Below are 47,988 nucleotides of genomic sequence, written 5' to 3' on the forward strand. Positions count from 1 at the left end.
TTGCATTTAATTGGAAGAAAGGGCATCAGTGAATATTGTTGACCAATTGTTAAGACAAGGAAAGTCATTATTATCTCCCTTTGGACTATAACAAATTGGACAACAATATTAACTACGGGAATGATTCCTGGAAAAAGGTAGTTGACTTTTTCCGAAAAAACGGATAATATAGTTAGGAACGTGAAAATGTTACGCTATCTTGAGGAGGTGAAATTAATGTCAAAAACAGTAGTACGTAAAAACGAATCACTTGATGATGCACTTCGTCGCTTCAAACGTTCTGTTACTAAAGCTGGTACTCTTCAAGAATCACGTAAACGTGAATTCTACGAAAAACCTTCTGTTAAACGTAAACGTAAATCAGAAGCAGCACGCAAACGTAAAAAATTCTAAGCGCACAAGCAAAAAAGCAGTCACCTTGCAGGGGCTGCTTTTAATGTCGGTTGCTAGCATTGCCGTTTTTTTCTGTAACAAGGATAGCATAAACGTTTGAGTGGGTGTATATCTTGACTGCGTAGGAGGCCTTTTTGTCCTTTGTCAATCAAGTAACAATGGAGCTTGCGACATTGGAGCAGCAAAAAAGGCCACAGGGCCCTTTTTTATGCTTATTTGCGAGCGAGTAGGTCACGAATCTCCATAAGGAGTTCTTCTTGACTTGGTGCTGCCGCTTCAACAGTTTCTGCTTCAGTTTTGTTAAAGCTCATGACTTTATTGGCTGCTTTTACAACGAAAAATAGAGTCATACCAATAATTAAGAAGTTGATAACAGCTGCTAAGAAGTTACCGTATTTGATTCCGTTCCATGTCAATTGGGCAATATTTTGCACCCCGGCAGCTTTTAAGACGGGATTTAAAATCAAAGGTGTAATGACATCTCCAACTAGAGAGTCAATAATGGCCTTGAAGGCGGCCCCAATGACAACGGCAACTGCTAAGTCAAGGACATTACCTTTGAATAAAAATGCTTTGAGTTCTTTAATCATTCTAAAATTCCTAACCTTTCTTGCCCATTTTATCATAAGTTTGGCCCCTAGACCACCGATACGACTCGTCCTTTTAAATTTACAAAAAAAAGGTGGCATGCTATAATGAAATATAAAACTATAATGGGATTACTATGGGGAGGCGACGATTTGGCAATTGACAAAGATAAAATTTCCCAGATAAAACATGATGTTAATATCGTTGATATTATCGGAGAAGTGGTCCCCTTAACCCGGTCTGGTCGTCATTATTTAGGTTTATGTCCTTTCCATAAGGAGAAAACGCCTTCCTTTAATGTCATTGAAGACAAACAGTTTTATCATTGCTTTGGTTGTGGAAAATCTGGTGATGTCTTTAAATTTATAGAAGATTACCGGCAGGTGCCATTTTTAGAAAGTGTGCAGATTGTTGCTGAAAAAGCTGGGATTCCCCTTGAGAAAACAATCTTTCAAGGTCAACCCAAAAAAGTCCGTCCCAACCAAGATTTATTGGATCTTCATCGAGACGCCGTCTCTTTTTATCAGGCCGTCTTACTGACCACAAAAAATGGCCAAGCGGCGCGTGAATATCTCTACCAACGTGGGCTCACAGATGAATTAATTAAGCATTTTCAAATCGGTCTTGCCCCAGCAGAAAACGATTATCTCTATCAAGCTTTATCCAAAAAATACAAGGAAGACAGCCTATTAGCCTCAGGCTTGTTTAATGTTTCTGAACAAAACAATCGTATCTATGATGCCTTTTGCAATCGTATTATGTTTCCTTTGTCAGACGAAGACGGTCAGCCAATTGCTTTTTCCGGACGAATTTGGACATCAAAAGACCAAGAAACAGGGCAAGCCAAATACAAGAATAGCCGCGCCACCAAGCTGTTTAATAAATCGTATGAACTCTATCATCTAGATAAGGCTAAGCCAGTCATCACTAAAACCCACGAAGTTTTTCTCATGGAAGGTTTTATGGATGTTATTGCCGCCTATAAAGCAGGTGTTGAAAATGCTGTCGCTTCGATGGGGACGGCACTTACAGAACAGCACATTCGCCGCCTCAAGGCCTTAACCTCAACGATTGTTATGGTTTATGATGGTGATGCGGCGGGTCAAAACGCTATAGCCAAGTCCCTAGAATTGCTCAAAGACTTCAATGTAGAAATTGTGCAAATTCCCAACAAGTTGGATCCAGACGAATTTGTTCAAAAGCATTCAGCACAGGCATTTGCTCAGTTGTTGCAACAATCCCGCATTAGCCATATTGAATTTCAGATGAAGCAATTGCAACCAGAAAATAGTGATAATTTGCAGGCACAGATTGCTTATGTGGACAAGATAGCTCCGATTATTGCTGCAAGTCCTTCAATCACTGCTCAAAATACTTATATCCACAAGCTGGCTGATTTATTACCAGATTTTGATTATTTCCAAGTGGAGCAGGCTGTTAATCAGCAACGTTTACAAGATCGCAAGCACAGGCAAGGCGTCCACGATCCGACTGCTTCAGTAACGATTGATCTGCCCTTATCAAAGCGTTTGTCGGCTTTGGTCAAAACAGAGACACATTTATTGCATCGCTTACTGACTAATGATGTTATCTTAAATGAGTTTCGCTTTAAAGATCACTTCCAATTTGATACGCCAGAATTTCAGGTTTTGTTTGACCTATTAAAGGAAGCTGGTGAGATTACATCAGTTGATTTGTCCCACCAGCCCGAGGCTATCAATCAGGCTTATTACCGTGTGCTTGAAGAAAACCTGCCAAAAGAAATAGGACCAAATGAAATCGAAGAGGTCTTATTGAAGCGCCAGCGATTATTGCAGGAACGAAAAATCCAACAACAAGGAAAACAGATCCGTGAATCAAGCAGCAATGGCAACCATGCATTAGCATTAGAAACCTTGGAACAATTGATTGCGCAACGAAGAAATATGGAATAGAGGAAAATATGGCAAAAGAAAAAGAAATTACAACCTATAATGTTCAAGTGGCCGAGTTTATTCGCAACCACAAAAAAGCTGGAACAGCAGTTGATGAGGAAGTTACAAAAGTCTTAGTGGTTCCTTTTAGTCTGGATGCTGATCAAATTGACGATTTATTAGAACGTTTAACAGATGGTGGTATTTCGATTACAGATAAAGATGGCAATCCTTCAGCCAAGTATATTGTTGAAGAGCCCAAACCTGAGGAATTATCTGATGAGGAGTTGCTGGGTAGTAATTCAGCCAAAGTTAACGATCCGGTTCGGATGTATCTCAAAGAAATTGGTGTTGTGCCACTCTTGACAAGTGAAGAAGAAAAAGAACTGGCTGTGGCAGTAGCCCAAGGTGACCTAGAGGCTAAACAACGACTAGCCGAAGCAAACTTACGTCTGGTCGTGTCAATTGCTAAACGCTATGTTGGTCGGGGTATGCAGTTTTTGGACCTGATTCAAGAAGGTAATATGGGTTTGATGAAGGCTGTTGATAAGTTTGACTACTCAAAAGGCTTTAAGTTTTCCACCTATGCCACTTGGTGGATTCGCCAAGCAATTACGCGAGCTATTGCCGATCAGGCAAGAACCATCCGGATACCGGTTCACATGGTTGAGACGATCAACAAATTAGTGCGTGAGCAACGCAATCTCTTGCAAGAACTTGGTCAAGATCCAACCCCAGAACAAATTGCAGAGCGAATGGAGATGACACCAGATAAGGTGCGTGAAATCCTCAAGATTGCACAAGAACCGGTTTCTTTGGAAACACCAATTGGAGAAGAAGACGATAGTCATTTGGGTGATTTCATCGAAGATGAAGTCATTGAAAATCCCGTTGACTACACTACGCGGGTTGTTTTGCGCGAGCAATTGGACGAAGTCCTAGATACTTTGACTGACCGTGAGGAAAACGTCCTACGTCTACGTTTTGGCCTGGATGATGGTAAAATGCGTACCTTAGAAGACGTCGGTAAGGTCTTTAATGTAACGCGTGAGCGGATTCGTCAGATCGAAGCCAAGGCTCTCCGTAAATTACGCCATCCAAGCCGTAGCAAACAATTAAGAGACTTTATTGAGGACTAAAACACCACAGTGTGGTGTTTTAGGTCGGCGCCAAGAAATTAGAAAGCGCCGAAGAGCCTAAGTGGTGTTTTAGGTCGGCGCCAAGAAATTAGAAAGCGCCAAAGAGCCTAAGTGGTGTTTTAGGTTGGCGCCAAGAGATTAGAAAGCGCCAAAGAGCCTAAGTGGTGTTTTAGGTTGGTGCCTGGTAAATAAAAAGGGATGATACCGCATAAGTTGTCTTTGATGAGAGGAAATCATTCTGGGATTCGGTGGGGTGTTTTTCTATGCCCTCATCGCTTGATTTGGCCACCTAGCTTGTTAGTCTTGACTGGCTGGAGCCTTTATTTCTCCTGGAATTGATTGTTTAAGAAGTCATGACTCTAGTCTTTGGCGTTGGAATGAAAACGAAAGGAAACAAATGACAGAAAATCCAAACTATACATTAGAGGAAGTGAATCATATTAAAGATCGCATCCTGGAAGCCCTCGAACTGGTTGTTGATCCAGAGTTAGGCATTGATATTATTAATTTGGGACTGGTTTATGATATTCGTTTTGAAGACAACGGCCATACCGAAATTGATATGACTTTGACGACGATGGGCTGCCCTTTGGCAGATTTATTGACAGATCAGATTCATGACGCTATGCGTTCGGTACCAGAAGTAACCAAGGTAGAGGTCAAATTGGTCTGGTACCCGGCTTGGTCTCCTGATAAAATGAGCCGTTATGCCCGCATTGCATTGGGAATTAGATAGAGGGTAGAAAAAAGGAAGCAACATGCCTCAAAAAGTGATTATTTGTCTTGCCACTTTTAATGCTGAAAAGCATTTGCGTGCACAGCTAGAAAGTATTCAAAAGCAGACCTACTCTGATTGGATTTGTAACATTAGAGATGATCAATCAACTGATGGAACCCTGGCCATTATTGATGAATTTGTCATACAGGATCCACGGTTTCGTCTCATTAATCCAGGAAAAGGGAAAAACCTTGGGGGACATCGGACTTTTTTCGAATTAGTTAAGTATGAAGCAGCGGATTTCTATGTTCTGTGTGATGCTGATGATGTTTGGAAAACAGACAAACTAGCTGTCTATTTAGCTGCTTGTCAAAACAAGGATGCTCACCGTCCGTTATTGGTCTATTCGACTTGGACAACTGTTGATGAAGAGCTAACGTTCCTCAAGGAAAACGACCAAAAAACAGTCCTAGCTGAGCAAATAGCTTTTAACCAGATCAATGGAATGGCTATCATGATTAACCATGCTTTAGCTAAGGTCTGGCAGTTTGAGCCAATTGGGGCCATGACTCCTATCTTGGCACCTTGGCTTATGCAATAGGTGACGTTGTCTATATTCCTGTTAGCACTACCTTGTGGCGACGGCAAGCACAGTCAGAGTCTCTGAATAACTATGGCCGTCAGTATGGCATCGCCACTTTTTGGCAAATGATGGACACATCTTTCAAGCGAGCGCAATTGATATATCAGGATTGTCAAGCACAGATGGCACCTCAGATAAAAACTTTTTTTGAACAGTTTATTGCTCTGGATCAGGCCTCATTTTTTCAGCGACTGGCTTTGCTTTTTTCCCTCAAATTACGACGCAAATCTGTCGTTGAAACCATAGCCATGACCTTATTGTTATTAACCAACTTTCAAAAACCGCAAGAAGGAAAGGATAGGTAGACTTTATGATATTAATTACAGGTAGTAATGGACAATTAGGAACGGAACTTCGTCACTTGCTAGATGAACGCTCCGTTGATTATGTGGCTGTTGATGTTGCCGAAATGGATATTACCGACCTTAGCAAGGTGGAATCGGTTTTTGAGCAAGTAAAACCGACCTTGGTTTATCACTGTGCGGCATATACGGCTGTAGATGCAGCAGAAGACGAAGGCAAAGCATTAGACTATGCCATTAATGTCACTGGAACAAAAAATGTTGCTAAAGCTTGTCAAAAACATCAGGCCACCTTGGTGTATATCTCAACCGACTATGTTTTTGATGGCAATAAACCAGTTGGCGAAGAATGGCTAGAAACAGATCAGCCTGATCCACAAACAGAGTATGGTCGGACAAAGCGTTTAGGCGAAGAAGCTGTAGAACATTATCTTGATAGTTATTACATTATTCGTACGGCCTGGGTTTTTGGTCATTATGGCAAAAATTTTGTGTTTACCATGCAAAACCTTGCCCAAACTCATGACCGCCTAACAGTTGTCAATGATCAGCATGGTCGTCCGACTTGGACCCGCACATTAGCGGAATTTATGTGTCATTTAGCTGAAAACAACAAGGCCTTTGGTTATTACCATTTGTCTAACGATGCTAAAGAAGATACCACTTGGTTTGACTTTGCAAAAGAAATCCTAAAAGATACAGCAGTCGAAGTAGTTCCAGTAGACTCTTCAGCATTTCCTGCTAAGGCTAAGCGTCCCTTTAATTCAACATTAAATTTGACTAAGGCTAAAGCAACTGGCTTTGTTATTCCAACCTGGCAAGAAGCCTTGCAAGAATTTTACCGCCAAGAACGTCCTTAAAATGACAATGACCTAGAAGGGGAACCCCTTCAAGTGCTTTGTTTGCCTGACTTGGCTAATTCTTTTTATCTGTTGCAGCTATCTGTAGCGGTAGAGAGAACAAAAAACATTAGCTGTGTGCCAGGTAGCTAGGCAATCACGCTGACTAACGATGGATAATCAAACAACAGTCTTTCCTTGCTAGGAGTATCATCTTAGTGAGGTTTTTGAACTCTATATCAACTGCAATGGGTGGCCTACTAGCTAAGCACGAGAGGAGACGAAAGACGTCTTCTTTTTTTGCATGTTCAAAGTAATCTTGCTACCTTTCAATCCCATGACTTGTGGCAGACGATAGACTTGTCTGATGTTGATGCTGAGTGCTTTTCATTATCAGTCAGAGGGGATTTAACTTTATATAGCTATAAACAGCCCTATAATAGCCATTGTGGAATCACCCACTACAGGACTATTATAGAGTTTTTTGGTTTGCGTTAGGCAACAGCTCATAGGTTGAAATGGTTGTGAGAAGTCTTTCTTAGATTAAGAAGTACCTGAATAAAAATATGGTAAAGGAACTAAGTCATAAGTGGAAGTGGTGAGGTAAAAGAATCATTTAAATGTTTTTAGAAAAATGCTAAAAGATATTGACATTTGTAAGCGATTACTATAAAATAAAATTAACTTAAACGTTTAAGTCATATAATACTAAAGGCTACAGTTATTAACTTTGGACGTCTTATGTTAGCCATTTATCAGCTAATGTGACAAGAGTAGATAGATTGTGTGACTGGTTATTAAGGAAAAACATTTTGGAGGAACATGTTATGGCATGGAATTGGACAAAAGCATCTGTAATTGGAATATTATCATTGGCTCCAGTGCTAACACTAACTGCTTGTACGAGTGGGGGTACTAAAGATGCTAAAAAAACTAAAGAAGCAGATGGCAAGACTATTGTAGTTTCTGTTGATGAAGGGTATGCTGACTATATTAATAGCATTAAGGGTGACTTTGAAAAAGAACATAAAATCACCGTCAAAGTTAAAAAAGAAGGCATGATGGATACACTTGATAAGTTATCAACAGATGGCCCAACAGGGGCCTCGCCAGATGTCTTTTTAGCCCCCTATGACCGTGTGGGTGGTCTTGGATCTGAAGGTCAAATTGCTGAGGTAGCCTTGGCTAATAGTAAAGAGTTTGATGATACGGTTAAGAAATTAGTAACTATTAACGGTAAGACTTATGGTGCACCAGATGTGATTGAAACGTTGGTGGCTTACTATAATAAAGACTTGGTGGCAGATGCTCCAAAAACGTTTGCTGAATTAGAAAGCTTGCAAAAAGATCCAAAATTTGCCTTTGCTTCTGAGTCAGGTAAAGCCGTTGGTTTTTTGGCCAAGTGGACAGATTTTTATTATGGTTATGGGTTGATTGCTGGTTACGGCAGTTATGTCTTTGGTGATAATGGAACTAAGCCAAGCGACCTTGGTCTTGGAAATTCTGGAACTGTGGAAGGTTTAAACTACGCAAAACAGTGGTACAATACCTGGCCGCAAGGAATGCAAGACACTAAAAAAGCCGGTGACTTTATTACAGAGCAATTCACCTCTAAAAAAGCTGGAGTTATTGTTGACGGCCCATGGGCAGCAAGTTCATTTAAAAAGGCAGGAGTTAACTTTGGTGTAACAGAGATTCCGACATTAATCAATGGTAAGAAATACCAACCTTTTGCTGGTGGTAAAGCCTGGGTTATTTCCAATTATTCTAAAGGAAAAACAGCTGCTCAAAAATTCCTTGACTATGTGACAAATACGGAAAATCAAAAACGATTCTATGATAAAACGCAAGAAATTCCAGCTAACTTAACAGCTCGGCATTATGCGTCAGAAGAAGGAAACGAATTAACAAAAGCTGTGGTTAGTCAGTTTGAGAGTGCACAACCAATGCCAAATATTCCAGAAATGGCAGAAGTTTGGGAGCCTGGTGCCAATATGTTCTTTAATGTAGCTTCTGGTAAGAAAGGAGCTTCTAAAGCAGCCAAAGAGGCAGCTAAGGCGATTAAGGTAACGATTGAACAAAAATACGCGGAATAAAGTAGAAAAAGGGAGGCTGGGACAAAGAAATGCACCCAGCTTCTATTTTAAGTTTAATGCTGGTAACGTTAAACAAGAAGTGGACAAAACAAGTAAGAGTAATTTTAGTTTGCCTCTTTTTGCCGATTAGCTAAGGGTGACTAAAGAAGGACTACTTAATGGAGGTAGAAATGAATATTGCCGGAATGCTACATATTCCTGATTCGAGATATTGCTTTGCCTTATCTCAAAAAGAACTTGTCATCCGATTACGTGTCGCTAAAGAAGATGCAGATATAACCGTTAGTTTGGTGTATGGTCCAAAATATGGTTACCATGACTTCCAAGAAGAATTGGAAATGTCAGTGGCTTACCTAGATCAGGCACATGCTTATTATGAAACGACTTTGACGCTTGATGACGTAAGGTTAGCTTATATTTTTAAAATTGAGGAAGAAGGTCAGATCTATTATTTTAGTGAGGATGGCTTAACCACTAGCTATGATTTTTCGAATGGTTTTTATAATTTCTTTCAAATGCCTTATATTAATGCAGTAGACGTTCATCAGGTCATTCCTTGGACAAAAGACGCGGTCTTTTACCAAATTTTTGTTGATCGTTTTAATCGTGGGGATTGGGAAAAAGATGACAGTTATGTCAACATGGATTGGTTAGAGAAACCAACTCCTAAAAGTTTTGCTGGTGGAGATTTAAAGGGGATTACAGACAAGTTACATTATCTCAAGGATCTAGGGATTACTGTGATTTACTTAACCCCGATTTTCCAGTCCATTAGTAATCATAAATATGATATTAGTGATTACTATGCTATTGACCCTCAATTTGGTAGTAAGCACGATTTGCAAGAGTTGATTGATTTGGCCCATCAAATGGGAATCAAGATTATCCTAGACGCTGTCTTTAATCATGCCAGCAGTGATACGATTGAATTTCAAGATGTTTTGCGATATGGCAAGAAGTCTAAATTTTTTGATTGGTTTATGCTCCATGATGATTACCCATCAATGGAGCTGATTAACTACGAGACCTTTGCCGGATGTGACTATATGCCAAAGTGGAACACCTCAAACAGAGATGTTCAAGACTATCTGATTGAGATCGGACGATACTGGATTAGGGAATTTGATATTGATGGGTGGCGCTTAGACGTTTCTGATGAAGTGTCTCATGATTTTTGGCGACGTTTTCGCCAAGTCATTAAAGCTGAAAAAGTAGATGCCATTTTGATTGGTGAGAACTGGCATGATGCCTATCCTTATTTGGCAGGGGACCAATATGATGGAATCATGAATTATGCTTTCACCAAAGCATGTTTAGATTATTTTGCTTTTGAAACCATGACATCAAAGCAATTGGCTGAAAAATTAAGTCATATCTTGATGCGAAACACTTGGCAAGTCAATCGCATGAATTTAAATCTCTTGGATTCTCATGATACGCATCGTTTTTTCACTCAAGTTAAGGGGTCAAAAGGCAAACTTCTGGCTGCTTTAGCATTACTTTTTACGTTTATAGGGATGCCTTGCCTGTATTATGGGACAGAGGTAGCCATGAAAGGAGGTTACGACCCAGATTCGCGGCGAGGTTTTCCGTGGAATGACGCTGGGTGGGACAAAGTCTTCTTCAATAAGGTGAAGGAAATCATCACTCTTCGTCAGCAGCCGGCTCTTCAAGAAGGAGCAATCAGCATTGCTCATGACGGAGATTGCTTCATTCTACAGCGCAGCTTAGGTGAACAAATCATTACGCTTGTTTTTAACAATGGGGAGGCTGCTTATCCTATTAAGGAAAAGGGGCAAGTGTTAACTGGTAATAAGGTGGACAAAGAGCGTGCCCAATTGCTTCCAGGGGGCTTTGTAGTGATAAGTGACTAAGAATACCGGTTTAGATGGAAAAAATGATGAACTGAAGACATCAGTGGTTAGGTATTCACCTGATAAAGTAGCTGATCGAATCAGGATAGCCTTAAATCATTTATGGAAAGAGGAATAAAAAATGGTAGTTAACCAAAGACAGCGAAAGCCCCATCTAGCTATGTGGCTATCTCTTATCCCAGGTTTGGGACAATTATATAATAAGCAAACCGTTAAAGGCGTGGTCTTGCTCCTTATTTTTTTGCTGGAATTGTTAGAAATGGTGTTTTGGGGAATTCCTGCTTTAGCAGGTCTTTACAGTCTTGGAAGTGTCCCCATGCAAGATCACTCTTTGTTCATGTTGATTAAAGGGGCTATGCAATTAGTTATCTTAGCCTTATTTGTCATTTTTCATTTGGTTGCTATGAGGGATGCTAGGTTAGTTACTCGACAACAAAATGAAGGTAAAAAGGTTCCTGTAACAGCCAAGGAGACCCTTGAGGTTATTTATGAAAAGGGCTTTCCCTACTTGCTCATTATTCCTGCCTATTTGGCCATGGCTTTCGCGATTATTTTTCCGGTTTTGGTGACCTTATTAATTGCCTTTACCAATTACGATTTTAGGCATATCCCTCCTTATCGCTTATTGGATTGGGTGGGCTTGAAAAACTTCCTTAATATCTTAGAATTAAGCACCTTCAAAACAGCATTTACGTCTGTTTTGTCATGGACGCTGATCTGGACCCTAGCAGCGACAAGTCTTCAGATTATTATTGGCATTGCCACGGCTGTTATTGCTAATCAGTCGTTTATTAGAGGAAAACGCCTCTTTGGTGTGATATTCTTATTACCGTGGGCAGTTCCAGCCTTTATCTCTATTATGAGCTTTGGTAATTTTTTTAATGATTCTATTGGAGCCATGAATGTTCAAGTTCTACCTTTCATCGAGAAATTCCTTCCTTTTGTTGATTTTGGCATTGTGCCTTGGAAGACAAATCCTTTTTGGACAAAGGTAGCTGTGATTATGGTGCAAGGTTGGCTAGGATTTCCCTATATCTACATTTTGGTATCAGGCATTTTGCAGGCCATTCCAGCTGATTTGTACGAAGCAGCAACAGTTGATGGTGCGACCGTCTTGCAGAAATTCCGTCATATTACGCTACCTATGATTTTTGCAGTTGCAGCTCCAACCCTTATTTCACAATATACCTTTAACTTCAACAACTTCTCTATTATTTACCTTTTTAATAATGGGGGACCTGGTACTGTTGGAGGCGGAGCTGGGACAACCGACATACTGATTTCTTGGATTTATAAATTAACTACACAGACGTCACCACAATTTTCAATGGCATCAGCAGTGACCTTAATCATTTCTGTAATAGTGATTTCAGTGTCTTTGATTACCTTTAGGAAATTTAAAGCTTTTGATATGGAGGAGAGATAGTGAGAAAGACTTATGTTGCAATGTCAATGAAACACAAACGTTTTTTAGCCCAATTATTAACTTATATCTATCTAATATCTTTAGCTATCGTGATTTTATTTCCAATACTAGTAACGGTCAGCTCAGCTTTTCGACCAGGAAATACAACAGCCTTTAGCTTTCATTTTAACGGGCCGTGGACCTTGGCTAACTTTAGGACGCTCTTTCAAGATACCTTATATTTGCGGTGGTATTGGAATACCTTAATTGTGGCCTTCTTTACGATGCTGATTCAGGTAGCCGTCATTACCTTAACAGGCTATGCGTATAGCCGTTACCATTTCTTTGGCCGCAAAAAAAGTTTGGTTTTTTTCTTAGTCGTCCAAATGGTTCCTACGATGGCGGCTTTAACGGCTTACTTTGTCATGGCCTGGCTATTTAATGCTTTAAATCAGTATTGGTTTTTGATTTTGATTTACGTGGGTGGTGGTATTCCGATGAATGCCTGGTTGATGAAGGGCTATTTTGACACAGTTCCTTATGATTTAGACGAATCTGCTAAGTTGGATGGTTCTGGACATTTTAGAACTTTTTATCAGATTGTCCTTCCCCTTGTACGACCGATGATTGCAGTGCAATCTTTATGGGCTTTTATGGGGCCTTTTGGGGATTTTATGTTGGCTAAATTCTTGTTACGCGCTCAAGAAAAATATACGGTAGCAGTTGGTCTGCAGTCTTTTATCACCAATGATGCTAGAAATCCCAAGGTAACCTTGTTTGCTGCGGGAGCTATTTTGATTGCAGTGCCTATTTCAGTTCTCTTTTTCTTCTTACAAAAGAATTTTGTTTCAGGTTTAACCAGTGGTGGCACCAAGGGCTAAGTTGACAAGGAGTATTTTTAATGCCAGATAAAAAGCAATTTCCTATTTCTTACATCTCGCATTGCCGATCTCCTAAGGCAATGTTTGCCAGTCGAGGTGAGTTTTCTTGGTGGCAAAACCTTCTGATCATTGTTTTTTTGAATGCCTTAATGATGATTCCGGTCACTTTACACTATGCTCGCATGCCAACGTATCCCTTAGAGCGGATTGTGGCTAAGAGTTTGGCTCCCATCACGGACAAGACTTATCACGCATTGACGCAAGGCAAAATTGAGGAAAATACGTTTCAGGGTCCATCTCTCATTTGTCGAGATGGCGAATTAGTGCTAGCTGTTTTACCGACAAAGAGAGACTTAGAAAAATTAACAGCAGAATCAACCAGACAAATTATTGTTACTCACAATGAGTGGCGGTTTATTGAGCCAAAAGGCAAGGAACTGAGAGCACAAGTTAGAGGTAAGGACCAGTCATTGGTCACGTTGACAACAGCCAAAGCAGTTAGGGCCTTTGTCAACCAGCAATGGTATGACAGTAACAAAGCCAGTGTACTTGCTTTTCTTTTGCTTAGTTTTGCCCTCATGGTCTATGTGGGAACTGTTATTGTGATTGGTCTGGGTGCTTTCTTCTTGGCTCTGACAAAACAATCACGCTTGTTTATGATTCGAAGCTTTTCAGAAGGTCTTGGATTGATGGTTAATTGTTTGGCTTGGCCAAGTTTGCTAGCTATCCTACTGAGTTTTTTTATCCAGGACCCGATCTTAGTCATGAATTGCCAAGTGTTTGGAACCTTACTGATGCTGACTGTGGTATTTTATAAAACGCATTTTAGAGACGATTTGAAGGTATGAGTTGATCCTTAACATAAAAACCCTTTCTCCTCCAGACGAGGGGAAAGGGTTTTTCTTAAAAAGGGTGGTCAGATATAGACTAACTTTCTGCTATTACACCAGAAGGTTGTGATTTTTATCGGACTGGCGTTTCTTGGCCCATTCGATAGCATTTAAGATGACTTGGCCTTTTTGGGAATGAAAGCTTGGACAATAGAGGTTCTGTGGCTTGTTGCCAAAGAATTGATTTAAACTCTCATCAATCAGCAAAAGATTATCTTTTTCAAAGTAAGTTAGTTCTCTCATATCATCAACTATATGTAGCTGTGGAAAAAGAGAAGAGATATGCTCATACCGTTCTTGATTATTTATAGGCAAGGTGAGTAGACTATAGGTATCACCATTGAAAAACTGATCTGCCTGGTCTTTGAGAGCCACATAATCTGTATTAATCTGAAAAAAGAGGGGATCATCGATGAAGCTGTCAATAGCAATTAAAGGTTTGAAATTAAGTTTTCCAATCTTATAAAAGCTGTCACTATCAATATCCAAAGTCAAGATTAAATCAGCCCAATCAAATTTTTCAATGCTATCTTCATTGAGACAGACCAGTTGATAATCCTGTTCATGCAGTCGCTGAGAAAGGCAGCTGATAGTATGCAGTTGTTCTGCTCTAGCTAGGATAGAATCAGCGTATTTATAATAAAGAACCACACTGTTGGATTGACGTGTCACCAATGATCTGGCTGCTTGATTAGGTGTATAGTTAAGAAGGTTGCTAATATGAAGGACCTTATTGCGGGTTTCTTCGCTGATTTTTTGATCGTCGCGCTGGTTTAATACGTAAGAAACCGTCGCCACAGAAACGCCTGCTTCTCGCGCAATATCTTTAATGGTAATTTTCGATGTCATAGTTTTGTTATATCCAAATTCATGGTAAAAGTCAAGAAATCCTTGATGCGTTTGCTTTATAAGAAAACGCTAGCGCCTACCTTGCATCGCTAAGCTAATCGCCAGCTTTTAAGCTATTCTAGACACTCTTGTTAGTTAGAAGGGCTATAAGGGGTGTAAATCAGTCTATCTGAGGCGCTTTGCATTGGTTTTTTATCGCTTTTGCCCTTGCTTTATGTTATAATAACATGGATTATTTCTAGAATGGGGCTTATTGACATGCAGCATGTTTTTATCATAGGTAGTCGAGGACTGCCTGCAAACTATGGGGGTTTTGAAACATTTGTTGAAGAGCTAGTCTCTCATCGAAAGTCTGATAAAATCTGCTATCATGTTGCCTGTTTATCAGATACAAAGCACAAGCGACATGACACCTACTTGGGTGTTGATTGCTTTTTCATTAATCCGCCTCAAGTTGGAGCAGCGCGTGTTATTCTGTATGATATGATGGCTATCGGCTATGCCTTAGACTATTGTCAGCAACATCACATCTCACAGCCAATCGTATATGTTTTGGGCAATACCATAGGTGCCTTTATTAAGCCCTTTGCTAAAAAAATCCATCAGATGCAAGGCAAACTTTTTGTCAATCCTGATGGTCTAGAATGGAAGCGGGCAAAATGGTCAAAGCCGGTACAACGGTACTTAAAATATGCTGAAAAACAAATGACTAAAGCCGCAGATATGATCATTTCAGATAATCAGGGGATTGCTGATTATATCCAGAAAGTCTACCCATGGTCACAGACAACCTTTATTGCCTATGGTACAGATCTGACCCAATCTAGCTTAACCGCTCAAAGTGATCAGGTTCGCAGCTATTTTCAAAAACACGGCATTACTGAAAAAGGTTACTACTTAGTTGTTGGTCGTTTTGTGCCTGAAAACAACTATGAAACACTGATTCGGGAGTTTATGGCCAGTGATACCTCACGTGATTTAGTCCTTATTTGCAATTACCAAGGGAATTCCTATGTCACTGAATTGAAACATGCCACCGGCTTTACTCAGGATGCTCGGATTAAGTTTGTTGGCACTGTCTATGACAAGGCACTCTTGAGCTACATTCGGCAAAATGCCTTTGCCTATATTCATGGACATGAGGTCGGAGGAACTAATCCTGGCTTACTTGAAGCACTTGCCCATACCGATTTAAATTTAGTTTTAGACGTCCCTTTTAATCAATCGGTCGCCCAGAAAACAGCCCTGTATTGGACCAAGAAAAACCAGGAATTAGCGCAGCTGATTGACAGCGTTGATAAACAAGAGACCTTTGAAGACTTAGGCAGGCAAGCAAAACAACACATGGCTCAGACTTATACTTGGGAAAAGATAGTCGCAGCCTACGAGGCTTTATTTTTAGATGAAAATTAATATTTTGATGTCCACCTACAATGGTGAAGCTTACCTAGCGCAACAAATTCAAAGCATTCAAAATCAGACAGTGACAGATTGGAAGCTGTTGATTCGAGATGATGGCTCGACTGATCAAACCCCCGAGATTATTAAGGCCTTTGAAGCACAAGATTCAAGAATTCAGTTTATTAATCGTGATGATCGGCAAAACTTTGGGGTCATTAAAAATTTTTACACCTTGTTAAAGTATGATCAAGCGGACATTTACTGTTTTAGTGATCAAGATGATGTTTGGTTAAAAGACAAGCTTGAGACTCAGCTCAGCGCTTTTACAAATCAGCCTGCGCAGTTGCCTGTGATGGTTTATATGGATCTTAAGGTGGTTGATCAAGACCTCAATGTTTTGAACGAAAGCATGATTCGCTCACAATCAGCCCATCCTAATACTAAACTGGTCCAAGAGCTAACAGAAAACGCTGTTACAGGTGGAGTTTCGGCAATTAACCATGCCTTGGCGCAAAAATGGACCCGCTATGATGGCCTTATTATGCATGATTGGTATTTGGCGCTTCTAGCAACGGCCCTTGGAAAGTTAATTTATATTGATCAGCCTGGTGAATTATACCGTCAGCATGCCAATAATGTGCTGGGTGCACGAACCTTAGACAAGCGTTTTAAGTTATTTCGCCAGGGCCCTAAAAAACTCTTTACCCGTTACTGGCACTTAATTCATCAATCCCAAGTGCAGGCCCAACATATCATTGATGATTATGCGACAGAGCTTACGCCTGAGAAGCATCAGCTTTTAGCAGACTATGTGGATTTTGATCAGCAACCGTTTAGAGAACGGCTTAGACGGCTCATCAAGCATCGCTACACCAAAAATCAATGGAAACATATCATTGTTTTTCGGTTATTACTCCTAACAAATCTTTATAATGCGAGAACAAAATGAAAAAAGTATTATTAATTATTCCTGCCTATAATGAAGAAGGAAGCATTGAAAAAACAGTTCGAACCATTGAAGCCTATCGTTCAACGACTGTTTTGCCATTTGAGTTAGATTATGTGGTTATAAATGACGGTTCTAAAGATAATACTGGGCTTATTTTAGATAAGCATGGCTTTAATCATATTGATCTCGTCCAAAATTTAGGTATTGGCGGTGGTGTTCAAACCGGTTACATTTATGCCCAACGCCAAGATTATGATGTTGCCGTCCAATTTGATGGAGATGGCCAGCATGATATTCGTAGTATTCAAAATGTGGTTCAGCCTATTTTGGCTAATCAGGCCGACTTTGTCATTGGGTCTCGGTTTGTGAATAAGACACTCGAAAATTTTCAATCGACTGTTATGCGGCGTGTAGGCATCAACCTCATCTCAAATGCAATCAAGTTAACAACAGGCAAGCGCGTCTATGACACAACAAGTGGCTATCGCGCAGCCAATAAGACGGTGATTGCTTATTTTGCTGACCACTACCCAGTACAATATCCTGAACCAGAATCAACCACCAGACTCTTGAAAAAGGGCTTTCGCTTAAAGGAAGTGCCTGCCAATATGTTTGAACGAGAAGCCGGTGTCTCAAGCATTAGCAGCCTAAAAGCTATTTTTTACATGACAGATGTTTTAACCTCAATTATTATAGCAGGGTTTTTAAAGGAGGATGCCTAGATGAGTTTAACCCTACAAATTGAAATGTTCCTGCTGGCAGTGCTATTACTGTACATGATTGTTCGTATGGTTAATAGAAATACTTTTTCGGTCAAACGCTCCTTGCCCTGGTTATTAGTGGGGATTTCATTAGTCTTTATCAGTGTCTTTCCAGGTGTTGTTTCCTTTGTGGCTCACCGACTTGGTTTTGCCTTAACCATGAATTTCTTACTCTTTGGTGCCATCTTATTCTTATTTTTCTTAGAATTATTCGACATAAGCAGTAATACCAAGCGTGATGAACAGATTAAGCGTTTGATTCAAGAAATTTCATTAGTGAAAAAAGAACTCGAAGAAAAGGAATTAAAGGAAAAGAATCAATGAAGAAACAGTATGTTTTCTTGACCCTGGCAATGGCAGTTGTAATGGTTATGTCGGCTTGCTCTCATTCAAAAAAGGCAGCGCAGCATTATCCCAAAGTTGATGTTTCAGCTTATTTTATTTATGATAATGAGCCCCGCTATGGTGTTCATATTTATGCACTCAATTATGAAACAGCTTTGCGCAAAATCAAAAGCGGGAAATTTGCTCCAAATGACTTTTCCCACTTTACTTTTGAGACTGTAAAAAAAGACTATCAGGTTTCCCATGATCAGGTTGCAATGGGCCAATACCGGTTTGGTAACAATATCCAAAATAGTCAGGCTGATGCCGAAAAAATTGTCACCTTACTTTTTCAGCATAATAAAAGTTACCTGACATACGTCAATGGCTTAAAAAGTGAAGTACTGCTTAAAAACCCTAATAACACCCATTATAAATTTACCAATAAAAAAGGACGAGCTGTCGGTCACGTTGAGAAGGGCTTTACAATCTTCCAAGATACAGCTATCCGCAAAAGCTTTAAAGCCCTTAATGTTAAAGACGGAGCAACCGTTTATTTAGGAAATACAATAAAGGATCAGGCGCCGGTCTTACTTGAACAGCAAGAAGAAAATATCAGTAAGGAGTATGGACAAGAAGTAACCTATCAGATTCCGATCCAGAGCGATCAAATCGTGGTGAGGGTTTCGCCGAACTTTGTGGTTGATAAGACCAATCTTCCTTACACTAAGGTTGTAGAACCAAAATTACGGACCACTATTCAAGACGGAGAAATTGTTGCGGTCAAAAATAGCCCCACGCTTATAGATGGTCATATTCAGCTCACTGCTGATCAATCAGGTGCAAGTGCTATTGAGCAAAAGAAACTAAGCAAGGATTTAACCACCTACGCAACAAAGTTAGGCTCTATTGATAAGCTCACTTTTTCTAATATTGACCAGTCCGTAAGAACCTTAGAGATTAAGGGGCATGTCTCAGGCCGTGTCAATTATCAGTTACCAGTAATCATTGAATCTGATAATGGTGAAATGACACCAAAAACGCAAAATCTCGATGTTTATAGTGCTTATTCAAAACAAGGCCTGTTTATTGAGGATGCTAAGGGTTATCGCATCACACCTCAAGTAGAGTCCTACGGTATTAATTTTGTTACCCATGATGATAGTAATAACCCAGTTAGTGGTCCGAGTTTTTTAGTAGGTAAAATCCATAAGAAAAAAGTATATCTACTAGCAACAAGCTCAAAAGGCCAAGGGCAATGGGTCGACACTAATTTGAATGTGAAGCAATTTATGCAGGCACCCCACAGTCAAAAAGCCCTGGCTTTTCAATCCAATCGTACAACCTATACTGATGGTCAAACCAAGACCATTCCTATCAATGACCGGATTTGGGCATATGATGCCAAAAATCAAACAAAAGCTAACAAGGCCCTGTACAAACTAAGAGGCTTTTCAAATCAGCAACAGTACTTTTTATGGCCAGTACATAAAAATACCAGTGTCAACCAAGGAAAGCCGATTTATTTTCAGGTGAATGATGATTCCATCGCAAAGGCCCAAGAGACCAACTACCGGGTCAATGGTTCGATTGTGGATATGGCATATGGTTCTGAGGAATACAATGCCATTTTGATCACACAAAAACAGACCAAACCTAAAAAACAGATTAGTCCAGTCACTCTTATTATTATTTTTGTAGGAGCAGTAAGCTTATTCTACCTTGTGCTTATCTACTATATCATCAAAAAATAATCCAGCAGCATCTGTCTGTGCACCAATACCAATGTAAAGAATTAAATCAGGGCTAAAGAGGAATGTAATGAAAAAAATGTCAGTCGAAGAAATAAGAAAAGTTCAACTTGAAATGCTTTCTTATATTGATTCCATCGCACGCGAGCATGGCATCGAATACTCCCTAGGAGGTGGAAGTTTGCTTGGGGCAATACGCCACCAAGGCTTTATTCCCTGGGATGATGATATTGATCTCATGCTAGAACGTGACCAGTATGAGCGCCTCATGGCCATCCTTGCACACAGTAAAAATCAAGATTATCGGTTATTACACCATTCGCTCGAGCGCAATTTATGGCCGTTTGCTAAACTGTATCATACCAAATCAATGTATGTCAGCAAGACAGATCGCATTCATCCTTGGACTGGTATTTTTATTGATATTTTTCCGATGGACCGTTTACCTGAAAGTCCAAAAGAACGTCAAGCTTTCTTTAAAAAAGTCCATTCAGCTGCCACAAACCTCATGTGTACTACTTATCCAAACTTTGCAAGTGGCTCACGAAAACTTTATGCCAATGCGCGTTTAATTTTGGGCCTGCCTCGCTTTTTGAAATACCATGGCCAGGCAAAACAGCAAGCAGAGCGGGTTGATCGCATAATGGCAAGCTATAATCAGCAGGATGTCCCCTATATTGGCTATACTGATTCGCGTTATCGCCTGAAAGAATGTTTCCCAAAAGAGATTTTCACCGAATACGAAGATGTCCTATTTGAAAACGTTAAGGCGCGTAAAATAAAAAACGCTCATGCTTATTTGCGGCAACTCTATGGTGAGAACTACATGGAATTACCTCCTGAAAACAAGCGTGAAAATCATAGTTATTATACATGGTATTGGAAGGAAACTTAGTATGAATATTGGAATAATTTTTGCTGGTGGCGTCGGAAGCCGGATGAATTCAAAAGGGCGTCCCAAACAATTCTTGGAAGTCCATGGTAAACCCATTATTGTTCATACACTGGAAATTTTTGAAAATAATTCAGAGATTGATGCCACTATTGTAGTCTGTATTAAAGAATGGTTGGACTTTATGAATGACTTGGTAGATAAGTTTAACCTTAAAAAGGTTAAACAAGTTGTTCCAGGTGGTGAAACAGGCCAGCTGTCAATCTTTAATGGTCTTGAGGCGGCTGAGGCACTAGCCAAAGGAGAAGACGACATTGTCTTGATACATGACGGCGTACGCCCTTTAATCAATGAAGACCTCTTATCAGCTAATATACAGTCTGTAAAAGAAACAGGTTCAGCCATCACTTCAGTTGCCGCTAAAGAAACAGTTGTTTTAATCAATCAGAAAAAAGAAATTGAAGAGGTCGTTGATCGGACGCGTTCTTACATTGCTAAGGCTCCCCAGAGCTTTTATCTCAAGGATATTTTAGCAGTCCAGCGTGATGCTATTGCTAAAGGCATTACTAATGCTATTGACTCAAGCACCCTCATGGGTATGTACAATAAAAAGCTGACGATCGTAGAAGGACCGTATGAAAATATCAAGATTACGACACCTGATGATTTTTATACGTTCAAGGCCTTGTTTGACGCAAAGGAAAATGCACAGATTTATGGATTCTAAAACAATACACTACAGCCAGCCAAGCGTCCAAAGAGACTTGGCTCAGATCACTGCTGATCAGGCCATTGCCTGGCAAAGCTTAGCTAATCAGACAGTCCTATTAACAGGGGCTAACAGTATGCTAGCGACCTACATGATTTATACACTGGCCTTTTTGAATGAGCACAAGGGACTGCAAGTCCAGATAGTGGCCACCGCAAGAAATCTGCCAAAGGCGAAATTACGTTTTAAGGATTTGCTGGAGAAGGACTATTTTCAATTGCTAGCGCATGATGTTAACGAGCCTTTGACCTATGCTGGTCCAGTTGATTATGTGATTCATGCAGCTAGTAACGCCAGTCCTCGCTACATCTTGTCAGATCCAGTAGGTATCATTAAAGCCAATACCCTAGGCACACTCAATTTATTGGAATTCGCCAAAGCCAAACACGTGAAAAATTTCTTATTCTTGTCTACGCGTGAAATTTATGGCAAGGCCATCTCTGAAACAATCAATGAAGAGGCATATGGTGCCTTTGACATCTTAGCCAGCCGGGCTTGTTATCCAGAAAGCAAACGAGCAGCAGAAAGCCTGTTAAGAGCTTATTATGATCAATTTCAGGTGCCATTTACCATTGCTCGCTTAGCCCATGTGTATGGACCAGGTATGGAAATTGCCAATGATGGTCGTATTATGAGCGATTTGATTAATAACATTGTGCAGGCTGAGGATATTGTTTTAAAAAGTGACGGCAGTGCCGAACGGGCTTTTTGTTATTTAAGCGATGCCACCACAGCACTCTTTTTGATTCTTTTAAATGGCGATATTGCGCAAGCTTATAACGTCGCTAATGAAGATCAGCCAATTATGATCCGAGACTTGGCACAATTATTGGTCACCCTTTTTGCTGAAAAACACCTACAAGTTGTCTTTGACATTCCAAAAACCGAAAATGCAGCCTATAGCAAAATGGGCCGAACACGCCTAAGCACAAGCAAACTAGAAGCACTTGGTTGGCAACGCCACATCACCTTAGAAGATGGGCTCAAGCAAACCGTCGCTAGCTTTGAGGAATAAATCACCTATGGTAAAAACAGCAGTTCTAATGGCTACCTATAATGGCCAAGCCTTTATTTTAAGTCAATTGGATTCTATACGTCGCCAAACCTTACAACCAGATTATGTTCTTATGCGAGATGATGGCTCGACTGATCAGACAGTGGCACTGGTCGCAGACTATATCACGCGTCATCAGCTCACGGGTTGGTCTATTACTCGCAATTCGAAAAATCTGGGCTGGCGCTTAAATTTTCGGCAACTCATGAGTGATGCCACTGAATTAGATGTAGATTATATTTTTTTTAGTGATCAAGACGATACTTGGTATGCTGATAAAAATCAACTCCAAGTTCAAATGATGCAAAAGCATCCGCAGATTGATTTACTTAGCGCGGATATTGATATTGAAACGATTGGTGATGCGGCCACTGTCCCACACAATTATCAATTTGCAGACAGTCAGGCCCTACTTTCTAAGTACCCACTTGATTACACCTATCATAATTACCGGCAGGGCTGGACCTTTTGTATGCGCCATTCCTTTCTAAAAACAATCATAAAGCATTACTCAAAGGACTTGGTTGTTTCCCATGATAATTTAACCACAGGAATTGCCGGACTTTTAGGAACAGGCTATAATCTTAACCAAGCAGTAGGTTTGCACAGGCGCCATGGTGGCAATGCCAGTGGCCATTTATTAAATATTCATAGCACTCACGCTAGGCAAATCTATGAATTAAACCTTGTCCTTGGCTACTTTACCATTGCTAAAGCTGTCTTACATGAGAAGCAATCAAAAAAAGAAGCCCGCATAACACAGTATTATCACTTTTACCAGCAGCGCTTAGAGAATGCAAGGTCACGGCATTTGTGGAAAACCTTGCAGCAAATGTGTTTTGAAGGAGAGTATTACGATACGTTTTCAAATCGCATTCGCGACCTAATCTTTATCTTTAAAAAATAATGGGGTTGACATGCAATCATCAGTCTTGAACAGAATAACAGAATTTTTCTCGCCAAAAACAATTTATAAGACCTTTTTTGTGCTTGGCTTAACCATTACCTTTGTGTTTAGCTTGTTGATGCCATTTTTTAATGAACCTGACGGCCAATATCATTTGGCTGTTTCTGGTCGTATTGGCAATACCGTTATTGATACTTCTCGTTATGGAGAATTGGATATTATTTCTGGCATGGTGTCTCAACAAGATTCGTATAAGGATGGGACACGATTTGAGAAATACTATTTAAACCGAGCCAAATTTATTTCCTGGCAAGAAGCCCCTCGCGAAGTGAACTATTCTAAATTTAATTTTGTCTATTGGGGACATGTTATCCCGGCTATTGGTTTACGACTAGGGCGGCTCATCTATCCTTCAATGGGAGTGATGATTACGGTTGCTCGCTTGTTCACCTCCTTGATGGCAATTACTGCCTTGACGTTGATTATAAAGTCACTCAAAAAAGGGCACTTGATTTACTTTGCTGTCTTTTTGAGTCCGGTTGCTTTGAATGCCTTTGCTAGTCTGTCTTATGATGCGACCGGTTTTGTAATTGTTGCCTGGCTCATGGCATTACAGATTAATACCTTGGTTGATCGGCAAATCACCAAGCGACGTCTGATTGCTTTTTTACTTGTTACACTCTTGACACTGCTTGGCTGTAAACAAAATTATTGGTTGTTGTTGCTGCTAATTCCTGTGGTCTTACTAAACTGTGACTATCCACAAGCACAAGCCTATCGTCAACGATTAAGTCAGTACACTGCCTATGTCAAGAGCAAGTGGTGGCTACGTTTAGGAATCCTAGCCCTCTTACTTGCTGGTTTTGTGATCGTAACACTGCCGCACGGTGGCCCCTTTATTGTGATTCGTCGCTATTTGATGACTTTTGGCTATAATTATGCTGGAACGGATTTACTAAGCAATGACATTACCTCCTGGTTGGCAGCGCCTTACCCTAGTTTCAACTATATTCCAACCTGGGTATCGGCCGTTTGGTACTTATTGATTTTTGCCGTTCTATTCTCAGAAGAAAAATTCATTGCGAGCCGTTCGGTTGGCTTGACCTATCTTGCCTTTTTCTTCTTAGGTGTGTTTGGAGTATTTTTTATCATGCTAGACTATAATGGTGCCAGAACAAGCTACATCGAAGGTGTGCAAGGGCGCTATTTCACCCCGACCTTATTAACGCTGCAAGTTTTTGCTGCTAGTACCGCTAGTCGCCTAAACCAAGCAGCAAGGCGCCTTGTGCCGCTTTTCTTGTTGGGGCTCATCCTGGTATCAAATGGTTTGTTGTTGTTTGATACGGTGATTAGCTTGATTTTGAGGTAGTCATGAAATTAATTAAAAATATTCTTTATAATACGACTTATCAAATCTTAACACTAATTATTCCCCTATTTACCGTGCCCTATGTCTCACGTGTCTTGACACCTGTAGGTGTGGGGATTAATTCCTATACTAGTGCTATTGTCACTTATTTTACCTTGATTGGTGCCCTTGGGATTTCCCTATATGGGAACCGCGAAATTGCCTTTGTCCAGCGAAATAAGTACAAAAGAAGTAAAGTTTTTTGGGAACTGGTCTTTCTTAAGTTTGTTTCTGTAGGGATTGCTTCTGTACTCTTTTTAGGCTTTGTTTTTATGTCAAAGGATTGGCAAATCTATTATTTGCTCAATGGTATTAATTTATTAGCCACCCTAACTGATATTTCCTGGTATTTTATCGGCGTTGAAGATTTTAAAAAAATCGTCGTTCGTAATACCTTTGTTAAGGTAACGACCGTCATTTTAACCTTTGTCCTGATTAAGAGCCGGCAAGACTTAGGCCTGTATATCTTTTTGATTTCTTTTTCGATGTTGTTAGGTAATCTGACAGTTTGGCCCTTTTTAAGAAAGGAAGTCATCTGGATTCCCTTTAAGCAATTGGAAATCTTTAAGCATCTCAAGCCAACCTTAATGCTTTTTTTGCCCCAGATCACTATGCAGATCTATCTTTCTTTAAATAAAAATATGCTTGGGGCCTTAGACGGGGTCGTTTCAGCGGGCTATTTTGACCAATCTGATAAATTAATCCGCATTTTATTCACCATTGTAACAGCTATTGGCGGTGTCTTTTTGCCGCGCTTATCCAGTTTGTTTTCCATGGACAGAGTCGATGAGGCCAAGCGTTTGCTGTTAAAATTAGTTGATCTCAGTAATGCCCTTTCTATGTTGATGATTGGCGGTGTTATTGGAGTTTCTTCTAGTTTTGCCGTCTTCTTTTTCGGGAAAGGCTATGAACCAGTTGGCCCTCTAATGGCGGTGCAGTCCCTAATGATTATTTTTATTTCCTACGGCAATGCCTTAGGCACTCAATTTTTACTCGCCTCGCGTAGGCAGACGGCCTACACCTTATCGGCTGTGGCAGGTTTGATTTGCAATGTTATTTTGAACCTATTGTTGATTCCTTTGTTAGGAGCGATGGGAGCGGTCATTTCAACAGTCGTGACCGAATTGGTGGTGTCTGCTTATCAGGCTTTATCCCTCAAAGATGTCTTTACCTTCCAAGAATTGACCCGTGGCCTTTTGCGCTATAGCATTGCCGCAGCGGTAGTGGCCTTTGTCCTCCATCTAATGGATACACACATGCCGGTAAGCATCCTCAATTATGCCCTACAAGCTATGGTGGGTGTCTTGATTTATGCCATTATGATAATAGTAATGAAAACTCCCGTGTTAAGCTTGTTTTCAGATATGAGACGTGAGAAAAAATGATAAAAACTTTAGCAGGTATTGTTACCTTTAATCCCGATATGGATCGCTTGGCAGCAAATGTTCAAGCTATTCTACCTCAGGTTGATCAGGTGTTAATCGTTGACAATGGGTCAACCAATTTCCAACAAATTAAGGACCGTTTTCCAGAGCTTGCACTGATTCCCTTGCACGAAAATCGAGGGATTGCCGCAGCTTTAAATCAGATCGGATCCTATGCTGTTTCCAAACAATATGACTGGTTTTTAACCCTTGACCAAGACACCGTAGTGAAACCTCACTTAATTGCTTCTTACTTACCCTACATTGATCTGCCTAAGGCAGGCATCCTCACTTGTTTGTTTCAAGACATTAATAAAGAAGCAATCCAAATACCTGAGGTAGAATATGAAATCGTTGATAAATGCATTACCTCAGCAGCTTTTATGAATACTGCTATCTTTGCCCAAAGCAAGGGCTTTGATGACAAGATGTTTATTGATCTTGTTGATTTTGACTTGAATTTTCACTATAGCCAGCTGGGCTATTACACCTATAAAATAGCATTCATTGGATTTGACCATGAAATCGGTCATGCTAGACAAGTTTATTTCTTAGGCAAAAAACGCTATATTTATAACCATTCCGCCTTTCGTAAATACTATATGGTGCGCAATACCATCTATCTTAAGAAAAAATACGACAGGCAGTTGACCAAGGGCTTATATGTCTATATTCGTGATGAATTCTTACGGGTGCTTTTATTTGAAGAGGATAAATGGGCCAAAATAACAGCCATGGCCAAAGGCCTGCGTGACGGTCTGCAGATGGAGGTAAATCAAGATGAACAAGACTAAGACAATCGTGTTTTTCTCAGGTTATTTTCTGCCATTTTTAGGGGGAATCGAACGCTACACGGACAAATTATCCCTCGAGTTAGTCAAGCTAGGCTATCAGATCATTATTGTCACCAGTAATCATGCTAACTTACCCGACTACGAAGTCAATCAAGGCCGCAAAATTTACCGACTGCCGAGCCAATCGCTATTTAAGCAACGTTATCCGTTGTTGGCCAAAAATAAGACTTTCCAAGACCTGTATACTCGCCTATTAGCAGAATCAGTAGACTATGTCATCTGCAATACCCGCTTTCAGCTTACCACACTCATCGGACTTGATTATGCCAAAACAAAACAAGTACCAGCCTTAGTCCTTGATCATGGTAGTAGCCACTTTACAGTAAATAACAAGCTTTTGGATAGCTTTGGTGCACTCTATGAGCACGCCTTAACCAGACGCGTCAAGGCCTATAAGCCTAGCTTTTTTGCCGTATCGCAAAGGAGCGCCGATTGGCTCAAACACTTCAACATCCAAGCTGATGGGGTTATTTACAATTCGGTCGCAGATAATTTGCTGGCGCAGTTTGGGCAAGCAACCTACAAAGAGAAGCCAGACGGTACCCTCTTTATCACCTATGCCGGCCGCATCCTCAGAGAAAAGGGCGTTGAAATGCTGCTTCAAGCGTTTACAACCGCAAGATTTCCAGACTCTGTTCAGCTCCAAATTGCTGGTGATGGTCCGATTTTGGCCGAGTTAAAAGCCCGTTACCAAAGTCCACAGATTCATTTTTTAGGAAAATTGAATTATGACGAGACCATGTCTCTTCTAGCCCAGACTGATATTTTTACCTATCCATCCATGTACCCAGAAGGTTTGCCCACTTCGATTTTAGAAGCTGGCTTATTAGGCTGTGCCGTGATTGCTACTGACCGCGGTGGAACGGTAGAGGTCATCACCAATGCGGACCTTGGGCTTATTATTGAAGAAAATCAACAGGCCCTACAAAGTGCCCTGGAAGATTTAGTAGCCCAGCCTGCCAAACGCCAAAGCCTGCAGGAAAATTTACAACAGCGCGTCAAAGAGCATTTCACTTGGTCGCAGACAGCGCAGCATTTGGTATCAGTTTTGTTTAAAGATCACACAGAGTAAAATAAGGCAGCAGGCTAGACTTGTTTACTAAACTTAAGCAAATCTGTCCCATCAGCCAAAGCTGATTAGTCGCAGCAGTTGTGAACAAAACATACTAATGTTTTCTCTAAAACTATATAACTGTAAACAAGGAAAAAACTGATACCAGTCAGTTTTTTTAAAAAGGTTTATGCTATAATAGAATTGGAAATTATTGAGGTGAATTATGACTTATGATAAGCTACTAGAGCGTTTTTTAACCTATGTAAAAGTAAATACTCGCAGCGATGCGACCAGTTTAACAACACCAAGTACGCACAGCCAAGTGGCCTTTGCCTTGGATGTCTTGCAGCCCGAGATGGAAGCCATTGGCTTACAAGATGTACACTACAATCCCCTAAATGGCTACCTTATTGGCACCCTACCTGCCAGTCATTCTCGTTTTAAACACAAAATCGGCTTTATCGCCCATATGGATACCGCTGATTTTAATGCTGAAAACATAAATCCTCAAGTCATTTCGGACTATGATGGTAGCGCCATTTCTTTAGGAAAGTCAGGTTATGTTCTTGACCCCAAAGAATTTCCTAACCTTACAAAGTACCATGGTCAAACCTTGATTACAACCGATGGGACCACGCTCTTAGGGGCTGATGATAAGTCAGGCATTGCTGAAATCATGACAGCAGTTGAGTATTTGGTTCAAAATCCCCACATTGAGCACTGTGAGATTAAGGTCGCCTTTGGCCCTGACGAAGAAATTGGTGTCGGTGCAGATAAGTTTGACGTCACTGATTTTGCCGTTGACTTTGCCTACACTGTAGACGGCGGACCACTCGGTGAGCTGCAATACGAAACCTTTAGTGCCGCAGGATTAGAGGCCCATTTCATGGGGCGCAATGTCCATCCAGGGACAGCAAAAAATCAAATGATTAATGCCTTACAGTTGGCCATGGATTTCCATGCCCAGCTACCAGAAGCTGACCGCCCAGAAAAAACCGAAGGTTACCAAGGGTTTTACCATCTTGCTGAACTTTCTGGCACGGTTGATCAAGCTAAAGCATCGTATATTATCCGTGATTTTGAGGATGAAAGTTTCACCAAGCGTAAAGCATTGGTTCAGGCTATCGCTGACAAAATGAACAACGAACTAGGTGCAAAGCGTGTTCTCATCACCCTAAAAGACCAGTACTATAACATGAAGCAGGTGATCAAAAAAGATATGACACCGATCACGCTAGCTAAAACCGTTATGGAAGAAGCTGGCATCACCCCAGTGATTGAGCCCATTCGCGGAGGTACAGATGGCTCTAAAATCTCATTTATGGGGATTCCGACCCCTAATCTTTTTGCAGGGGGCGAAAACATGCACGGGCGCTTTGAATATGTCAGCCTAGAGACAATGACTAAAGCAGTTGATGTCATTCTTGGCATAGTCCAAAAGCAGTAAGCATGCTACCTGCTAGAAGCAAAGAAACGAGGTGAAACGATTTGATTAAACTTTTTGGTAAGATTAGGTATCATTGGCAACCGGAATTATCCTTTTCCATTATCTACTGGTCAATTGCTTTTGCCCCAATTTTCCTTGGTCTATCCTTACTTTATGAAAGAACGGAAATTCCCAGCCGCGTTTTTGTGTTATTTGCCCTGTTTATCATTTTGGTTGGCATAGGCCTGCATCGGTATTTTACAATTGAGCCTAATGGCATCCTACGCATTGTATCCTTTAAAATTTGGGGCCCACACCGTGTGTTAATTTCTGATATTTCAAAAATCGAAGTAAGCAAATCCACTATTCGTTTGTTTATTAACGATAAGACCTACCTCTTTTATATGAGAAAATGGCCTAAAAAATATTTTTTGGATGATTTGGCTATTAATTCTCACTTTAAAGGAGAAGTTATCTTGGTTGATAATTTTGTCAATTTAGACTACTTTGAAGCCTATAAGAATGATAAAAAAGCTCTTACAGGAGGGTAAGAGCTTTGGTTGGGCAGGTTTTGACAGCCTTGAGTGTTTCTTGATCATTGTCATCAATCGTCTGAACAAGTTCATCAGAATGAGCAAATTTGACAATACCATCGTCATGATAGTCAAAGCGTGAGGAATAAGTCTGGCAAAGCCCACAAGCAATACATTTTTCAGGAATGATCGATACTTTCATACTATTATTTTAATATGAAGTCGATAATTTAACAAGGGGGAAGCACATGGCTAAAGAACCATGGGAAGAAAAAATTGTGAACGATCAAGCAGAAACGCGTTCAAAGAAGCATGCCAAAACAGTACTAAGCACGCCCTGGTTGACAGGGTTATTAAGTGTTTTCTTTGTGATTATTGTTGCCATTTTGTTTGTGTTTTTCTACACTTCTAATAGTGGTGGCAATAAGGACTCAGAGACAGGTGGTTTTTATGGAGCCCAAACGTCCAAAACAGCCACCAAGCACACCTCAAGACATCGGTCACGTCGACACGCATCCAAAAAGGCAAAGCCAAAAGCAAGCAAAGCCTCAAGTACCAAGACCTCCTCATCCAAGGCAAAAGAAACACAGCCATCTAGTTCATCTAGTACAGCACCTTCAAGCTCTAGTGAACAAAAAGGCCAAACAATCCAAGTGTTACCAGGTGAAGGAGTAGCAGCAATTGCTGGTCGGGCTGGCATTTCTGTCAGCCAATTGCAGCAGTTAAATCCAGATCATATGACGCAGGGTTACTGGTATGCCAACCCTGGCGACAGCGTTTATATTAATTAGATAAGGAAAATCATGAAAGCCATTCGCATTGCTATTGACGGACCCGCTTCTAGTGGCAAAAGTACCGTTGCCAAGATTATTGCCAAAAATCTTGGCTACACCTATTTAGACACTGGAGCTATGTACCGTTGCGCAACTTACATTGCTTTGCAACATCATTACCAAGCTGCTGATGTACAGCTCATCCTAAAGGAGCTCGCAAGTCACCCGATTTCCTTTGCTAAGGCTGCGGATGGCTCACAGCTGGTCTTCTTAGGAGACCAAGAGGTTACCTCTGCCATTCGGCAAAATGATGTCACGAACAACGTGTCCTGGGTCTCTGCACTTCCAGAAATTCGAGCAGAGCTTGTTGCGCAGCAACGGCGAATTGCCAAATCAGGTGCCATCATCATGGATGGCCGCGATATTGGCACGGTCGTTTTACCAGACGCTGAGCTGAAAATTTTTCTGGTGGCTTCAGCCAAGGAACGTGCAGAACGCCGCTACAAGGAAAATCTTGCAAAAGGAATTGCGACAGACTTAGAAACCTTGAAAAAAGAAATTGAGGCCAGAGACTATAAGGACAGTCACCGGGCCTTGTCCCCCTTAAAACCAGCTGCCGATGCCATTCATTTTGATACAACTGGTATTGATATTCAAGGTGTGATTGCCTTTATTCAAGAAAAAGCAGAAAAAATCATTGACATGTCTTGTTAGATATGTTAGACTAGTACTAATGAGAAAAGCAGAAGCGAGAGCTTCTCGCCTTACGACTCTGTGTTGTCTGGCCCTACATGTCAAGATCCATTGTGGATATTATGTGTTTCGGGCTTGATTTTTCAGGCCCGAATTTGTTTTTCTCTAAAAAAATAAAGAGGTGAAGATCATAGCTAAAAAAGATCTATTCATTAATGATGAAATTCGCGTACGTGAACTTCGTCTAGTTGGTCTCGAAGGTGAGCAATTAGGCATTAAGCCATTATCTGAAGCACAAAGCTTAGCAGATGCTTCAAATGTTGATTTGGTTTTAATCCAACCGCAAGCTACGCCTCCAGTTGCCAAACTCATGGACTATGGTAAGTTCAAGTTTGAGTACCAAAAGAAACAAAAAGAACAACGTAAAAAACAAAGCGTTGTGACGGTAAAAGAAGTCCGTCTTAGTCCCGTGATTGATAAGGGTGATTTTGAGACGAAACTTCGGAATGGCCGTAAATTCCTCGAAAAGGGAAATAAGGTTAAGGTTTCTATTCGTTTCAAAGGACGGATGATTACTCACAAAGAGATTGGTGCCAAGGTTTTGGCGGAATTTGCAGAAGCAACCCAGGATATTGCGATAATCGAGCAAAGAGCAAAAATGGATGGCCGTCAAATGTTTATGCAGCTCGCACCTATTCCTGACAAGAAATAATTGTCAATTTATCTATCATGTTAAGAGGAGAATATTAAAATGCCAAAACAAAAAACACACCGCGCATCAGCTAAACGTTTTAAACGTACAGGTTCTGGCGGATTAAAACGCTTCCGCGCGTTTACATCACACCGTTTCCACGGAAAAACAAAAAAACAACGTCGTCACCTTCGTAAAGCTTCAATGGTGAGCGCAGGCGATTTCAAACGCATTAAAGCAATGCTTACTGGTCTTAAATAAAAGATCCAGCTAAACAGTTACTAGATTGATAAGAATTATTTGGAGGAAATATAAATGGCTCGTGTAAAAGGTGGCGTTGTTTCACGTAAACGTCGTAAACGTGTACTTAAATTAGCTAAAGGTTACTATGGTGCAAAACATATCTTGTTCCGTACAGCAAAAGAACAAGTAATGAATTCTTACTACTATGCATACCGTGACCGTCGTCAGAAAAAACGTGACTTCCGCAAACTATGGATTACGCGTATCAATGCAGCAGCACGTATGAATGGTTTATCTTATTCCCAACTCATGCATGGTTTGAAATTAGCGGAGATCGAAGTCAATCGTAAAATGCTTGCTGACTTAGCCGTTAGTGACGCAGCAGGCTTCACTGCACTTGCAGATGCCGCAAAAAACAAATTAGGCAAATAAAGTAAAGGTTGAAAAACCTAATCTCAGATTGAAGTAAAAGCCCATTATGGAGTCTTTTCTTCAATTTTTTTATTGTCCAAAAGCTAGCAGTTCCACTCCGTGCGCCTTTGGATCGGTTTTGCTCCAGGGCTAGGTCCTGTAATCTCAGACCTACTGCCAAGCTCAAAGAGCAGTCTGAGTGGATTCGATCAGCTTTCTGTCTTTGCTGTTCATCAAGGCGGATGCAAACAGGTTATTCATTATTGTGAAGGTATTCACAAATATAAGAAAAAGCTTGTTATTTCAAGCTTGAACGAGGGTACATAAGCAAAGAAATAACCCGAAAATGGCCTTGTACTTTTTAAGGAATTCTAATATAATACTCATACATTATAGTGTGGGGAGGGTTGACTTTGGAAAAGATGCAATATTGGTAAGTTAGCAGCTAGGTAGTCCAGCCATTATGGCATTGGGACATTTTAGTTTAACCAGCTTACTTAGGACGTGCTATTTCTGATGAGTCGATTCTCCTGATAAGAAGTAGAGTTTGCAAGTGAGCGACATGAGGTGATTTAAGTGCAAGGACCTTAGGAGCGGGCTTAGGCTCTGACTAGTGGTCTTCTGTCAAACGGTCAGGGAATCACTACATACAACATATGAAGGAATCAAAATGGGAAAAAGAAAGACAACAACTATATCACTGTTGGCTTTGTCAATTATAGGAATGACAGCGTTTACAAGCGGGCATTTGCCCAAAAGCAGCAGCTTTTCACCGACCTATACCTTGGCGCAACCGGCGGGACCGGTAGCAACAAGTTTTGAGAAAATTGAAAAATATAACAAAACTCGAGAAGAGTTGCTTAAAGAATTACAAGAAGAATTAAAAGATGCAACTGATATTAAGATTTGGGAATTAGGTTTATCTAACTTTAAGGAACAAAATGTCAGTGTTAGTGATTTGGCCTCAAAAATTCCAGAAGGCTATACGGCTGTTAAAGTTGACGGAAAGTTGCAACAAGGGCATGTTGTTTTCATTGTAAAAAACGAAGATATTCTGGTTAATAACCAGTCCGAATATGAAGAAAAAACGAAAGATATTCGTCAAAAGGTTGGAACATTTGGAGTTCATTCCCTCTTTGACCTAAAAAAAGATAATTATCTAGATATTATTCTAGGGTCAAATGGTCTTAGAAAAACTCTGGGAACCTATAATGGGATTAACGGTCTTACCCTGCATTCGAATACTTTGGGACTGGCGAACACTTACACAGAGCAATATGAAAATAGCAAAATTACTTTAGAAAAGATTAAGAACAATGATGAAAAACTTCTAGAAATGCTAAAAGAATCTGGCGCAGCCCATGCTCCCACAGAGCGGGAAAAAGTTAAACGCTGGGTAGTTTACTTGAAAAAGAAAATTCCTTATGATTTCGATGCTCTGAAAGTTTATCGAACTGACCGCAAATCCTATAATATCTCATCAGATTTATTTGCTGTGGCCACACGTAAAAAAGCCATGTGTGTGGGCTATAGTATCGCAACCGCACGTGCTATGAACCTCTTAGGTCTGCCCTCCTACATGGTGGAAGGTGTAACAGAAGGTGGAGCGCTACATGCCACCACCCGGGTCTTCTTTGACAATGCCTGGCATTTAGTTGATTCCACCGGTGGCGGTGCAGATGCAAATGAGTCAGAATATTATTATGATTTTTACTTTAATAATAGCTTAGATCAATACAAGAATGTGACTCAAGCAGAAGAAAACCGAAGCGATAGAAATTATATGGTGATTAATAAGGAGTTTGAAGAATGGGCCAAAGGCCAATCAACGGCTAAACTCCTCTATGTCAATGCTGACGTTGCTTTACGTGAGCGTGTTCCATTTATTGTTTCTCAAGAGATTAAGGAAAAGCTTAAAACAGCAAACGAAAAACTTAAGACTGACTTTGATAAACTGCGAGAAAATTCTAATACGGCTGAAAATTTCAAAAACACTATTTCAAATTTGATGTCTTCAATTGATGAAGATTTAGAAAAATTAGATTTAAATAAAGTAGCCACAGAAGAAGATTATAAAAATATCAGTTCGACTTTATCTAGTAACATTACATTTTATAAAGACTTGCAAAAAGCAATTAATCATACAGATATATCTATCCAACTTAATAGCTATGAAAATGAAATAGAGCAAATTAAACATCAATTTGAAAAGGAGAGAGATACCTTTATAGAGAAAAATAAAGAGGTACTTGACAAAAATAAAGACATTGAAGAGAAAGCTCAGCAAGAAGAAGCCGAATATTTAGCGCGAAGAAGTCAACGTTCATCTACCATTTTAACCTTTGAAGAGAGACAAAATCTGAAAAAGAAAATTCAGGAAGAATCTAAAAAATTGGATAATACGATGTCAGAAGCTGCCAAGCGGGAGGTTTCACCAACTGAACAAGCAAGAACAGTTTCTGCGGCATCATCTACTTCAAGCCGGGGATCACAAGCCACCCGTGAAGAGAATCCAAAAAGGGCTAAGAGGTCATTAACGCTTCATGAACCAGCAGTTTCACCTACACCAGCTAGACCAGCGCCTGTTCCAGCTAAAACAGCCTCAGAACCAGCTCTGCATTCGCAGCCAACACTGACACCTAGAAGTACGCACCCAGCTCAGCCACAATCACGCGCTAGGGTAGGGGCGGAACATAGAAGGCCAAGGATTAGGAGGTCAGTAGATAATCCAGGAACAGAATCTACACCTGCACCTGCTAGACCAGCGCCAGCTCCGGCACCGCAAGCGCGAAAAGACTCAGCGCCGGTATCAGAGCCAGTAGTAGCGGCACCTAGGGCTCCTAGAACTCCGGCTCCGGCTCAGCCACAGTCACACTATAGAAATCCGAACTTAGAAAATAGAGTGGGAAGGTTTACAAGGTTATTAAGTAATCATGAACCAGTAGTTTCACCTGCACCTGCTGCTCCAGTGCCAGCCTCTGTTCAAGGACCAAATTCTCAGTACCGACATCATAATCAATACTGGCGCCAACCAGAGCAACACTGGTCTCGGTTCAACCACAACTACAGCAACAACTATAACTATAACTATAACCACTATCAACCGAGCAGACCTCAGGCGCTTAACTACAAGTAGTATCTGCTGAGCGGACTTCTGCCTTTGTTGCACCTCCGGCAAGCGTTTATAATTCTGGTTCAGCAACAAGAAGCACAAGTCACGCCTATGTAGTATGTGGGGTAAGCTATCAAGACAGGGAAGACCACACCGGTCTTCCCTTTTAAAATAGTCTAAAGAAAACATCCCAAGTGAAAAACGTACTTGGGATGAAATCTTATGTTATTAAGTTTAGGTGCTTTGTTCTATCCTAGCGGCGTCCATATCCACGTCCATAACCATAACTATATCCATGATTACGTCCATAACCACTCCAATATTGAGGTTGGTTGTAATGCTGAATCTTATCTTTTAAGCTAGGCTCTGTCTCAGGTAAAGTTTGCCCATTATGTGTATCACTAGAAACAGCTTCAGGCATGACAATGATAGGTTCGTTGGTTCCATTTTCTTTAATACCAAAGAGATCTAGTGGGACATAACCATTGGCAACTTGCACCTTGTTTAAGATTTGTTCCTTAACCTGGGTAGTGATACCGCCCCAGCGTTTAACCCAGACAAAATCATCGCTCTGCTTTTTGAACTGATAACGTGCATAGTCTTTGAGTTCAATTTTAACCTTTTCCCGTTCCATCTCACCTAAGAAGCGGGGATATTTGTTCGCCTCACCAATCACACCAACGATAAAGGGAATATTGTCAACATCCATATCATTGGTAATAGGCGTATCAAATTCCCAACGATAAATGACGGTGTCGGCAATAATACGCTTTGCATATTGGACAAATGCCAGGTCAAAACGTCCCTCATCCTTAATGGCATTGAAATTGCTGAGTGAATTGCCTTCTTGTGTTTGTTGGATAGTGTTGCTCCAAAGGTCGGCAAACTCAGAGCGCTTGTCATGATAAGAAACGGCATAATAATCACTTCCTAAGGTAGAGGAAAAGAAGGGCTGCTTTAACAAATCTTCGGTCTTATGGTCATAGACAGCATTATGATAATAGTTGCCTTTCCAGGTGTTGTTTTGATAGTTTTGATACCAGGCGCCCATCTTAATTGTGGTTGGCTTGGCTTCCTTTGGTAAAAACATGACCGCTCTTAGGTAATTCCACCTTTCTCGGGTGGGGTTAAAGTTCACCGTCCAGTGGATATATTTCTGTCCCTTGTCATCTGTTTTAATGTCTTTACTATAGCGGACGCTTTTATCAATATTTCGATAGTCACTATCGTAGTAGGAGTTGACCATTTGGGCCTTATAGTCTTCCCACTGGGTATTGGCTTGCGCTGCTTGTCCGTAAGTGCCTAACCCAACGAAGGCTACAATGAGTAGGGCACTTTTTTTGATGCATTGTTTAGATAGCGTTAACATCTCTACATCTCCTTTATTGATATGTAATTCTATTATAATCATTAAACACAAATTGTCTAATCAAACATTCATAAAATGATAGAAAGATGAAGCTTTGCTCCGGATTATTCCTTTAACACTGGTGCTCTTTTGAAAATACTTAGCTAGAGCAAGTTTAGCTCCGCTTGCTAGCAATGTAGCGAAGCTTTTTCACAAGCAAGCTAAGAAGAGCTGTACCATGCATCACATGGTTAGGCTTGGTGCTAAGGACGACAAAGCCCCCAAGTAAAGGAAAGGTGTGACCGTTACTTGGGGGTTATTGCTATATTTTATCTTGCTTGAAGCCAAGGGGCTAGTGGCTGCTTACCAAGCCCTTTGATTTTTAACGGCGAAAGAGTCGCCTAAAAAAGGAAGGGGTGTAAAATTGTGCCTTGCTTCGCAAGTCAGGATGGGTATCAAACAAGGTCCGGTCGTGTTCTTTTTTCTCAGTTTCTTTGATAGCTTCTGGTAACACCAATACAGGCGTTTTGTTTGTTTCTTCCTGTAGGCTAAAGAGGTCTAAGGGTGCATAACCTTCTTCAATTCCGACTTTGTTTAAGACTTGTTCCTTAACCTGTGGTGTGATCGTGCCCCAGCGTTTTTTCCATACAAAGTTGTCATTTGCATTTTTCAAGTAATAATGCGAATCCTGCCAGAAATGCTTGTTTCTAGTGTTAAGCGTGAGTTTCTCACGTTCCATCTCACCTAGGAATCGTGGATAGTAACCATTTTCAATGATGGTACCGACAATGAATGGCGTGTTTTCAGCATCAAGGCCATTTTCGAGCGGGGTGTCAAATTCCCAACGGAAAATCAGATTAACCAGGTGGTCATTTGAGTGCTGGACAACGGCCAGACCAAACCGCCCCTGGTCTTTGATGGCGTTGAAATTACTGAGTGAGTCGCCTTCTTGGGTTTGTTGGATAGTCGAGCTCCAGAGTTTCTCAAACTCTGCTCGTTGGCTGTCAAAAGATACAGCGTAGGTTTCGGTTCTGGGTTTAGACTCATGGTGAACCCTCTCCAACAAAGCCTGAGTATTATAATCCTTGGTAGCATTTTCCCGGTAGTGTCCCGTCCAGGTGTTATTGACATGCTGTTGATCCCAAACGCCCATCTTAATAGTAGTGGGCTTAGCTTCCTTGGGCAGAAAAAGCACCCTTTTAGGATGATTCCACCTTTCCTGGGTAGGGTTAAAATTAATCGTCCAGTGCAGGACCTTTTTGCCATCCTTTTCTTGAACTTCCTTACTATAGCGGACGCTATTATCAATCTGAGCATACTCGCTAGTGTAGTAATAGACCATCTTGGCCTTATAATCTTCCCATTGGGTAATGGCTTGCGCTGACCTTGTGTAAGTACCTAGGCCAGCTAAGGCGAGGATGGCTATGACGCCTCTTGTGATGCCTTGTTTGGATTGTGTAAACATATCTCTCTTATATCTCCTTCATCAACAGGTAATAACATTATAGCAGCTTATACTAACTTGTCTAGCCAAAAATTAATCAGATTAAATAAAGATGAAAGCAAATAGGATAAAGAAAAAGCAGCAGATCAAGCTTTCATTTGTCCGCTCAAAAACAATGCTAGAGAGCTTTGATCAGACCTGATTTTCAGGGTCATTTTTTTAGCAAAAATCAATAAAATAAGAGAGATAAGGTATTTATTTTATAATCTTATTATAATATAATGTGGTAGTGATTAGCCGGCTATAACTTAAAATCACAACCCTGCTCTTTTTTATTGCCAAAGAGCGAAAACACATTATCAGAAAGGAAAATAGATAGGGATGTTTCCTAAGCAAAAGCCAGCGGGCCCACCCAAGCTTAGAAAGGCCTTCCCTATCATTTGAAGATTATCATGAAATTATCTAAAGTAGCCTGCCTTATGGGCAGTTTAACAGTCCTTGCCGGACTAATGTTTACCCTAGGAACCCGACCCGTGAGTGCATTGAGGGTGACGCATAATTCAAACTTGTCGGAAACTGAACGAGCACTTGAAACCGATAGAGAAAAATTGATGAACAAAGTCAAAAGTCGACATTTAGAAAATAACTTTCAGACTAAGGTTGAATCCTTAGATGATTTCTCTAAAATTCGAGCTGTTGAAGAAGAAGTAAGAAGTGCTGAAGCTGATGGAACCGTTAAAAATATATTTGAAAAAAAACTAAGTTTACTTGAAAAGGCAATTAAGGATGTGCCAAGTAGATATCAAAAAGACATGAAAGCTGGTTATGACTATTTAAAACTAATGCAAAATGACTCCTATTTTTCGAATTCTGAAAGGTTAAAACGTTTAGAAGATTTAGAAAAATGCTTATCAACACCTAAAAAAATAAGAGACATTCGTTGGTTTAGATAACAAACTCTATAACTCCCAACCATTACCCAGAGAGCCCACGGCTCTCCTCTTTTAAATAAATGAAATCCCTCCTTTGTGTGATAGCATAACTATCATTCAAGGGAGGGATTTGTTTTTGGTAGCAGGTACTGACGTGTTAGCTTATTGTTTAGACTTGTCCGCTTCGCTGCTTTTGCTGGTTTCAGGCTGCTTGGCCTCGGGATTTAATTGGAGGTAAGAAGGTGCTACAAATAAATCCTGCGAGCTTTTTTGTTGGCGCTGGTCATATAAGCTAGTGGAATGGGCGCCGCGTTCCTTTTCTACCTTGACCAATTGTTTTAATTGATGGGTGTAGTTAAAGGCGCTAGGATCGACTGCTTTGAGCCCATTATGGGTATCAAAGCGCAGCAGGTCACCTGTTTGCACCAAATCACTCATCGCTAATTGGCTAGCTGTAGCTTCACGAATTTCTTTGACCTTCGCAGTTGTTACCTTATCAGGATTGGTGATTTCAACACCAGTCGTTGTATTATAGAGGCGTCCGCCATAGCTCGTATACTGTGGGGTCATATAAGTTCCTGAGGTCCTTTGGGCAACGATTTGCTTGTTGTCAGGAGATAGGAGGTCTTGTCCCAGCTGGACAAAATGCGTAGTATTAATCCCTAAAAGGTGAAGCAAGGTTGGTAGATTATCAATTTCCCCACCAAAGGTATTATGAATGCCCCCTTGTTTGAAACCTGGGATATGAATCATATAAGGGACCCGCTGTAACATGGCATTGTCATAGTCAGACCAGGTCTCTGGGTCCTTCCCTAAGAGCTTAGCAAGGCTGGTGTTGCGTGAGTTGGAAATACCGTAGTGGTCACCATATAAAACGATAAGGGCATTATCATAGAGTCCTGCTGCCTTGAGGTAGTCAAAGAAGGCCTTTAAGGCAGAATCCAGATAATTGGCAGTGGCAAAATAGCCATTGATGGTCTCATCTTTGGTTTTAGCCAAGGGGAAACCTTCTTCATCGCTTTCACCTTTTAGACTCGTGTAAGGGTAGTGATTACTTACAGTGATGAACTTGGTATAAAAGGGCTGTTGCAGCCGTTCCAGATACTTAATGGAGTCACGTAACATATATTTATCGTTAAGCCCATACTGGAAGGAATTGCGGTCGTTTTGTTTGGAGAAGTAGCTGGAGTCAAAAAAGTAGTTGTAGCCCCATTGCTTGTAGGTGTTATTGCGGTTCCAGAAGGTCCCGACATTCCCGTGAAACACTGCGCTAGTGTAGCCGCCTTTTTGTGCTAGGATATTTGGAGCAGCAAACTGGGTGTTTTCACCACCGTAGTTAACCATAAAGGATCCACTATTTAAGCCAAACAGAGAATTTTCCATCATGGTTTCTGCATCAGAGGTTTTTCCGGCTTTTACTTGGTGGAAAAAGTTTGAAAAAGCCAGCGTGTCATTTGAATGGTAAAGGGAATTTAAAAAGGGAGTGACTTCGTACTCTTTATCAGCATCTTTTAGTTTATAATCAATCACAAACTGTTGAAAACTCTCTAAGTGAATGACAATAACGTTGCGATTTTTAGCCGCGCCAAAATATTTGGGATTTGGGGCAGCATAATGCTCTTTAACATAATGTTGTACCTGGCTGAGTTGACTGGCTGTGGCGCCATTGCGTTCTTTTTGGGCCTGATAGGTTTGATTGCCACTATAGACAGTAAAAGCTGGTAAGCCCAAAGCCCGAACGATGTAGGTGTTGGAAAAGCCGCGCGTCAATAGCTCTGGTCGATCAATCTCTGCTAAAAATAGATTGACTGATAAGAGTAGAAAGGACAAAGCTGTAATGGCAAATGAGGCGCGTTTGTTAACGGGCCTGCAATCTTGCTTGATTTTTTTGGTGATAAATAAAGGAATGAGTATGAGAAAATCAAGCACATAAATCAGGTCCCAGATGCGTACCAGGTTGACGGCAGCATCCCCTAAACCAGCAGAAACCTTACTACTAGCTAGCATAGCACTAACAGTAATGAAATCAGAAAATTCACGGAAGTAGATGGAATTTGAAATCAGTAATAAGTTAAGTGCGATGTACAAGAGCCACGATGTAATATAGAAGGCTTTCGTATTTTTGATATAAAGAGCCAAGCCGATGAGGAGCAAGGCAAAAGGAATTGGGTTAATTACTGTTAAAAACAGCTGATAGGGATTGGAAATATCAAGTGAGAAGTCAACATGATAGGCCCAAAAAGTTTTTACCCAATAAAGGAAAACTAAGGCTAGAACAAAGCCAAACCTGGTATTGATTAATCTATTGCAAAACGTTTTTAATTTATTCACACTAGGAACTTCCTTAACTATTTTTTCCTAAAGACAAAATCTCAAATTAGATTATATCAAAAAAAAGACGCACTTGCTTGGCTTGAGTTCAAATTTACTATGATTTTTTAAGAGTATTTGGTATAATATAGACTATGAGTAAGCTCTATATCAATTCTTTTTTAGAAAAGAAGCTAATGTCTGGCGTTCAGTTGCTAGATGGAGAAGCCCTAGATCATCAGATGAAGACTGACCAGATCGTCTATCTCTATGCTAAGTCATCACAGCGCTTAATTGGCACAGCCTATTTATCACGCCAAAATAAAGGCTCTGGCTGGTTTTTGGGACAGGGAAAAATCAGCTTAACAAAAGCTTATTTTGTTCAACTCTTCCAAGCAGCTAAAGCTAAACGCAAGGCCTTTGAAACTTCCAAGGATACAACTGCCTATCGACTTTTTAATCAAGAAGGTGATGATTTTGGTGGATTGACCATTGATCGCTATGATGACTTTGCGGTGTTTTCTTGGTACAATCATTTTGTGTATCAGCAGCTGCCGATAATTACGGAAGCTTTTCAGGCAGTTTTCCCCGACATTAAAGGAGCTTATAGTAAGATAAGATACCAAACGCAGCAAGCCTTGCCGGAATCCTCGCACTTATATGGAGAACACTGCCCAAAAGATTATGTTATTACGGAAAATGGCGTACGCTACCATGTTTTTTTAAATAATGGCTTAATGACGGGGATCTTTTTGGACCAGCATGACGTTCGCTTAAAACTGGTACAAGGGCTCGCACGAGGAGCGTCCGTACTAAACCTCTTTTCCTATACGGCAGCTTTTTCTGTCGCAGCGGCAATTGGCGGAGCAAGCTCTACAACCTCGGTTGATTTAGCGAAACGCTCTAAAGAACTCTCGCTTGCTCACTTCCGCGAAAATGGTTTGGACCCAAAGGCGCATCGTTTTTATGTCATGGATGTTTTTGAGTATTACAAATACGCCAAACGTAAAAGCTTAAAGTATGATGTTATCGTGATTGATCCTCCAAGCTTTGCGCGTAACAAAAAACAGACGTTTTCTGTTACCAAAGATTATCATAGATTAATCGCCCAGGCCCTTGATTTACTACAGCCAGGTGGCTATTTGATAGCATCAACCAATGCTGCCAATATGTCCAAGCAGCAGTTTAAGCAACAACTCCAAAAAGGCTTTGGGGAACACAGTGTTCAAGTGGTTGATTTCCAACAACTGCCCGATGATTTTACAATAAATTCAGCAGACGAAAGAAGTAATTATTTAAAGGTTTTTACAATGAAGGTACAAAAATGAGAATTGTAGCACCCGTAATGCCCCATAGCATTGAAGAAGCACAAGCTATTGATATTGCAAGATATGATGATGTAGATCTCATTGAGTGGCGAGCAGACTATCTTCCAAAAGAAGCCATTATTTCCGTTGCGCCAGCTATTTTTGAAAAATTTGCCGGACGGGAGATTATCTTCACCTTGCGCACCTCTGAGCAAGGCGGTCAGCTTTCGCTGACTGATGACGAATACGTCGCAATCCTCAAGGAAATTAATAGCATCTATAATCCTGATTATATTGATTTTGAATATTTTACGCACAAAGACGTGTTTCATCAAATGTTAGAGTTTCCTAATCTGATACTCTCCTACCATAACTTCGAAGAAACGCCAGAAAGCCTAATGCAAGCTTTTTCAGAAATGACAAAATTGGCTCCTCGAGTCGTCAAGATTGCAGTCATGCCAAAGAGCGAGCAAGATGTCCTTGATTTGATGAATTATACTCGTGGTTTTAAAACCTTAAATCCTGAGCAGACCTATGCGACCATGTCCATGGGAAAATTAGGGCGAATTTCACGTTTATCAGGAGATGTGGTTGGCTCTTCCTGGACTTTTGTCTCTATGGATGAAAGCAGTGCCCCAGGCCAGGTGTCTTTGTCTGATATGAAAAAAATCATGACGGTCCTTGAAATGGAAGTATGACTGTTATCTTAATAAAGCATTATTCTTACAGTAAGAATAATGCTTTTTCCATCAACGAAAAGCAATCAGTAAGTAATAACTATAAAAATGCAAAGGAGCTGTCATGCGTTATTTAACCGCAGGAGAATCACACGGCCCATCATTAACAGCTATTATTGAAGGCATTCCAGCAGGATTGTCTTTGCCAGCTGAGGCCATCAATCACGCCCTAAAGCGGCGCCAAGGCGGCTATGGGCGTGGAGCCCGAATGGCCATTGAAAAAGATCAGGTTGAGATTTCCTCAGGCGTTCGCCATGGCCAAACCACAGGTGGCCCCATCACCCTCACTGTCCACAACAAAGACCATCAAAAGTGGTTAGAGGTTATGGCTGTTGAGGATATTCCTGCTGCTTTAAAAGGAAAACGCCGGGTTAGCCGCCCACGGCCTGGCCACGCTGACTTGGTCGGTGGCATGAAGTTTCATCACAGGGATTTGCGCAATGCCTTAGAGCGCTCGTCTGCCAGGGAAACAACGATGCGTGTTGCTGTGGGAGCAGTTTGCCAGCTGCTCTTAGCAGATGTAGGGATTCAGTTGGCTAATCACGTTTTAGTTTTTGGCGGTCAAGAGATTGTATTGCCAGACTCATTAGATGTGGCCACTATTAGGGCGCTCACAGCGCAGTCGGATCTAGGAATTGTTAATCCAGACCAGGAGGCAAGCATCAAGGCACAGATTGATGCCATCAAAAAAGAAGGCGATACGATTGGTGGCATTATTGAGACAGTTGTCGAAGGCGTGCCCGCTGGTCTTGGTGATTACAGTCATTGGGATAAAAAGTTAGATGGCAAGCTAGCCCAGGCTGTCTTGTCTATCAATGCTTTTAAGGGGGTTGACTTTGGTATGGGCTTTGCCATGGGCCATCTAAAGGGTTCTCAAGTCATGGATGAAATCATCTGGACCAAGGAAAAGGGCTATAGCCGTAAAACGAATCATTTAGGCGGTTTTGAAGGTGGCGTCACTAATGGCCAGCCTCTGATTATCCATGGCGTGATGAAGCCCATCCCCACCTTGTATAAGCCTCTGATGTCGGTAGATATTGATAGCCATGAGCCTTATAAAGCTACTGTTGAGCGGTCTGATCCTACAGCTCTACCGGCAGCCGGCGTGGTAATGGAACATGTGGTTGCCACTGTTTTGGCGCAAGAACTGTTAGCGTCCTTTCCGGCTGCATCTATGGAGGATTTGCGACACTACCTGCACACTTATCGTCAGTATTTAAAAGACTATTAAGCGACTAATCCATAAAATTATGGTATGATGAGACTACCATTTAAAAAGGAGACTATCATGTCACAAGAAATTTATGACCATGCTAATCATTTAGAGCGCGCCTTGCGTTCTCTCCCAGAATTCAAACAAGTAGAGGCCGCAAAAGAAGCGATTGCCCAAAATGCCGAAGCAGATGCGCTTTTTTCTGACTTTGTTGCCATGCAAGAAAAAATTCAGGGGCTGATGCAATCTGGTCAAACCCCATCTGCTGACGAACAAGCAGAAATCCAAGAACTTAGCCAAAAAATTGAAGGAAATACCTTGCTCAAAGCCTACTTTGATGCCCAACAACATCTTTCAGTCTATATCACCGATATTGAACGTATTGTGTTTGCACCACTTAAAGACCTCGTCTAATTGACGACCGGCCAAAAAGGCATTAGCTTCATTTGAACTAATGCCTTTTGATGTAAGTTTGAATAAAGCAAAGCCATGACAGCATAATAGGAAAGGAAGAAAACATGAAAGCATATGACTATATTGTTATAGGTGGCGGGAGTGGCGGCATTGCCTCTGCTAACCGGGCGGCGATGCGAGGAGCAAAAGTTTTGCTGATTGAAGCCAAGGAAATCGGAGGAACCTGTGTCAATTTGGGCTGTGTGCCTAAAAAAGTCATGTGGTATGGCGCCCAAATTGCTGAAACCCTATCGAGCTATGCCAAGGACTATGGTTTTGAAGTCGGGCAGACGGATTTTACTTTTGCAACCTTAAAAAACAATCGAGAGGCCTATATTGAGCGGATTCATAAGTCTTATGAGAATGGGTTTAAGCAAACAGGTGTTGAAGTCTTAAAGGGCTATGCGCGTTTTTGTGATTCACATACCGTCCAAGTTGGTGATCAACAGTATACTGCTGAGCATATTTTACTTGCGACTGGCGGTAGACCGCGTGTGCCCAAAATCCCTGGTGCTGAGTTGGGCATCACCTCAGATGGTTTTTTTGCACTGGAAGAGTTACCTAAAAAAGTCGCTATTGTGGGTGCAGGATATATTGCTGTTGAAATTGCTGGTGTCTTACAAGCCCTTGGTTCTGACGTGAGCTTGTATGTTCGGCATGATCGTCCCTTGCGCACATTTGATAGTGATGTCGTTGAGGTCTTGGTCGAACAAATGGCCAAGTCTGGTCCTAGACTAGTGACACACTCTGATGCCAAAGCTGTGACCCAATTACCCAACGGTCAGCTGGAATTATCTTTTACCAATGGTCAGTCTACAATCGTTGATCAAGTCATCTGGGCTATCGGCCGGCAACCAAATACGAGTGGCTATGGATTAGAAAAAATTGGTGTGGCCCTAGACGATAAAGGTTATATCAAGACAGATGACTACGAGCAAACTTCTGTGCAAGGGATTTATGCAATCGGGGATGTTAATGGCAAACTAGCTCTCACACCAGTTGCTATTGCAGCTGGTCGCTACCTCTCAGAACGTCTCTTTAATCATCAGACTAAAGCAAAACTCAATTACAATAATATTGCTAGTGTCATTTTTAGCCATCCAGCCATTGGGGCAATTGGTCTAACAGAAGCGCAAGCTATTCATGAATATGGTGCAAAACAGGTGCATTGTTATCAATCCACCTTCACACCTATGTACACAGCACTTGGTGAGCATCGGCAAAAATGTTTCATGAAACTAGTCACAGTCGGTGAGAAAGAAAAGATTGTTGGTCTGCACGGCATCGGTTATGGCGTTGATGAAATGATTCAGGGCTTTTCTGTAGCGATCAATATGGGGGCCACTAAAGCTGATTTTGATCGTACCGTCGCCATCCATCCAACCGGAGCTGAAGAATTTGTCACCATGCGCTAAAAACTAAGACTGGTGGCTTGGCAGCACTTACTTAGCTGTTGTGTTAGCAGCTGGCTCCTCTAAATGCCATATTAAAAACCACAGGCAAGGGAATAGGAACGTCGTTCCATTGGTTAGATTTTTGGTCTAACTTGTGGAGTATCGTTCAAAAACCTGCTTGTGGTTTTTTAATCGTTAAACAGTTATTGCTAGGTGGGATTTTATTGTGTAGGTTGGCTTATGTCTGTGGCGTTGGAGGTTTCTGGAACAGATGAAGAGTTTGTTGAAGGACTACTTTGTGTGCTTGGGCTTGTAGAGGATGCTTGTGTTGATGACGTTTGCGGAGTTTCTTGTGCGGTTGATGACGGTGTTGTAGCATTGTCATGGTTGGTGGTATCTTTAGTATCTTTTTCAATAATATGGACAACTGTTGAGCTTGAGGTTCCATTGTCAGTTTTTTTGGTATCATCACTAGGATGTAAAGTCCTAGATATGGTGATAGTAGCAACAATAATACTTAAAATCCCCCCAATAAGTGCTATCATTTTTTGCAAGGCCGTAAAGCCGGTTTTGATATGTTTGCTGGGATCGTTATTAGGGTTTTTGGATTGTCGGGAATATTGGTTAGACATAATAACTCCTTTTTAATTCACTGCATTAAAGTATCTAGACTATGAATAAGGATAATAAAAAAAGCTTGCTGGATACTTATACTCATATAAGTATAGTATGGTAAGGTGGCTAAGTCAATCATTTACTAAGCCGAATCATTCCCGTAGTTAATATTGTTGTCCAATTTGTTATAGTCCAAAGGGAGATAATAATGACTTTCCTTGTCTTAACAATTGGTCAACAATATTCACTGATGCCCTTTCTTCCAATTAAATGCA

At 40.9% G+C, this 47,988-nt stretch carries 45 protein-coding genes and 1 other annotated feature; of the genes, 38 read left to right on the top strand and 7 right to left on the bottom strand.

All coding sequences use genetic code 11. The annotated features are described in order from the left end of the window. Positions 1-216: 216 nt before the first annotated feature. The gene (rpsU, locus tag GWD08_RS05155; RefSeq protein ID WP_000048058.1) at positions 217-393 is read left to right on the top strand and encodes a 30S ribosomal protein S21; all 177 of its coding nucleotides are present in this window, start codon (positions 217-219) and stop codon (positions 391-393) included. Positions 394-605: 212 nt separating this feature from the next. Here rpsU and mscL read toward each other — a convergent pair whose 3' ends face one another. Then, positions 606-983 (bottom strand): large conductance mechanosensitive channel protein MscL, encoded by a 378-nt coding sequence (mscL, locus tag GWD08_RS05160; RefSeq protein ID WP_159564593.1) that lies wholly within the window; start codon positions 981-983, stop codon positions 606-608. 123 nt (positions 984-1,106) lie between these two features. On the opposite strand from mscL, the gene dnaG reads away from it, so the two are divergent. From dnaG to GWD08_RS05210, 10 genes are all read left to right on the top strand, one after another. Beyond that, positions 1,107-2,915, top strand: coding sequence for a DNA primase (gene dnaG / locus GWD08_RS05165; protein ID WP_159564639.1), 1,809 nt, complete (start codon positions 1,107-1,109; stop codon positions 2,913-2,915). Positions 2,916-2,923: 8 nt separating this feature from the next. Further along, a complete protein-coding gene (rpoD, locus tag GWD08_RS05170) occupies positions 2,924-4,033 on the top strand; it encodes an RNA polymerase sigma factor RpoD (RefSeq protein WP_159544151.1) in 1,110 nt (369 codons plus the stop codon). A 397-nt stretch (positions 4,034-4,430) separates the two neighbouring features. Further along, the gene (locus GWD08_RS05175; RefSeq protein ID WP_159549051.1) at positions 4,431-4,769 is read left to right on the top strand and encodes a metal-sulfur cluster assembly factor; all 339 of its coding nucleotides are present in this window, start codon (positions 4,431-4,433) and stop codon (positions 4,767-4,769) included. Between the two features lie 22 nt (positions 4,770-4,791). Further along, complete coding sequence (locus GWD08_RS08915; protein ID WP_244295496.1) at positions 4,792-5,352, top strand: glycosyltransferase; 561 nt, start codon at positions 4,792-4,794, stop codon at positions 5,350-5,352. 352 nt (positions 5,353-5,704) lie between these two features. Further along, on the top strand, positions 5,705-6,556 hold the full coding sequence (rfbD, locus tag GWD08_RS05185) for a dTDP-4-dehydrorhamnose reductase (RefSeq protein WP_159549029.1): 852 nt from the start codon (positions 5,705-5,707) through the stop codon (positions 6,554-6,556). An 806-nt stretch (positions 6,557-7,362) separates the two neighbouring features. After that, the gene (locus GWD08_RS05190) at positions 7,363-8,631 is read left to right on the top strand and encodes an extracellular solute-binding protein (protein WP_159564595.1); all 1,269 of its coding nucleotides are present in this window, start codon (positions 7,363-7,365) and stop codon (positions 8,629-8,631) included. 170 nt (positions 8,632-8,801) lie between these two features. Then, the gene (locus GWD08_RS05195; RefSeq protein WP_159564597.1) at positions 8,802-10,505 is read left to right on the top strand and encodes a glycoside hydrolase family 13 protein; all 1,704 of its coding nucleotides are present in this window, start codon (positions 8,802-8,804) and stop codon (positions 10,503-10,505) included. 121 nt (positions 10,506-10,626) lie between these two features. Then, the gene (locus tag GWD08_RS05200; protein ID WP_159564599.1) at positions 10,627-11,931 is read left to right on the top strand and encodes a carbohydrate ABC transporter permease; all 1,305 of its coding nucleotides are present in this window, start codon (positions 10,627-10,629) and stop codon (positions 11,929-11,931) included. Then, complete coding sequence (locus GWD08_RS05205) at positions 11,931-12,791, top strand: sugar ABC transporter permease (protein WP_159544137.1); 861 nt, start codon at positions 11,931-11,933, stop codon at positions 12,789-12,791. The genes GWD08_RS05200 and GWD08_RS05205 overlap by 1 nt, the downstream gene beginning before the upstream one ends. Before the next feature lie 20 nt (positions 12,792-12,811). Continuing rightward, complete coding sequence (locus tag GWD08_RS05210; RefSeq protein WP_159564601.1) at positions 12,812-13,639, top strand: DUF1189 domain-containing protein; 828 nt, start codon at positions 12,812-12,814, stop codon at positions 13,637-13,639. Positions 13,640-13,732: 93 nt separating this feature from the next. Here the strand turns inward: GWD08_RS05210 and GWD08_RS05215 are convergent, their stop codons facing one another. Continuing rightward, positions 13,733-14,530 (bottom strand): LacI family DNA-binding transcriptional regulator, encoded by a 798-nt coding sequence (locus tag GWD08_RS05215; protein WP_159564603.1) that lies wholly within the window; start codon positions 14,528-14,530, stop codon positions 13,733-13,735. A gap of 258 nt (positions 14,531-14,788) precedes the next feature. On the opposite strand from GWD08_RS05215, the gene cps2T reads away from it, so the two are divergent. From cps2T to GWD08_RS05290, 15 genes are all read left to right on the top strand, one after another. Beyond that, positions 14,789-15,943 carry a beta 1-4 rhamnosyltransferase Cps2T gene (cps2T, locus tag GWD08_RS05220; protein ID WP_159564641.1) on the top strand — a complete coding sequence of 385 codons (1,155 nt, stop codon included), beginning with the start codon at positions 14,789-14,791 and terminating at the stop codon, positions 15,941-15,943. Next, positions 15,933-16,880, top strand: a complete 948-nt coding sequence (locus GWD08_RS05225) for a glycosyltransferase family 2 protein (RefSeq protein ID WP_159564605.1) — start codon at positions 15,933-15,935, stop codon at positions 16,878-16,880. The genes cps2T and GWD08_RS05225 overlap by 11 nt, the downstream gene beginning before the upstream one ends. Then, the gene (locus tag GWD08_RS05230) at positions 16,877-17,602 is read left to right on the top strand and encodes a glycosyltransferase family 2 protein (RefSeq protein ID WP_159545742.1); all 726 of its coding nucleotides are present in this window, start codon (positions 16,877-16,879) and stop codon (positions 17,600-17,602) included. Before GWD08_RS05225 ends, GWD08_RS05230 begins: the two co-directional genes overlap by 4 nt. Further along, entirely contained in the window at positions 17,603-17,965 is a 363-nt protein-coding gene (locus GWD08_RS05235) for a DUF2304 domain-containing protein (protein ID WP_159545740.1), read from the top strand. After that, complete coding sequence (locus tag GWD08_RS05240) at positions 17,962-19,719, top strand: hypothetical protein (protein ID WP_159564607.1); 1,758 nt, start codon at positions 17,962-17,964, stop codon at positions 19,717-19,719. The genes GWD08_RS05235 and GWD08_RS05240 overlap by 4 nt, the downstream gene beginning before the upstream one ends. A gap of 67 nt (positions 19,720-19,786) precedes the next feature. Further along, entirely contained in the window at positions 19,787-20,611 is an 825-nt protein-coding gene (locus GWD08_RS05245; RefSeq protein ID WP_159549550.1) for a LicD family protein, read from the top strand. A gap of 1 nt (position 20,612) precedes the next feature. Next, on the top strand, positions 20,613-21,335 hold the full coding sequence (locus tag GWD08_RS05250) for an IspD/TarI family cytidylyltransferase (protein ID WP_159564609.1): 723 nt from the start codon (positions 20,613-20,615) through the stop codon (positions 21,333-21,335). After that, positions 21,325-22,392 carry an NAD-dependent epimerase/dehydratase family protein gene (locus GWD08_RS05255; protein WP_159545732.1) on the top strand — a complete coding sequence of 356 codons (1,068 nt, stop codon included), beginning with the start codon at positions 21,325-21,327 and terminating at the stop codon, positions 22,390-22,392. The genes GWD08_RS05250 and GWD08_RS05255 overlap by 11 nt, the downstream gene beginning before the upstream one ends. A gap of 7 nt (positions 22,393-22,399) precedes the next feature. Then, positions 22,400-23,338, top strand: coding sequence for a glycosyltransferase (locus GWD08_RS05260; protein WP_159564611.1), 939 nt, complete (start codon positions 22,400-22,402; stop codon positions 23,336-23,338). Between the two features lie 10 nt (positions 23,339-23,348). Further along, a complete protein-coding gene (locus GWD08_RS05265; RefSeq protein WP_159564613.1) occupies positions 23,349-24,707 on the top strand; it encodes a DUF2142 domain-containing protein in 1,359 nt (452 codons plus the stop codon). Between the two features lie 2 nt (positions 24,708-24,709). Further along, positions 24,710-26,131, top strand: coding sequence for an oligosaccharide flippase family protein (locus tag GWD08_RS05270; RefSeq protein ID WP_159545726.1), 1,422 nt, complete (start codon positions 24,710-24,712; stop codon positions 26,129-26,131). Further along, a complete protein-coding gene (locus tag GWD08_RS05275) occupies positions 26,131-26,964 on the top strand; it encodes a glycosyltransferase (RefSeq protein WP_159560475.1) in 834 nt (277 codons plus the stop codon). The genes GWD08_RS05270 and GWD08_RS05275 overlap by 1 nt, the downstream gene beginning before the upstream one ends. After that, entirely contained in the window at positions 26,951-28,096 is a 1,146-nt protein-coding gene (locus tag GWD08_RS05280; protein ID WP_159564615.1) for a glycosyltransferase family 4 protein, read from the top strand. The genes GWD08_RS05275 and GWD08_RS05280 overlap by 14 nt, the downstream gene beginning before the upstream one ends. A 205-nt stretch (positions 28,097-28,301) precedes the next feature. Further along, positions 28,302-29,525 (top strand): peptidase T, encoded by a 1,224-nt coding sequence (gene pepT, locus GWD08_RS05285; RefSeq protein ID WP_159564617.1) that lies wholly within the window; start codon positions 28,302-28,304, stop codon positions 29,523-29,525. Positions 29,526-29,566: 41 nt separating this feature from the next. Beyond that, positions 29,567-30,055, top strand: coding sequence for an EbsA family protein (locus GWD08_RS05290; RefSeq protein WP_159545720.1), 489 nt, complete (start codon positions 29,567-29,569; stop codon positions 30,053-30,055). Here GWD08_RS05290 and GWD08_RS05295 read toward each other — a convergent pair. Continuing rightward, a complete protein-coding gene (locus tag GWD08_RS05295; protein WP_159545718.1) occupies positions 30,042-30,239 on the bottom strand; it encodes a ferredoxin in 198 nt (65 codons plus the stop codon). The genes GWD08_RS05290 and GWD08_RS05295 overlap by 14 nt on opposite strands. Positions 30,240-30,285: 46 nt before the next feature. Between GWD08_RS05295 and GWD08_RS05300 the strand changes: the two genes are divergently transcribed. The 6 genes from GWD08_RS05300 to GWD08_RS05325 all read left to right on the top strand — a co-directional run bounded on the left by GWD08_RS05300 (position 30,286) and on the right by GWD08_RS05325 (position 35,984). Continuing rightward, complete coding sequence (locus GWD08_RS05300; protein ID WP_159545716.1) at positions 30,286-30,828, top strand: SAG1386/EF1546 family surface-associated protein; 543 nt, start codon at positions 30,286-30,288, stop codon at positions 30,826-30,828. Positions 30,829-30,840: 12 nt separating this feature from the next. After that, the gene (cmk, locus tag GWD08_RS05305) at positions 30,841-31,524 is read left to right on the top strand and encodes a (d)CMP kinase (RefSeq protein ID WP_159564619.1); all 684 of its coding nucleotides are present in this window, start codon (positions 30,841-30,843) and stop codon (positions 31,522-31,524) included. Between the two features lie 20 nt (positions 31,525-31,544). Continuing rightward, positions 31,545-31,670: a sequence feature (ribosomal protein L20 leader region), on the top strand. 14 nt (positions 31,671-31,684) lie between these two features. Then, positions 31,685-32,215 carry a translation initiation factor IF-3 gene (gene infC / locus GWD08_RS05310; protein ID WP_159545712.1) on the top strand — a complete coding sequence of 177 codons (531 nt, stop codon included), beginning with the start codon at positions 31,685-31,687 and terminating at the stop codon, positions 32,213-32,215. Positions 32,216-32,254: 39 nt separating this feature from the next. After that, complete coding sequence (gene rpmI, locus GWD08_RS05315) at positions 32,255-32,455, top strand: 50S ribosomal protein L35 (protein ID WP_159545710.1); 201 nt, start codon at positions 32,255-32,257, stop codon at positions 32,453-32,455. Positions 32,456-32,509: 54 nt separating this feature from the next. Then, positions 32,510-32,869, top strand: coding sequence for a 50S ribosomal protein L20 (gene rplT / locus GWD08_RS05320; protein ID WP_159545708.1), 360 nt, complete (start codon positions 32,510-32,512; stop codon positions 32,867-32,869). A gap of 649 nt (positions 32,870-33,518) precedes the next feature. Continuing rightward, positions 33,519-35,984, top strand: coding sequence for a transglutaminase domain-containing protein (locus tag GWD08_RS05325; RefSeq protein WP_159564621.1), 2,466 nt, complete (start codon positions 33,519-33,521; stop codon positions 35,982-35,984). A 229-nt stretch (positions 35,985-36,213) separates the two neighbouring features. Here GWD08_RS05325 and GWD08_RS05330 read toward each other — a convergent pair whose 3' ends face one another. Beyond that, on the bottom strand, positions 36,214-37,329 hold the full coding sequence (locus GWD08_RS05330) for a hypothetical protein (RefSeq protein ID WP_159564623.1): 1,116 nt from the start codon (positions 37,327-37,329) through the stop codon (positions 36,214-36,216). 361 nt (positions 37,330-37,690) lie between these two features. Beyond that, on the bottom strand, positions 37,691-38,773 hold the full coding sequence (locus GWD08_RS05335) for a hypothetical protein (protein WP_159564625.1): 1,083 nt from the start codon (positions 38,771-38,773) through the stop codon (positions 37,691-37,693). Positions 38,774-39,204: 431 nt separating this feature from the next. Here GWD08_RS05335 and GWD08_RS05340 point away from each other — a divergent pair, with 431 nt between their 5' ends. After that, positions 39,205-39,705: a hypothetical protein gene (locus GWD08_RS05340; RefSeq protein WP_159564627.1), complete on the top strand. Its 501-nt coding sequence runs from the start codon at positions 39,205-39,207 to the stop codon at positions 39,703-39,705. Between the two features lie 141 nt (positions 39,706-39,846). Here the strand turns inward: GWD08_RS05340 and GWD08_RS05345 are convergent, their stop codons facing one another. Beyond that, positions 39,847-42,015 carry an LTA synthase family protein gene (locus tag GWD08_RS05345; protein ID WP_159564629.1) on the bottom strand — a complete coding sequence of 723 codons (2,169 nt, stop codon included), beginning with the start codon at positions 42,013-42,015 and terminating at the stop codon, positions 39,847-39,849. 134 nt (positions 42,016-42,149) lie between these two features. Between GWD08_RS05345 and GWD08_RS05350 the strand changes: the two genes are divergently transcribed. The 5 genes from GWD08_RS05350 (at position 42,150) to gorA (ending at position 47,119) form a co-directional block, all read left to right on the top strand. After that, positions 42,150-43,322, top strand: a complete 1,173-nt coding sequence (locus GWD08_RS05350; protein ID WP_159564631.1) for a class I SAM-dependent rRNA methyltransferase — start codon at positions 42,150-42,152, stop codon at positions 43,320-43,322. Then, entirely contained in the window at positions 43,319-43,999 is a 681-nt protein-coding gene (aroD, locus tag GWD08_RS05355) for a type I 3-dehydroquinate dehydratase (protein WP_159545692.1), read from the top strand. Before GWD08_RS05350 ends, aroD begins: the two co-directional genes overlap by 4 nt. A 103-nt stretch (positions 44,000-44,102) precedes the next feature. Continuing rightward, positions 44,103-45,269 carry a chorismate synthase gene (aroC, locus tag GWD08_RS05360; protein WP_159564633.1) on the top strand — a complete coding sequence of 389 codons (1,167 nt, stop codon included), beginning with the start codon at positions 44,103-44,105 and terminating at the stop codon, positions 45,267-45,269. A 57-nt stretch (positions 45,270-45,326) separates the two neighbouring features. Then, positions 45,327-45,665, top strand: a complete 339-nt coding sequence (locus GWD08_RS05365) for a YlbF/YmcA family competence regulator (protein ID WP_159545688.1) — start codon at positions 45,327-45,329, stop codon at positions 45,663-45,665. 104 nt (positions 45,666-45,769) lie between these two features. Next, positions 45,770-47,119, top strand: coding sequence for a glutathione-disulfide reductase (gene gorA, locus GWD08_RS05370; RefSeq protein WP_159564635.1), 1,350 nt, complete (start codon positions 45,770-45,772; stop codon positions 47,117-47,119). Between the two features lie 200 nt (positions 47,120-47,319). On the opposite strand, the gene GWD08_RS05375 is transcribed toward gorA, so the two are convergent. Next, complete coding sequence (locus GWD08_RS05375; protein WP_159564637.1) at positions 47,320-47,730, bottom strand: DUF6556 family protein; 411 nt, start codon at positions 47,728-47,730, stop codon at positions 47,320-47,322. Positions 47,731-47,988 lie beyond the last annotated feature (258 nt).

The organism is Streptococcus halichoeri, from assembly GCF_009870755.1.
GTDB classification, from domain to species: domain Bacteria; phylum Bacillota; class Bacilli; order Lactobacillales; family Streptococcaceae; genus Streptococcus; species Streptococcus halichoeri.

Excerpts from the sequence above, each read along its gene's own strand:
- mscL (WP_159564593.1), bottom strand. The coding sequence starts at position 983 with ATGATTAAAGAACTCAAAGCATTTTTATTCAAAGGTAATGTCCTTGAC.
- aroD (WP_159545692.1), top strand. The coding sequence starts at position 43,319 with ATGAGAATTGTAGCACCCGTAATGCCCCATAGCATTGAAGAAGCACAA.
- GWD08_RS05365 (WP_159545688.1), top strand. The coding sequence starts at position 45,327 with ATGTCACAAGAAATTTATGACCATGCTAATCATTTAGAGCGCGCCTTG.
- rpoD (WP_159544151.1), top strand. The coding sequence starts at position 2,924 with ATGGCAAAAGAAAAAGAAATTACAACCTATAATGTTCAAGTGGCCGAG.
- rpmI (WP_159545710.1), top strand. The coding sequence starts at position 32,255 with ATGCCAAAACAAAAAACACACCGCGCATCAGCTAAACGTTTTAAACGT.
- GWD08_RS05210 (WP_159564601.1), top strand. The coding sequence starts at position 12,812 with ATGCCAGATAAAAAGCAATTTCCTATTTCTTACATCTCGCATTGCCGA.
- GWD08_RS05375 (WP_159564637.1), bottom strand. The coding sequence starts at position 47,730 with ATGTCTAACCAATATTCCCGACAATCCAAAAACCCTAATAACGATCCC.
- GWD08_RS05225 (WP_159564605.1), top strand. The coding sequence starts at position 15,933 with ATGAAAATTAATATTTTGATGTCCACCTACAATGGTGAAGCTTACCTA.
- GWD08_RS05330 (WP_159564623.1), bottom strand. The coding sequence starts at position 37,329 with ATGTTAACGCTATCTAAACAATGCATCAAAAAAAGTGCCCTACTCATT.
- GWD08_RS05270 (WP_159545726.1), top strand. The coding sequence starts at position 24,710 with ATGAAATTAATTAAAAATATTCTTTATAATACGACTTATCAAATCTTA.
- GWD08_RS05200 (WP_159564599.1), top strand. The coding sequence starts at position 10,627 with ATGGTAGTTAACCAAAGACAGCGAAAGCCCCATCTAGCTATGTGGCTA.
- GWD08_RS05235 (WP_159545740.1), top strand. The coding sequence starts at position 17,603 with ATGAGTTTAACCCTACAAATTGAAATGTTCCTGCTGGCAGTGCTATTA.
- GWD08_RS05215 (WP_159564603.1), bottom strand. The coding sequence starts at position 14,530 with ATGACATCGAAAATTACCATTAAAGATATTGCGCGAGAAGCAGGCGTT.
- GWD08_RS05350 (WP_159564631.1), top strand. The coding sequence starts at position 42,150 with ATGAGTAAGCTCTATATCAATTCTTTTTTAGAAAAGAAGCTAATGTCT.
- GWD08_RS05230 (WP_159545742.1), top strand. The coding sequence starts at position 16,877 with ATGAAAAAAGTATTATTAATTATTCCTGCCTATAATGAAGAAGGAAGC.
- GWD08_RS05175 (WP_159549051.1), top strand. The coding sequence starts at position 4,431 with ATGACAGAAAATCCAAACTATACATTAGAGGAAGTGAATCATATTAAA.
- GWD08_RS08915 (WP_244295496.1), top strand. The coding sequence starts at position 4,792 with ATGCCTCAAAAAGTGATTATTTGTCTTGCCACTTTTAATGCTGAAAAG.
- gorA (WP_159564635.1), top strand. The coding sequence starts at position 45,770 with ATGAAAGCATATGACTATATTGTTATAGGTGGCGGGAGTGGCGGCATT.
- GWD08_RS05335 (WP_159564625.1), bottom strand. The coding sequence starts at position 38,773 with ATGTTTACACAATCCAAACAAGGCATCACAAGAGGCGTCATAGCCATC.
- rpsU (WP_000048058.1), top strand. The coding sequence starts at position 217 with ATGTCAAAAACAGTAGTACGTAAAAACGAATCACTTGATGATGCACTT.
- pepT (WP_159564617.1), top strand. The coding sequence starts at position 28,302 with ATGACTTATGATAAGCTACTAGAGCGTTTTTTAACCTATGTAAAAGTA.
- dnaG (WP_159564639.1), top strand. The coding sequence starts at position 1,107 with ATGGGATTACTATGGGGAGGCGACGATTTGGCAATTGACAAAGATAAA.
- GWD08_RS05340 (WP_159564627.1), top strand. The coding sequence starts at position 39,205 with ATGAAATTATCTAAAGTAGCCTGCCTTATGGGCAGTTTAACAGTCCTT.
- GWD08_RS05240 (WP_159564607.1), top strand. The coding sequence starts at position 17,962 with ATGAAGAAACAGTATGTTTTCTTGACCCTGGCAATGGCAGTTGTAATG.
- cps2T (WP_159564641.1), top strand. The coding sequence starts at position 14,789 with ATGCAGCATGTTTTTATCATAGGTAGTCGAGGACTGCCTGCAAACTAT.
- GWD08_RS05250 (WP_159564609.1), top strand. The coding sequence starts at position 20,613 with ATGAATATTGGAATAATTTTTGCTGGTGGCGTCGGAAGCCGGATGAAT.
- GWD08_RS05190 (WP_159564595.1), top strand. The coding sequence starts at position 7,363 with ATGGCATGGAATTGGACAAAAGCATCTGTAATTGGAATATTATCATTG.
- GWD08_RS05260 (WP_159564611.1), top strand. The coding sequence starts at position 22,400 with ATGGTAAAAACAGCAGTTCTAATGGCTACCTATAATGGCCAAGCCTTT.
- GWD08_RS05195 (WP_159564597.1), top strand. The coding sequence starts at position 8,802 with ATGAATATTGCCGGAATGCTACATATTCCTGATTCGAGATATTGCTTT.
- GWD08_RS05325 (WP_159564621.1), top strand. The coding sequence starts at position 33,519 with ATGGGAAAAAGAAAGACAACAACTATATCACTGTTGGCTTTGTCAATT.
- aroC (WP_159564633.1), top strand. The coding sequence starts at position 44,103 with ATGCGTTATTTAACCGCAGGAGAATCACACGGCCCATCATTAACAGCT.
- GWD08_RS05280 (WP_159564615.1), top strand. The coding sequence starts at position 26,951 with ATGAACAAGACTAAGACAATCGTGTTTTTCTCAGGTTATTTTCTGCCA.
- GWD08_RS05265 (WP_159564613.1), top strand. The coding sequence starts at position 23,349 with ATGCAATCATCAGTCTTGAACAGAATAACAGAATTTTTCTCGCCAAAA.
- cmk (WP_159564619.1), top strand. The coding sequence starts at position 30,841 with ATGAAAGCCATTCGCATTGCTATTGACGGACCCGCTTCTAGTGGCAAA.
- rplT (WP_159545708.1), top strand. The coding sequence starts at position 32,510 with ATGGCTCGTGTAAAAGGTGGCGTTGTTTCACGTAAACGTCGTAAACGT.
- GWD08_RS05245 (WP_159549550.1), top strand. The coding sequence starts at position 19,787 with ATGAAAAAAATGTCAGTCGAAGAAATAAGAAAAGTTCAACTTGAAATG.
- rfbD (WP_159549029.1), top strand. The coding sequence starts at position 5,705 with ATGATATTAATTACAGGTAGTAATGGACAATTAGGAACGGAACTTCGT.
- GWD08_RS05255 (WP_159545732.1), top strand. The coding sequence starts at position 21,325 with ATGGATTCTAAAACAATACACTACAGCCAGCCAAGCGTCCAAAGAGAC.
- GWD08_RS05295 (WP_159545718.1), bottom strand. The coding sequence starts at position 30,239 with ATGAAAGTATCGATCATTCCTGAAAAATGTATTGCTTGTGGGCTTTGC.
- GWD08_RS05300 (WP_159545716.1), top strand. The coding sequence starts at position 30,286 with ATGGCTAAAGAACCATGGGAAGAAAAAATTGTGAACGATCAAGCAGAA.